This is a genomic window from Nocardioides sp. LHD-245 (assembly GCF_030929495.1).
In the GTDB taxonomy this organism is placed as follows: domain Bacteria; phylum Actinomycetota; class Actinomycetes; order Propionibacteriales; family Nocardioidaceae; genus Nocardioides.
Genome location: NZ_JAVFWN010000001.1, coordinates 461,374 through 516,417 on the forward strand (window position 1 = coordinate 461,374; position 55,044 = coordinate 516,417).

The window sequence follows — 55,044 nt, forward strand, 5'->3', positions numbered from 1 at the left end:
CCGGCCGCGCGCCGATCCAGACCAATGTCGTCCCGCTGGCCGAGCAGCCGGGCTGGATCGGCCGGGTCTGGGAGCGGGTCCGCGAGGAGGTCGGCAAGGGGCACCAGGTCTACGTCGTGTGCCCGCGGATCTCCGGCGACGAGGCCGAGGCCGGCCAGGTCGACGCCGTCGACCTGGCCGATCCCGACGACGACGGCGCCGAGCAGCCGGCCCCCAAGCCGCCCGCGGCGGCCGTGGAGGAGGTCGTCGAGCGACTCGGCGGCGGTCCGCTCGCCGGGCTGCGCATCGGCCGCCTGCACGGCCGGCTGCCCGCCGACGAGAAGGACGCCACGATGCGTGCGTTCGCCGCCGGCGACCTCGACGTCCTCGTGTCGACGACGGTCATCGAGGTCGGCGTCGACGTCCACAACGCCACCACGATGGTGATCCTGGACGCCGACAGGTTCGGCATCTCCCAACTCCACCAGCTCCGCGGCCGGGTCGGCCGGGGCGGACTGCCGGGCCTGACCCTGCTGGTCACGCACACGGAGGCCGAGTCGCCCTCCCGTGAACGGCTGGAAGCGGTCGCGTCGACCACCGACGGCTTCGTGCTGAGCCGGATCGACCTGGAGATGCGGCGCGAGGGCGACGTCCTGGGCGCCTCGCAGGCAGGCGGACGCTCCAGCCTGGAGAACCTCCGCGTGCTGCGCGACGAGGACACCATCGTCGCCGCCCGGCAGGCCGCCGAGGGCCTGCTCGACGCCGACGCCGAGCTGGAGCAGGCTCCGGGGCTCGCGGACGCCGTGCGGGCCCTCGAACGCTCGCAGCTGGCCGATTTCGTCGACAAGTCATGAGGATGCCGCGATGACCCGCATCATCGCCGGGGTCGCGGGCGGCCGCCGCCTCCAGACCCCCAAGGGCGACCAGACCCGGCCCACCAGCGACCGGGTCCGCGAGGCGCTGTTCTCCGCGATCGAGGCCTGGGCCGGCTCACTGCGCGGTCTGCGCCTCCTCGACCTGTACGCCGGCTCCGGCGCGATCGGGCTGGAGGCCTGGTCGCGCGGTGCCGAGGCGGTCACGCTCGTCGAGTCCGACCGGCGCACGGCCGACCTGATCCGGGGCAACGCCCGCTCCATCGGCTGCGAGGCGGCCGAGGTGGTGGCCCGCCCCGTCGCCGCCGTCCTGGCCGAGCCGGCGCGGGTCCCCTTCGACCTGGTCTTCATGGACCCGCCCTATCCCCTCGACGAGGCGACGGTCGGGGGCGACCTCGCGCTCCTGGCCGGCCAGGGCTGGCTCGCGGCCGGTGCGCTGGTCGTCGTCGAGCGCTCGCGACGCAGCCCGGAGCCCGGCTGGCCGGCCGGTGTGCTGCCGCTCGCGGGCAAGCGCCGGCTCAGGAAGTACGGCGAGACCCACCTGTGGCTGGCCGAGGCGAGCCCCACCGATAGCCTCGCCCCATGACCCGCGCGGTGTGTCCCGGCTCCTTCGACCCGGTCACGAACGGCCATCTCGACATCTTCCGGCGGGCCTCGGCGCTCTTCGACGAGCTGGTCGTGGCGACCGGGACCAATGTCTCCAAGTCGCGGCTCTTCGACCCCGAGGAGCGGCTGGAGATGCTCCGCGAGGCCTGCGCCGACCTGCCGAACGTCACCGTGATGGGCTTCACCGGCCTGATCGTCGACTTCTGCAAGGAGATCGACGCCCAGGCCATCGTCAAGGGCCTGCGCGGCGGCAACGACTACGAGTACGAGCTGCCGATGGCCCAGATGAACGCGCACCTCAGCGGCGTCGAGACGGTCTTCATCCCGACCACCGCGAGCCTGGGCTATGTGTCGTCCAGCCTGGTCAAGGAGGTCGCCTCGCTCGGCGGCGAGGTCGCCGAGCTGGTGCCGCCCGCGGTGCACGCGCGACTCGCCCAGAAGCTCGGCCCCCGGCACGCCTGATTTGGCCCGCCCCAGGGCGCCCCACTACGATTGCTCTGATCTGTTGTGCCCGGACCTGGAAGCGAACCCCTGAACACTCTGGACCCGAGAGCGCCGCTCGTGCTCGACACTCGCGAGCTCGGCCGCCGCCCGGGGTCCCAGCGTCAGGTGTCGCGGACAGTGCCGGCACCAGCAGATCTGGGCATCGAAGTCCTCTCCGTCCCCGAGGGCGCGCCGGTCGAGCTCGACCTGCGCCTGGAGGCGGTCATGGAAGGCGTGCTCGTCACCGGGACGGCCTCGGCCGCCCTGGAGGGTGAGTGCGTACGGTGCCTGGAGCCGATCCACGACGACGTCGAGGTGACGTTCCAGGAGCTGTTCGTCTACGACGACATCCGTGACTCCGAGGGAGCCGAGGAGGACGACGAGGTCAGCATGCTCCAGGACGACCTGCTCGACCTGGAGACCGTGCTGCGGGACGCGGTGGTGCTCGCACTGCCGTTCCAGCCCTTGTGCCAGGACGACTGTCCCGGGTTGTGCACCGAATGCGGCGCGCGACTGGCGGACGAGCCGGACCACACGCACGAGGCTGCGATCGACCCGCGCTGGGCGGCGCTGACCGAGCTCAGGCAAGACCCCACGGACTGAAGAGGCGCTCGACCCGAGCGCACCCGAACCAAGGAGAAGACAGTGGCTGTTCCGAAGCGGAAGATGTCGCGCAGCAACACGCGTCACCGTCGCTCGCAGTGGAAGGCTGTCGCCCCGGTGCTGGTCACCTGCGCCAACCCGGCGTGTGGTGCCAAGCACCTCCCGCACCGCGCCTGCGGCACCTGCGGCCAGTACGGCGCGCGCGCCGACCGTCGTCAGGTCCTCTGACCCCAACCGGGCGAAGGCCAGCGGCATCACCAACTACGTCGAGCTGCGTCGGGCGCTCGGGGATCCGGTCCTGGACCCCGAGCTGCTCGAACGCGCGATGACCCATCGGTCCTACGCCTACGAGAACGGCGGCCTGCCGACCAACGAGCGGCTGGAGTTCCTCGGCGACTCGGTGCTCGGTGTCGTCGTGACCGAGACGCTCTACCTGGCTCATCCGGACCTCTCCGAGGGCCGGCTCGCCAAGCTGCGCGCAGCGGTCGTCAACGCCCGCGCGCTGGCCGGCGTCGCTCGTGACATCGGGCTCGGCGCCCACATCAAGCTCGGTCGCGGCGAGGAGGCGACCGGCGGTCGCGACAAGGCCTCGATCCTGTCCGACACGGTCGAGGCGGTCATCGGCGCGATCCACCTCAGCGGCGGCATCGACGTGTCCTCCACCGTCGTGCACCGGCTCTTCGACCCGCTCATCGAGGCGGCGTCCGCCCTGGGTGCCGGCCTGGACTGGAAGACCTCCCTCCAGGAGCTGTCCGCCGACCAGTCGCTCGGCGTCCCGGAGTACGTCATCGAGGACGACGGGCCCGACCACATGAAGACCTTCACCGCCCAGGTGCGCGTCGGCGACAAGCTCTACGGCAACGGCACCGGCCGCTCGAAGAAGGAGGCCGAGCAGGGCGCGGCCGAGACGGCGTACGGCGAGATCGCCACCGCGCTCGGCCTCGACGCCGACGGCCGCCTGCACGGCTCCGGCAGCTGATCCCGGCCCGCCCCCGATGCCCGAGCTCCCCGAGGTCGAGGTCGTCCGCGCCGGCCTCGAGCGCCACGTCGTCGGCGCCACCATCGCGGCGGTCGACGTCCTGCACGACCGTCCGGTCCGGCGCCACCCGGCCGGCGCCTCCGGCTTCGCCGCGGCGCTGATCGACCGCCGCATCGTCGGCGCCCGCCGGCGCGGCAAGTACCTCTGGCTCCCACTTGACGACGGCGACGCGATCCTGGGACATCTCGGGATGAGTGGCCAGCTCCTCGTCCAGCCGACGTCGGCCCCCGCGGAGCGGCACCTGCGGGTCCGCTTCGCACTGACCGGCACCGCGCACGGCCGCGAGCTGCGGTTCGTCGACCAGCGCATGTTCGGCGGCCTGTCCGTCTCGGCCGGCGGCGCCGACCTGCCGCCCGAGATCGCCCACATCGCCCGCGATCCGCTCGACCCCGAGTTCGACGACGCCGCGTTCGTCGCGCGCCTGCGCGCCCGCACCTCGGGCGTGAAGCGGCTGCTGCTCGACCAGGGACTGATCTCCGGCGTCGGCAACATCTACGCCGACGAGGCGCTCTGGCGCGCCCGCCTGCACGGCGAGCGTCCCGGCGACCGACTCACCCGCCGTCAGGCGGTCGAGCTGCTCGGCCACGCCCGTGACGTGATGAACGAGGCGCTGGCCCAGGGCGGCACGTCCTTCGACGCGCTCTACGTCAACGTCAACGGCGAGTCGGGCTACTTCGACCGCTCACTGCACGCCTACGGCCGCGAGGCCGAGCCCTGCGACCGGTGCGGTACGCCGATCCGCCGGGTCGCGTTCATGAACCGGTCGTCGTACTTCTGCCCGCGCTGCCAGACGGTTCCGCGCTCGGTGAGGACGACGGCGTCGAGGACGGGGTCGGCGTAGGCGTCTGCGGTGCCTTGGGCTCGCGCGGCACCCGGACCGTGACCCACCGCTTGACCGCCGTGTGGGTCGAGGTGCGCAGCACCCGGACCAGGATCCGGACCCGCCCGGTGTAGGACGACAGGTCGATGCTCGCGCCCCCCTGGTCGTCGATCTGGCGGATGCCGATCCGGACCAGCCGGCCGTCGGTCGCGCGACGGCTGACCGTGAACGCGTCGCCGGGCCCCGCGCCGAGGGTGTGGACAGAGACGACCGGGCCGGTCGCGCTCAGGGTGAGCGCTGGCTGTACCCCGATCCGGCGCTTGCGGGACTGCAGCACGCGGTCGGGCTCGTCGTCACCGTCGGTGTCGACCTCGACCCGGATCCGGAAGAAGGCGTTCTCGGCCAGGCTGCCCGTGGCGAAGGTGGCGGCACCGTCGGCGCCGGTCACCGCGGAGGCGATCTCGCTCCAGCGGCCCGCGGCCGATCGCTGGAACAGGTCGACCTGCTCGCCGACCACCGGCTCGCCGTCGTCGAGGACCAGGCCGGTGACGCTGGCCCGGCCGCCGGTGACGACCCGGCGGACGGAGGTGGTCACCGAGACGCTGGTCGGCACCGTGACCGGCGGGTCGGGGGGCGTTGTCGACGGGCCGCTGGGCGCGGTGTCGGAGGAGGTGTCACTGGTCGGGTCGGTGGTCGGGTCGGTGGCCGTGCCGGCCGACTCGGAGGCGCTCCCGCTCGGATCGGGCGCGGCCGTGTCCACGGCGTCGCCGGGCGCGGTCTCCACGGACGACTCGACCGCGGGGGAGTCCCGGTCGCCGGCGCGCGGGGAGCGGGCGGCGCTCGGGCTGCGCCGCGCGCCGGCCTGCTCGCTCGCCGACGGCTCGGGGGCGGGGCGGGCGGTGCGCGGCTCGGGGGGCGTCGCCACGGCGCGCTCCGGCGGCACCCCGACCCCCCCGAAGGCGTCGTGGGCGATGGCCTGCACGGAGTGCGGCAGGCGCTGGGTGTAGGCGGCGGCCGCGACGCCACCGGTGAGGGTCACGGCCGCCAGCAGCGCCGCGCCGCTGACGCCGATCCGGCCGATCACCCGCCCGCCGCGGACAGGGGAGCGACGGGCGCGTCGGAAGGCGGCCACGAAGCGCTCCTCGCCGGCGAGCTCCTCGAGGGTGCCGGGGGCGCGCAGCGCTCGGACCAGCGCGGATTCCTCGAACTCGTCCAGACCGTCCGGTTCCCTGCTCATCTCGTGTTCACCCCCTCGCCTCTCCGGGCCCGATGCGTGCGGGCCAGCTTCTTCAGTGCCCGGTGGACGTTGACCGCCACCGTCCCGGGCTTCTTGCCGACGATCACCGCGACCTCGGCCACCGAGAGGCCCGCCACCACCCGCAGCATCACCATCTCCGCCTGGGCCGGTGGCAGGCTGGCCACCAGGCGGACGGCCGCGTCGGTGTCGACCCGTTCCAGGGCCGCGGCCTCCGCGCTCGGCGCCGTGCCGATGTCGATGACCTCGGCCGTCGGCGTGCTCGGCCGCGCGGCCCGGGCCCGTCCGGCGTCGATGGCCCGGTGCCGCCCCAGCGTGAACACCCAGGCCCGGAACTCCGCGGGGCCGCCCGCGAACCGCGACAGGTCGCGGACGACGTGCAGCCAGGTCTCTGCGGCGATGTCCTCGGCCGTGTCACGGTCACGGACCCGCAGGTAGCGGAGCAGCGGCGGGTGGAGCAGGCGCCAGACCTCGCCGAACGCGTCCTCGTCGCCGTCGAGGGCCCGTGCCAGCGGCTCGCCGAGCGGATCGACGGTGCGCTGGGGCTCCCGCGAACTCAGGACGCCTCCTCGCTCGGTGGTCAGGGTGCGGACGGTGGGGAGCTCGGGGACGTCGCCCAGCTCGCCCACCGCCATCGATCCTGACACACCACGGTGAGCGGGCCGGATGGTCGATCCATTACACCCGGGCCCGCGTGTCCCGGGTGTCTTCCCCGGCCACGTCGGGTGTAATCCTCGGTCGCCGCGATCCGCTGTGCTGGGTGTCATGTTCGACGACAGCCAAGGAGTACGAACCATGCACGCGAATCTTCGGCGTACGGCGGGCGCGCTCGCGCTCGTGACGGGTGGTGCCCTGTGGGCCACGACCGTCGTTCCCGGGACGGCCTACGCCGCCGACCCGCCCCTGTGCAACGGCAAGGCCGTGACCATCCTCGGCACGCCCGGCGACGACGTCCTCAACGGCACCGCCGGCGACGACGTGGTGTTCCTCGACGCCGGGAACGACACCTTCAACGGCCTCGGCGGCAACGACACCGTCTGCGGTGGCGACGGCGACGACGTCATCACCACCGGTGCCGGCAACGACTGGGTCGATGCCGGGGCCGGCAACGACACCGTCAGCGTGCTCGGCGGCAACGACGCCGTCCTCGGTGGTGCGGGCAACGACACCATCACGGGCGGCGACGGCAACGACACGATCGACGGCGGCGCCGGCGACGACCGGGTCGACGCGGGAGCGGGCGACGACAAGGTGAGCGTGCTCGCCGGCAACGACGTCGTGTTCGGCGGCGACGGCGACGACACCATCACGGTGAAGGTCCCGGTGGCCGACATCCACGCGGGCGCCGGAGACGACATCGTCTACGCCACCTACCTCACCAGCACCCTGCGGATGAACGCCGGCGACGACACGGTCGTCTTCGACCGCACGTCGGGCGAGATCAAGGGCGGCAAGGGCGAGGACGCGTTCATCGTGGCCGCGCCGCAGCCCGCGACGGGCGAGCCCGCCGAGCCCGGCCTCAACACGGTCGCCACGTCGCTGATCAAGGGCGGCTCGGGCGTCGACTCCTTCAGCCTCGCTCCGCTGACCACCCCGGTTCGCATCGATGTCGCGTCCGGCCTGGCCAGCTGGGCGGGCGGCAACGCCGTCCGGCTGAAGGGCCTGCAGTCCTACAGCGGTGGTGCCGGCAACGACACCCTGCTCGGCAGTGACAAGGGCGAGACCATCAAGGGCCGGGCCGGTGACGACGTCATCCGCGGTCGCGGTGGCAACGACGTCCTCAAGGGCGGCAAGGGCGTCGACGTCGTCTACGGCGGCGCCGGGCGCGACAGCTGCACCGGCGAGGTCCGCCACAGCTGCTGAGGCGCGTCCCCAGGAACGTGCCGGGAAGGCCCGGTTCGCCGGGCCTTCCCCGTTGCGGCGATCGCGGCCTTCCCGGCACTCCGTCCGCTCCGCACCCTGTCTCCACCGGGCAGGGGAGAGGACGCCCCCGAGGTTTGACCCGGCTGCGTTGAAGTGGGACTCTTGGAGACGGCCCCCAAGGGCCGTCACCCTGTCGAACCGGAAGGCTCAACTTCATGGCCAAGGCGCTGATCGGTCACCTGAACAGCGACCTCCGCGACCCCCGTCTCGCCGTCGACAACGCTCGGCTGCGCAACCGGGTCGCTGAGCTGGAGTCCCTCGTCCTCCGCCTCTCCGAGGAGAACGACAAGCTGATGTCGGCCCGCGCGGCCGAGATCTTGACCGGCGATGCGGAGATGCAGCCGGCCTGACCAGGACTCCATGGGCGGCCGAGCGCGTCGCATATCGAGCTCGCCGCCCGGTCCTCGCTGCGCTCGGGCCGCGGAGCTGAAGGTCGCCTGGCGGCCACACCGAAAACGACTGGCCGTGGGGTCTGCCCGCGGCCTAGCGTCCTGACTTCGTGAGCAGGGTGATCGAGACAGTCGCACCGGCGCGGCTGGGACCGGGCTTCCGCGGGCTGCTGATGTCGGCCTGGGTGAGCAACCTGGGCGACGGGATCGCGCTCGCCGCCGGGCCGCTGCTGGTCGCCTCGCAGACCCGGTCCCCGGCGCTCGTCTCGATGGCGATGCTGCTCGTGGGGCTGCCTTGGCTGCTGTTCGGCCTGCTCGCGGGCGCGGTCGCCGACCGGGTCGACCGCAAGCGGATGGTCATGGTGGCCAACCTGCTCCGCATGGTCGTCCTCGGCGCGCTGTGCCTCGCCATCCTCGTTCAGGCGGTGAGCATCGCGGTGGTGCTCGCCGCGATGTTCCTGCTCGGGACGGCGGAGGTCTTCGCCGACACCGCCTACCGCACCTTCTTGCCGATGCTCGTCGACAGGGCGGATCTCGGAATCGCCAACGCGCGCCTGCAGGCCGGGTTCATCACGCTCAACCAGTTCGCGGGCGCGCCGATCGGCGCCGCCCTGTTCGCGGTCGGGATGGCGGTGCCCTTCGGCGCCCAGATCGGGTGCGGCCTGCTCGGCATCGTCCTGGTGTCCCGGATCGCGCTCCCGCCCGGCCCGGTCCGCGGCGAGGTCGACACCCATGTGGTGCGCGACATCGCCGACGGGGTGCGCTGGCTCGTCGGGCACCCGCCGGTGCGGACCCTCGCCCTGGTGATCGTCACCTTCAACATCACCTGGGCCGCGGCCTGGGCGATGCTGGTGCTGTACTCCCTCGACGTCCTGCACATGGGCCCGGTCGGCTACGGCCTGCTCACCGCGGCCTCCGCGACCGGCGGCCTCGTGGGCACCTTCCTCTACGGCTGGCTCGAGCGGCACGTCCCGCTGGCGACCCTGATGCGGGCCTGCCTGGCGTTGGAGGTGCTCATGCACCTCGGGTTCGCGCTCACCCGGGTGCCGTGGATCGCCGTCCTCATCATGTTCGGCTTCGGGGTCTACGCGTTCGTCTGGGGCACCCTGTCGCAGGCCGTCCGGCAGCGGGCCGTGCCGACGGCGTACCAGGGGCGGGTCGGCTCGGTCTACAGCGTGTCGATCTACGGCGGCACGGTGATCGGCAGCGGCCTGGGCGGCGTCATCGCCGAGCACGGCGGCGTGATGGCGCCGTTCTGGTTCGCGTTCGTCGGCTCCGGGGTCACGCTCGCCCTGGTCTGGCGCCAGCTCGGCCACATCGCGCACGCGGACGACGCCTCCCACGAGCCTCTCGGGGTGCACGGATCCGTCGACCCGGGGAGGTAGCCTGAGACGGCCGAGCTTCCCCCGCGTCGGACCCACTGACCGACCCCGAAGGGAGACTGCGTGTATCTGAAGAGCCTGACCCTCAAGGGGTTCAAGTCCTTCGCGTCCGCGACCACCCTCCAGCTCGAGCCCGGCATCACCTGCATCGTCGGTCCCAACGGCTCCGGCAAGTCCAATGTCGTCGACGCCCTGGCGTGGGTCATGGGCGAGGCGAGCGCCAAGAGCCTGCGCGGCGGCAAGATGGACGACGTCATCTTCGCCGGCACGTCCGGGCGGCCGCCGCTCGGTCGCGCCGAGGTGGTGCTGACCATCGACAACTCCGACGGCGCGCTGCCGATCGAGTACTCCGAGGTCACCATCAGCCGGACCATGTTCCGCACCGGCGGCTCCGAGTACGCCATCAACGGCACCACCTGCCGGCTGCTCGACGTGCAGGAGCTGCTCAGCGACTCCGGCATCGGCCGTGAGATGCACGTCATCGTCGGCCAGGGCCAGCTCGACCAGATCCTGCACGCGACGCCGGAGGACCGGCGCGGGTTCATCGAGGAGGCCGCGGGTGTCCTCAAGCATCGCAAGCGCAAGGAGAAGGCGCTCCGCAAGCTCGACTCCACCGAGGGCAACCTCAACCGGCTCAACGACCTGCTCAGCGAGATCCGGCGCCAGCTCAAGCCGCTGGGCCGGCAGGCCGAGGTGGCGCGGCGCGCGGCGACGGTCCAGGCCGACGTCCGCGACGCCAAGGCGCGCCTGCTGGCCGACGACCTGGTGACCGCGCGGACCTCGTTGGAGCAGGAGCTCGCCGACGAGAGCGTGCTGCTCGCCCGGCGCGCGGAGGTCGAGGGCGGCATCACGACCGCGCGCGAGCAGGAGGCGACGCTGGAGGCCGCGCTGCGCGAGGACCTGCCGGCGCTCTCCGCCGCCCAGGAGACCCTCTCCTCGCTGACCGCCCTGCGTGAGCGCTTCCGGGGCACCCAGAGCCTGGCCGCCGAGCGGGTGCGCAACGCCGCCGGGGCGGAGGCCGACGGCGACCCGGCCGGCTCCGGTCGCGACCCCGACGAGATCGAGGCCGAGGCGGAGCGGCTGGCCGCCCAGGAGGCCCAGATCGCCGGGCAGGTCGCCGAGCAGCAGACCGCGCTCGAGCGCGCCGTCGCCACCCGCCGCGCCGCCGAGGAGGCCGCGGCCGCCGAGGAGCGCCGGGTCGCCGGCCTGCTGCGCGCCGCGGCCGACCGTCGCGAGGGGCTGGCCCGCCTGCACGGCCAGGTCAACACGCTGCGCTCGCGGGCCAGCGCCGCGGAGGAGGAGATCGGCCGCCTCGAGGCCGCCCGCGCCGACGCCACGGCCCGTGCCGAGCGCTCCCAGCGTGACTTCACCGCCCTCGAGACCAGGGTCGCCGGGCTCGACGCCGGCGAGGAGGGCCTCGACGCCGAGCACGAGGCGGCCGTGGCCGCGCTCGACGATCTCGACGAGCGGCTCACCAAGGTCCGCGCCGAGGCCCAGCAGGCCGACCGTGACAAGGCCGGCCTCAGTGCCCGCAAGGAGGCCCTCGAGCTGGGCCTGGCCCGCAAGGACGGCGCCGGCGCGCTGCTCGCCGCCTCCGACACGATCTCCGGCCTGCTCGGCTCCGTCGCGGCCCTGGTCGCCGTGCGAGCCGGCTACGAAGGCGCCGTGGCCGCGGCGCTCGGTGCCGCCGCCGACGCCGTCGCCGTCACGGACGCCGCCACCGCGGTCGCCGTCATCGACCATCTCAAGGCCGACGACCTCGGCCGGGCCGGGCTGCTGCTCGGCGGGGGAGAGGCCGAGACCACGGCCGCGTGGCCCGCGCTGCCCCCCGGCACGTCGTACGCCGTCGACGTGGTCGAGTGCCCCGCCCAGGTCCGGCCCTCCCTCAACCGGCTGCTGCGCAAGATCGCGGTCGTCGACGACCTCGAGGCCGCCCGTGCGCTCGTCGCCGACCTGGCCGACGTCGTCGCGGTCACCCGCGACGGCGACCTGCTCGGCGCCCACTTCGCCTCCGGCGGCTCCCACGCCACCCAGAGCCTGATCGAGATCCAGGCCGCCGTCGACGAGGCCACGGAGTCGCTGGCCGAGGCCGTCGCGTCGTCCGAGCGGCTGGGCTTCGACCTCGCCCGGCTCGAGAGCGAGCGCGACGAGGCCCGTCAGCGTGCCGACGTCGCCCTCGCCCGGCTGCACGAGTCCGACGCCACTCTCGCGGCGGTCGCCGAGGAGCTGGGCCAGCACGGATCGCTGGCTCGCGCCGCCCGCGCCGAGGCCGAGCGGATGACCGAGGCGATCGCCCAGGCCGAGACCTCGCGCGAGCAGGCCCTGGTCGGCCTCGCCGAGCTCGAGCAGCGGCTGGCGAGCGCCGAGGAGGACACCGAGGAGGAGCCGGACACCACCGAGCAGGAGCGCCTGGTGGAGGCGACCCGGACCGCTCGACAGACCGAGATGGAGTCCCGGCTGGCCCTGCGGACCTCCGAGGAGCGCGCCCGTGCCCTCCACGGCCGGGTCGACCAGATGCGCAAGGCGGCCGAGGCGGAGCGCCAGGCCCGGGCACGCGCCGCCGAGCGCCGCGCCCGGCTGATCGCCGAGGGACGTGCCGGCCAGGCGGTCGCCACCGCGGTGGGCTACGTGCTCGCCCGGCTCGAGACGTCCGTCGAGGAGGCCACCCGGCGCCGACAGTCCGTCGAGGACTCCCGCCGCGGCCGCGAGCAGGAGCTGATGTCCGTCCGGCAGGCACTGCGCGACCTCGACCGGGAGCACCAGGAGCTGGTCTCCTCCGTGCACCGTGACGAGATGGCCCGCGCCCAGCAGCGGATGCGCATCGAGCAGATCGAGACCAAGGCGCTCGAGGAGCTCGGTCTCGAGCCCGCGGGGCTGGTCGCCGACTACGGCCCCGACCAGCCGGTGCCCGTCCTCGAGCCTCCCGCCGACCAGGCCCCGGGCGATGGGGTCGATGGCGGTGACGGCGGCGACGGCGCTACCGGCGAGAGCGGTGACGTCGAGCCCGCGCCGCGGACCGTGCCCTATGTCCGCGAGGAGCAGGCCAAGCGGCTGCGGAGCGCCGAGAAGGCCCTGGGCATGCTCGGCCGGGTCAACCCGCTGGCGCTCGAGGAGTTCACCGCGATGGAGGAGCGGCACCAGTTCCTCTCCGAGCAGCTCGAGGACCTGCGGGCCACCCGCAAGGACCTCCTCGACATCGTCAAGGACGTCGACGTCAAGGTCGAGCAGGTCTTCACCGAGGCGTACGCCGACGTCACGGCGGCCTTCGACCAGACTTTCGCGCGGCTGTTCCCGGGCGGCGAGGGCCGGCTGGTCCTGACCGACCCCTCCGACATGCTGACGACCGGCATCGAGGTCGAGGCCCGCCCGCCCGGCAAGAAGGTCAAGCGCCTCTCCCTGCTCTCGGGTGGTGAGCGGTCACTCGTCGCGGTCGCCTTCCTGGTCGCGCTGTTCAAGGCCCGGCCCTCGCCGTTCTACATCCTCGACGAGGTCGAGGCCGCCCTCGACGACACCAACCTCGGGCGGCTGCTGGAGATCTACGAGGAGCTGCGCGAGAACTCCCAGCTGCTCGTGATCACCCACCAGAAGCGGACCATGGAGGTCGGCGACGCGCTCTACGGCGTCACGATGCGCGGCGACGGGGTCTCGGCGGTGATCAGCCAGCGGCTGCGCGACGACGAGTCGGCATGAGCACCCCCGACCGCACCCGCCCCGACCGGTCGTCGTACCTCGCCTGGCGGACGGCCACCACCCGCTGGTCCGACGACGACGTCTACGGGCACCTCAACAACGCCCGCTACTTCGACCTGATCGACACCGCGGTCAACGCCCACCTGCACGAGGCGACCGGCACCGACATCCGCAGGCTCCCGGCGATCGGCCTGGTCGCCGAGGTGTCCTGTCGCTACTTCGCCGAGATGGGCTATCCCCGCCCGATCGACCTCGGTCTCGCGGTCGAGCGGCTCGGCACGTCGTCGGTCGTCTACCGGATCGGGCTCTTCCAGGGCGACCCCGACGGCGCGGGCGCGCTCGCGTCCGCCGAGGGCCGCTTCGTCCACGTGTACGTCGACGCCACCGATCCGGCGCGCCCCTCGACCCCGATCCCCGCCGTCATCCGCGCGGCCGTCGAGCCCCTGCTGGGGTGACCTCCGCCGCTCCTCCCGCGCCCGGCGGGGAGCAGGCGGCCGCTCCCTTGGACCGGGGGTGCAGGATGGGACACAGAGCGATCCCTACTCGGAGGAGTCGAAGTGCTGTTCGTCGGCCTCGCGGTCGTGCTGAGCCTCGTGGTCTCGGCAGCCGTGGCCCTCTACGTGGCTTATCCGCACCGCGGCGAGAAGATGCCCGTCGTCCCGTGGCTGGGTGACGCGATGGGCCGGGCCGTCGAGGCCGCGCCGGTCCTGGAGGACGACGAGCGGGACCTGCAGCGCCTCCGCTGAGCCCCGTCACCCGCGATGGCGGGTGGCCGCGCAGGGCGCCACGCCGCACCCGTTGCGGCCGGCGCCGGGCGGCGTGATGGGATGAGCGCATGCAGGAGTGGCTCTACCTCGTCATCGGGATCGCCGTCGTCGGCGTCCTCGCGATCGCCGGCCTCGTCGGGACCCGGACCCGGCGCGGGTCGAGCACGCCCGACTCGACCACCGACGTCATCGCCCCGCCGGCCGCGACGCCGGCCACCGATGACGCCGCCGACGCCGCCGACGCGGTCGGCGCGCCGACCGCCGAGGCCCCCGCGGTCGAGGTCCCTGCCGAGCCGATCGCGCCGAGCCTGGAGACCCCGGAGAAGCCGGCCTCGCGGCTGGTCCGGCTCCGGCAGCGGCTCGCCGGCTCCAACGCGCTGGGCCGGGGTCTGCTCGGCCTGCTCAGCCGCGAGAAGCTGGACGAGGACACGTGGGAGGCCATCGAGGACCTGCTCCTCGCCGCCGACATCGGTGTCGCGCCCACCCAGGAGCTCGTGGAGCGGCTGCGTGCGAGGCTGCGGGTCGAGGGCGGTCAGACGGCCGACGTACGCACGGTGCTGCGCGAGGAGCTGATCAACCTCGTCGACCCCACCATGGACCGTGCGCTCAAGGTGAGCGGCGAGGGCGACGCACCGGGCGTGGTGCTGGTCGTCGGCGTCAACGGCACCGGCAAGACCACCACGGTCGGCAAGCTGGCTCGGATCCTGGTCGCCGACGACCGTACGGCGCTCCTCGCCGCCGCCGACACCTTCCGGGCCGCGGCGACCGAGCAACTCGCCACGTGGGGCGAGCGGGTCGGCGTCGAGGTCGTCCGCGGCCCCGAGGGCGGCGACCCCGCCAGCGTCGCCTTCGACGCGGTCAAGGAGGGCGTCGACCGCGGGGTCGACACCGTCGTGGTCGACACCGCCGGTCGGCTGCAGAACAAGCAGGGCCTGATGGACGAGCTCGGCAAGGTCAAGCGGGTCATCGAGAAGCAGTCGCCCGTCACCGAGGTGCTGCTCGTCCTCGACGCGACCACCGGCCAGAACGGCCTGATCCAGGCCAAGGTCTTCTCCGAGGTCGTCGACGTGACCGGCATCGTGCTCACCAAGCTCGACGGCTCCGCCAAGGGCGGCATCGTGATCGCCGTGCAGCGCCAGCTCGGCGTACCCGTCAAGCTGGTCGGCCTGGGGGAGGGCCCCGACGACCTCGCGCCGTTCGACGCGGCGGCGTTCGTCGACGCGCTCCTCGGCTGATCGCGTCGTCGTACCCGGCATTCGGGTCGGGTCTCGGGCACGGACGCGACCCGAATGCCGGGTACGACGGGCAGCCCGGCTCCGTGGGCGCTCGCCGCCCCGTCCCGGCCGCTCCTCGCACGTAACCGGCCCGAAACACGCCACGACACGTTCCGAAACGTTCGCAGCCGATGGTTCGGGCATGGAAAACGGCTACTACACCTGGATGCTGGTGTCGGCCTCGCTCGTCCTGCTGATGACCGCCCCGGGCCTCGCGCTCTTCTACGGCGGCATGAGCCGGACCAAGTCGGTGCTCAACATGATGATGATGTCCTTCAGCGCCCTCGGCGTGGTGGGCATCGTGTACGCCCTGTGGGGTTGGTCGATGTCGTACAGCACGACCTTCGCCACCGCTGACGGCGCGACGGGCAAGGAGATCGGCAAGCTCTTCTCCAACCCGTTCACGCAGTTCGGGCTCGAGAGCACGGATCCCGCGAACTACGTGTTCGTCGCCTTCCAGCTGACCTTCGCGGTGATCACCGCCGCGTTGATCAGTGGTGCGGTGGCGGACCGGATGAAGTTCTCCGCGTGGCTGGTGTTCCTGCCGATCTGGGTGACCCTCTCGTACTTCCCGCTCGCGCACATGGTGTGGGGCGGCGGCTTCCTCAGCGGCGTCGAGAACGGCCTCGCCGACCTGCTCTTCGCCGGGGAAGGCGGTGCCGCCGTCGCGCCGATCGACTACGCCGGCGGCACCGTGGTCCACATCAACGCCGGTGTCGCGGGCCTGGTCCTCGCGCTCCTGCTCGGCCGACGGCTCGGCTTCGGCAAGGAGCCGATGAAGCCGCACAACCTGACCCTGACCATGATCGGCGCCGGCCTGCTCTGGTTCGGCTGGTTCGGCTTCAACGTCGGCTCGATCGTCAACCTCGACGCCTACACGACCGAGACCGGACTGGTCTGGCTCAACACGACGCTGGCCACCTGCGCGGCGATGATGGGCTGGCTGCTCGTGGAGAAGCTCCGCGACGGCCACGCGACCTCCCTCGGCGCCGCGTCCGGCGTCGTCGCCGGCCTGGTCGCGATCACCCCGGCCTGCGGCAACCTGGTGCCCTGGAGCGCGATCGTGCTCGGACTCGTCGCCGGTGGCGTCTGCGCCCTGGCGGTCGGCCTGAAGTACCGGTTCGGGTTCGACGACTCGCTCGACGTCGTGGGCGTCCACCTCGTCGGCGGCCTGGTCGGCACCATCGGCGTCGGCTTCCTCGCCGCCGACGAGGGTGGTCTGCTCACCGGCGGTGGTGCGAAGCAGCTCGTCGTCCAGATCGCGGTCGCGCTGTTCGCGATGATCTGGTCGGGCGTCGCGACGTTGATCGTCGCCCTGCTGGTCAGGGCGGTCGTGGGACTGCGCCTTCCGGAGGAGGACGAGGTCGACGGGATCGACTTCGCCGAGCACGGCGAGGCGGCCTACGATCTCACCACCGGCGGCGCCGCTCGTCGTACCTCGCTCCTGAGCACGTCCACCCCTTCGGAGGTAAGCGCATGAAGCTGGTCACCGCGGTCATCAAGCCGCACAAATGGGAGGACGTCCGGGAGGCGCTCGAGGCGTTCGGCGTCACCGGCATGACGGTCAGCGAGGTCAGCGGCTACGGCCGGCAGAAGGGCCACACCGAGGTCTACCGGGGCGCGGAGTACGACATCGCGCTGGTCCCGAAGATCCGGATCGAGATCGTCGTCGACGACGCCGACGCGGCCGACACCGTCGGCATCATCACCAAGACGGCCCACACCGGCCGGATCGGCGACGGCAAGGTCTGGGTGAGCCCGGTCGAGTCGGTGGTGCGGGTCCGCACCGGCGACACGGACGCGGCCGCGCTCTGAGTGTCGACCGCGCACCAACCGATTTCGTTCCCAGATCGGTCAGATGACGACGAATTCGGTTGGTGCGTGGCAAGCGGGCCCGCCCCGCGCCGACGGGGCGGGCGAGCATGACCGCTGCTGACCGCGCTGGGCGGACGGAGGTCGCCGACTCCCTCTGCCGCGGCGCGTACGCCGGCGCGGCGGGCCCCGACGCGGGGGTGGCCCTGGTGGCGGTCGGCGGCTACGGACGGGGCGAGCTGGCGCCGTACTCCGACCTCGACGTGGTCCTCGTGGCCGACGAGGGCGTCGACGAGGAGCGGTGGACCGCGCTGGCCGGTCAGGTCTGGTACCCGTTGTGGGACTCCGGCGCGAGGCTCGATCACGCCGTCCGCACCCTGCCGGAGATGCTCACGGCCGCGGAGGGCGATGTCCGGGTGGCGTCGGGCCTGCTCGACGTGCGCCACGTCGCGGGGGACCACAGCGTCGCCCTGCGGCTGCGCACGACGACGCTGGCCCACTGGCGGCGCCAGGCTCGGCAGCGGCTGCCCGAGCTGCGCGAGCTGGTCCGCGGCCGGCACCGCCTCGTCGGCGAGCTGGCGCACCTCTCACTGCCTGATGTCAAGGAGGCCGAGGGCGGCCTGCGCGACGCGACCGTGCTCAAGAGCCTCACCGCCACCTGGCTGGTGGATGTGCCCGCGGCCGACCTGGAGCGTTGTCGTCAGCAGCTCCTCGACGTGCGCGACCTGCTCCACGAGGCCGCCGGCCGCGCGAGCGACCGGATCGCGCCCGAGCACTGGGCACCGCTCGCCGAGGGGCTCGGGCTGCCGGACGAGGTCGCGGCCCAGCGCTACGTGCGCGAGGTCGGCCGTCGGGTGACCCACCTGTCGCGGCTGGCCTGGCGCCGTACCGACGACGTGCTGCGGCAGCCCCGGGCGGGCCGGCCGCGCCGGCCCGAGCTGGAGCGGGTCGCCCCGGGCGTCGCGATGTCCCGCGGCGAGATCGTCCTCGACCGCGGCGCGCGGCCCGCCCAGGACCCGACGCTGCTGCTGCGGGCCGCCGCCGAGGCCGCGGAGCGAGATGTCGTGCTGGCCCCGCCGACGGCGGCACGGCTGGTCCGGGAGTGTCCTCCGCTGCCCGAGCCCTGGCCCGAGGAGGCGCGCCGGCAGCTGGTCCGGCTGCTCGCGGCCGGGCCCGGCCTGCTGCCGGTGTGGGAGACCCTGGAGGAGACCGGGGCCCTGGTGCGGATCCTGCCCGAGTGGGAGCGGATCCGGCTGCTGCCGCACGCCTCGCCGATCCACCGCTTCACCGTCGACCGACACGTCGTGGAGACCTGTGTCGAGGCGTCCGCCCTGATCCGCGACGTGGCACGGCCCGACGTCCTGGTCGTGGCCGCGCTGCTGCACGACATCGGGAAGGGGGACCTGACCGAGCACAGCGTCGCCGGCGAGCCGCTCGCCCGTGGTATCGCCACGCGGATGGGGTTCGCCGCGGACGAGAGCGACCTGATCGCCCTCCTGGTGCGTCGGCACCTCCTCCTCGCGGACATCGCCACCACCCGCGACCCCGACGACCCCGCCACGATCGACGCCCTGCTCGAGCACGTCGGCAGCCTGGAGGCCCTGGCACTGCTGACCGCGCTGGCGGAGGCCGACGCCAAGGCGGCCTCACCCAAGGCATGGTCCTCGTGGCGGGCCGGCCTGGTCCTCGACCTGTCCCGGCGGGCGCGAGCCGCGCTCGAGCAGGGGAGCGCGCCGCCGGCGTTCACCGTCGAGGAGATCCCGATCCCGGTCGGCGTCGTCGCCGGCGAGATCTCGATCGTGGTGGAGGGTGAGGCCCGTGGGGAGCGAAGCGACCGACATGCGCCGGTCCCCGACGGCTCACGGGTCACCGTCGTGGCGCTCGACCGGGTCGGCCTGCTCGCCGACGTGGCCGCCGTGTTCGCGCTGCGCCGGGTCGCGGTACGTGCGGCCCGGCTGTGGGCGCAGGGAGACGTCGCGGTCTCGGTCTGGGACGTCGCCGAGGCCGGCCTCGACCCGCGTGCCCTGGGCGACCAGCTGGACGCGATCACCTCGCGCCGGGTGGATCCGGCTGCTCGGCTGGCGGTGCGGCACGTGGCCGGGGAACTGGACCCGGCGGTCGTCGTACGGCCGGAGGCGAGTGATCACGCGACGGTGATCGAGGTCCGGGCCGCCGACCGCCCCGGCGTCGTGTACGTCGTCAGCGCGGCACTGGCAGCGCTCGACATGACCGTGCGCTCGGCGCACATCTCGACGCTGGGGCCGCAGGCCGTGGACGTGTTCTACGTCCAGGAGGTCGCGGCCGGGGCGCTTTCGGAGACGCGGGCGGCCGAGGCCGCCCACGCCGTCCGGAAGGCGATCAGCGCGTCCTCCGCACCCTGACCACGCCGCTGGCCAGGTCGACGCGGACGGGCCGGTCGTCGTCGTGCGGGTCGGGCGTCACCGTGCCCTGGTTGTCGTGGGACCTCAGGTCGCGGTCGGCCCGGGCCCGCGCCGGGTCGAAGACGTCGATGAAGCTCCCCAGGCCGTCGGCCATGCCGCCACTGGTCGGCGCGCCCTGGCGCAGGGTGCGGTGGCCGGCGAGCACGACGAGCACCAGGAGTGCGAGTCCTGCGCCCGCGAACACCGCGATCGTCGTCATCCGGACAGCATAGGCAGAGCACCGGCGGCTACGATCGGTGTTCGATCTTCCACCGACGACTCCGACGAGGACGCAACGCTCTTGTTCGCCACACTTTCCGATCGCCTCACCGCGACCTTCAAGAACCTGCGCGGCAAGGGACGGCTCTCCGAGGCCGACATCGACGCGACCGCCCGCGAGATCCGGATCGCCCTTCTCGAGGCGGACGTGGCTCTGCCGGTCGTCAAGGAGTTCGTCGCCGCGATCAAGGAGCGCGCCCGCGGCGAGGAGGTCAGCGGTGCGCTGAACCCCGCCCAGCAGGTCGTCAAGATCGTCAACGAGGAGCTCGTCGAGATCCTCGGCGGCGAGACCCGGCGGCTGCGCTACGCCAAGTCGGGACCGACCGTCGTCATGCTGGCGGGCCTGCAGGGTGCCGGCAAGACCACGCTCGCGGCCAAGCTCGCGCTCTGGTTCAAGGACCAGGGCAAGACCCCGATGCTCGTGGCGTGCGACCTCCAGCGTCCCAACGCCGTCCAGCAGCTGCAGGTCAACGGCGAGAAGGTCGGCGTCCCGGTCTACGCGCCCGAGCCCGGCAACGGAGTCGGCGACCCGGTCTCCGTCGCGAAGGCCTCCATCGAGGAGGCCAAGCGCAAGCTGCACGACGTCGTGATCGTCGACACCGCCGGCCGCCTCGGCGTCGACGCCGAGATGATGGCCCAGGCCGCCGGCATCCGCGACGCCGTCCAGCCCGACGAGGTGCTCTTCGTCGTCGACGCGATGATCGGTCAGGACGCGCTCGTGACCGCGCAGGCCTTCCTCGACGGGGTCGGCTACGACGGCGTCGTCCTCACCAAGCTCGACGGCGACGCCCGCGGCGGCGCCGCGCTGTCGATCCGCCAGGTCACCGGCAAGCCGGTCATGTTCGCCTCCTCCGGCGAGAAGATGACCGACTTCGACGTCTTCCACCCCGACCGGATGGCCTCGCGCATCCTCGACATGGGCGACGTCCTCACCCTGATCGAGCAGGCGGAGAAGGCCTTCGACCAGGAGGAGGCGCTCAAGGCGGCCGAGAAGCTGTCGGGCGGCGACTTCACGCTCGACGACTTCCTGTCGCAGATGCAGCAGCTCAAGAAGCTCGGCTCGATGCAGAAGATCCTCGGGATGCTGCCCGGCATGGGCCAGATCCGCGAGCAGCTCGAGAACTTCGACGACCGCGAGATCGACCGGGTCGAGGCGGTCATCCGCTCGATGACCCCCGCCGAGCGCGCCAACCCCAAGCTCATCGACGGCTCCCGCCGAGCCCGCATCGCCAAGGGCTCGGGCCGCACCGTCTCCGATGTCAACCAGCTCGTCGACCGCTTCTTCGAGGCGCGCAAGATGATGATGCAGATGGCGCGGGGCGGGGGGATGCCCGGGATGCCGGGCATGCCGGGGATGCCCGGCGCGGGTGGCCCCGGCGGCGGCAAGCGGGTCAGCGCCAAGCAGAAGGCGAAGCAGGCCAAGGGCAAGGGCGCCCGCCGTTCCGGCAACCCGGCCAAGGCGGCCCAGGATGCCGCTGCCGCGAAGGCGAAGGCCGACGAGGCCAAGCCGAACCCGTTCGGTATCGGCCAGGACATCGACTACGAGGCGGCTGCCGAGAACCTGCAGCTGCCGAAGGACTTCTCCAAGTTCCTCAAGTAGTCAACTGGACTTGTCGGTATTGCGGTTGGGGACCAAACCGCAGGATTTCCGGGTCCAGGCATGCAGTCTCTGCCCAATCGATGGCGGGCCGATCCCAGGGGGTGAGATGAGTTCGATTCTCATCGTCGACGGCGCCAATGTCGTCGGCGCTCGCCCGGACGGCTGGTGGAAGGACCGGGCCGGCGCGGCCGCGCGCCTCCACGAGCAGTTGCTCGTCGCCGATGTCGAGTTCGACGTCGTCGTGCTGGTGCTCGAGGGGCAGGCCAAGGGCGGCGTCCGAGCGGGACGGGATGCTCATGTCCGCACCGTGCATGCCCCGAAGGACGGCGACACCACGATCCTCGCCGAGGCCCGCAAGGCGGCCGAGCGCGGTGGTCGGGTCGTGGTGGTGACGGCCGACCGGGCGCTGGACGCCCGGGTCCACGGCGCCGGTGCCACGACGCTCTCGCCGACCTGGCTGCTCTCCCGCCTCTGACGCCGCTGACCTCGTTAGGGGGCACCGGCGGTCTCGGCGGCGTTGATAGCGTCGCCCGCGTGAGCGCGCTGAGGTTCTCCGGTCCGGTCCTGCCCGACGGCGAGGCGCGGGAGGTGTACGTCGTTGACGGGCGGATCACCTACGAGCGCCCGGCGGGTGCCGAGGGCGCCGGCGAGGGGTGGATCGTGCCCGGCCTGGTCGACGCCCACAACCATCTCGGCCTCGAGGACGGGGGAGCGGTCGACGACGCGGAGATCGAGCGGACCGCGATCGCCGACCGCGACAACGGCGTCCTGCTGACCCGCGACTGCGGCTCCCCGGCCGACACCCGGTGGGTGCACGAGCGCGAGGACCTGCCCCGGCTGATCCGCTGCGGGCGGCACGTGGCGCGGACCAAGCGCTACATCCGCAACTACGCCCAGGAGGTCGAGCCCGACGCGCTGGCGGACGCGGTCGCGGAGCAGGCCGTCGACGGTGACGGCTGGGTGAAGCTCGTCGGCGACTGGATCTCCCGCGACGACGGCGACCTCGCCCCGTCGTTCCCGGCCGACGCCGTCGCGGCGGCGATCCAGGTCGCCCACGCGCAGGGGGCCAAGGTCACCGCCCACTGCTTCGGCGCCGACTCGCTCTCCCCGCTCCTCGACGCCGGCATCGACTGCATCGAGCATGGCACCGGGCTGACCGCGGCGCACCTGGACCGGATGGTGGCGGGCGGCGTCGCGCTGGTGCCGACAGTGCTGCAGACCGGCAAGTTCCCCGGCTTCGCCGAGACCGGGCGCGACAAGTTCCCCGCCTACAGCGCGACGATGGAGTCGCTCTACGCCACCCGCCGCGAGGTCCTGATGAGCGCGTACGACGCCGGCGTGGCGCTCTACGTCGGCAGTGACGGGGGTGGCTCGTCGCGCCACGGCGTGCTCCACGAGGAGATCCTGGCGATGGCCGCGATGGGCCTGCCCAACGCGTATGTGCTCGCCGCCGCCTCCTGGCGCGGCCGGGCCTGGCTCGGCTGGAACCCCGGGCTCGACGAGGGCGACCCGGCCGACTTCGTCGTCTATCCGCGCAACCCGGTCGAGGACCTGTCCGTGCTCGCCGAGCCGTCCCGGGTGGTGCTGCGCGGCAAGGTCGTCGCCTGACGCTCGCCGCGCGCCACTAACCACGCGATCGCGCACCCGACCGCGACGCACCCGAGCGTCCCGGCGACCAGCAGCCCGATCAGCATCGCGACGTGGTTCGGCACAGGTCGCGTCTCGATCGTCTCGTCCGAGGAGCAGGAGATGGTCAGCCGACCGGTTCCGGTGTCATAGACGAGGTCGAGCATCTCGATGTCCGATCCGGAGACCGACCACGATGGTCTGCGGAAGTCGACCGGGCCGTCGATGTCGCTCGCCTCGCAGCCGACGGAGTATCCGCTGTTGTCGGCGTCGGTCACGTAGATGCCGTAGGTGCGGTCGGCGGGTAGGCGGAGCTGTCGGGGCGAGTCGCCGAGCGGCTGTCCGTCCGCTCGGCTGGCGGTGAGATAGCCGACGCCCGGCACGGCGAGTGCCGCGACCGCGAGCAGGCTGAGAAACAGGCTCGACCAACCCCAGCGCGAACCAGTCAGGGAGCGTGACATCGCAGCATCGTCCCACCCCCCTCCTCGCCGCCGAGCGGGTTTCGGAATCTCCTGGCTGGATCATGCGTCGGCGTCGCCGGGAGGAGGCTCCTGATTTATGCCCGACTGCCCCGACGTGGCAGACTGTCCGACTGAGTTCTGCGACTTCCGGTCCCTCTCAACCGGTGGTGACAGAACCCGTCCGAGTCCGGGCCCCGGTGTTCCCCACCTGGCGGTCCCGGGCTCACCCACCACCAGTTCTCAAGGAGACACCACAAACGTGGCCGTCAAGATTCGTCTGAAGCGCCTGGGCAAGGTCCGGGTTCCGCAGTACCGCATCGTCATCGTCGACTCGCGCAAGAAGCGCGACGGCGCGGTGATCGAGGAGATCGGCAAGTACCACCCCAAGGAGGACCCGTCGTACATCGACGTCGTCTCCGAGCGGGCGCAGTACTGGCTCGGCGTCGGCGCACAGCCCTCCGAGGCCGTCGCCCGCATCCTCGAGATCACCGGTGACTGGCAGAAGTTCAAGGGCATCGACGGCGCCGAGGGCACCCTGAAGGTCAAGGAGCCCAAGCGCGACAAGCTCGAGATCTTCAACGAGGCCCTCAAGGAGGCCGCCAGCGAGCCCAAGGCTTCGGCGACCACCGCGAAGAAGAAGGCCGAGAAGAAGGCGGACAAGGTCGAGGAGGCTCCGGCTGCCGAGACCGCCGCCGAGACCCCGGCCGAGGCGCCGGCCGACGAGGCTCCGGCTGCCGAGACCGAGGCCTGAGTCGATGCTGGCTGACGCGCTGGAGCACCTCGTCCGCGGAGTGGTCGACCACCCCGACGACGTGGTCGTGCGCGACAAGCAGCTGCGTCGCGGCTCCGTGCTCGAGGTCCGGGTCCACCCCGACGACCTCGGCAAGGTGATCGGGCGGAGCGGCCGCACGGCGACCGCTTTCCGCACCGTGATCTCGGCGATCGCCGGCAACAGCGGCACCCGGATCGACTTCGTCGACACCGACCGTCGCTGAGTCCACGCACGACAGCTCGAACGGGCGTCTCCCTCCGGGGAGGCGCCCGTTCGGCGTTCCCGGCCCCACCCCCTAATCTCGGACGCGTGGAGAGCATCGAGGTCGTGGTCGGCCGGATCGGTAAGCCGCACGGTCTCCGGGGCGAGGTGACCGTCGACGTCCGCACCGACGAGCCCGAACGTCGGTACGCCGTCGGGGCGGTGCTCCAGGTGGAGGCGCCCCGCGGCTCGGCGTTCACCGCGCGCACCCTGACCGTGAGCCGGATCCGCTGGCACCAGGGGGTGCTGCTGGCGAGCTTCGCGGAGCTGCCCGACCGCACCGCTGCCGAGTTGGCGCGCGGTGCGGTGCTGCGGGCCGTCGTACCGGCCGACGAGACACCGGAGGACCCCGAGGAGTTCTACGACCACCAGCTGGTCGGCCTCGCGGCGTACGACGTGGCCGGCACCCACCTCGGCGAGGTCGTCGGGCTCACCCACGGCGCCCAGGACCTGCTCCGGATCAGGACCCTCGACCGGCGCGAGGCGCTGGTGCCGTTCGTGAGCGCGCTGGTGCCCGAGGTCGACCTCGCCGGTGGCCGCGTGGTCATCGCCGACCGCCCCGGTCTGGTCAGCCCGTTCCCGGACGAGGAGGCGGACGACGAGTGAGGCTCGACTACGTCTCGATCTTCCCCGACTTCTTCGCGCCGCTCGAGCTCTCGCTGCCCGGCAAGGCCGCGGACAAGGGCCTGCTCGCGTTCGGCGTCCACGACCTGCGCGGCTGGACCCACGACCGGCACCACACCGTCGACGACACCCCGTACGGCGGCGGCGCCGGGATGGTCATGAAGCCCGAGCCGTGGGGCGAGGCCCTCGACGAGCTGCTCACGCCGGGCACCACGGTCGTCTTCACCACCCCGTCGGGCGAGCCGTTCGACCAGCGCCTCGCCGAGGAGCTCGCCACCCGCGATCATCTCGTCTTCGCCTGCGGCCGCTACGAGGGCATCGACCAGCGGGTCATCGACCACGCCCGCGAGGTCGCCGAGGTCCGCGAGATCAGCCTCGGCGACTACGTCCTCAACGGCGGCGAGGTGGCCGCGTTGGCCATCACCGAGGCCGTCGTCCGACTGTTGCCGGGCTTCATGGGCAACGCCGCGTCCCTGGTCGAGGAGTCGCACGCCGCGAGCGGGCTGCTGGAGTACCCCGTCTACACCAAGCCCCCCGCGTGGCGCGGCCACGAGGTCCCCGCCGTGCTGCGCTCCGGCGACCACGGCAGGGTCGCGGCCTGGCGCCACGAGCAGGCGGTACGACGCACCGCGGAGCGCCGCCCCGACCTGCTGGCGCCGTCGGTGCTGGACGACGGCACCCCGATCATCCGGGCCACCCCCGGCGACGCCGGCGAGCTGCTGACCCTCCAGCGGGCCTGCTGGGTCCAGGAGGCGCTCGCCAACGACATGCTCGACATCCCCGCCCTGCACGAGTCGCTCGACGACGTACGCGCCTGGCTGGGGGAGTGGGACACCTATGTCGTCCGGCGGGCCGGACGGCTCGTCGCCGCCGTCCGCGGGCGGGTCGAGCCCGGTACGACCGGCGAGCCAGGAGACGTCTGGGACATCGGCCGGATCATGGTCGCTCCCGACCTGCAGGGCAGCGGCCTGGGTCGCGTCCTGCTGGCGCACATCCAGGCGGTCGCGCCGGCCGGCGTGGCGTCGTACGTCCTGTTCACGGGCGCGGCCAGTGCCCGCAACCAGCGCATGTACAAGAAGGCCGGGTTCCGGCTGCGCCGGGACCTCCCGGCACCGCCGGGCGCCGTCGTGCTGACCAAGGACGCCCGGCGTCACCGTGCCGACACACAGCCGGGCCACCTGTAACCCACCGGAAATCTCATCCGGACACCGGCGAAACGCCCCGCCGAGATGCTCTGGGTCGGACGTGGACAGCGACGCTGCTGACCCACGCCACGGATTCCCGAGTAGAGCAGAGGTTCGCTTATGTCCGACGTACTCGCGTGGCAGCTCATCTGTGCTGCCTTCGTCCTGTTCATGACGCCTGGTCTGGCCTTCTTCTACGGCGGCCTGGTCAAGCAGAAGTCCGTCGTGTCCATGATGATGCTGAGCTTCGGCTCGATCGCCGTCGTCACGCTGCTCTACGTGCTGATCGGCGGCACGGGGATCGCCGGCAACGGCACGGACGGCGGCAGCAAGCTGTTCGGCAATCCGTTCCAGGACTTCGGCATGTCCGACCTGATGTCGGGCGTCGGCGGCGGTGACGCGGCGAACGCCTTCGGCGGCCACGCCTTCCTCGTGGCGTTCTGCATCATCACCGTCGCGCTGGTCTCAGGTGCGGTGGCCGACCGCGCGCGGTTCTGGCCGTGGATGCTCTTCGCTGCGCTGTTCACGACCTTCGTCGTGTTCCCGACCTTCCGCTGGATCTGGGGCGTCGACTCCGAGGGCACGTTCTACGGCTGGCTCGCCAACGACGTCTGGGGCCTCGGCCAGGGTGCGCTGGACTGGGCCGGTGGCACGGTGATCCACCAGTCGGCAGGTGCGGCCGCTCTCGCCCTCGCGCTGGTCCTCGGCAAGCGCAAGATCGGCTTCTCCAAGGAGGAGAGCGTCGCCCACAACGTCCCGCTGGTGCTCATCGGCGCCGCGATCCTCTGGTTCGGCTGGTACGGCTTCAACACCGGCGTGTTCGGCGCCGACGAGGGCCAGACCTCGCTGATCTTCTTCAACACCCTGGTCGCCCCGGCTGCGGCGCTGCTCGGCTGGATCGCCGTGGAGGCGGTCAAGGACGGCAAGGCCACCGCGGTCGGCGCCGCGTCCGGCATCGTCACCGGCCTGGTCGCGATCACCCCGGCCTGCGCGTTCCTGACGCCCGTCTGGGCCATGGTGCTCGGCCTGGTCTCCGGTGCCGTCTGCGCCTTCGCGGTCGACCTGAAGTTCAAGCTCGGCTTCGACGACACGCTCGACGTGGTGGGCATCCACCTGGTCGCCGGCTTCATCGGCTGCCTGTGGGTCGGCATCTTCGGTGCCGAGGCGCTCACCGGCGGCAGCCTGGTCTTCGGGGGCGAGGTCAAGCTCTTCCTGGCCCAGTTGCTCTCCTCGCTCACCGTGATCGCGTTCTCGTTCGTCGTCACCTTCGTGTTCGCCACGGCGATCGAGAAGACGATCGGCTTCCGGGCCAAGGAGGAGGACGAGATCGCCGGCATCGACCTGGTCCTCCACGGCGAGGGCTACGCGCTCGACTGAGCGCCGTCGTACGACCAGCAGGCCCGTCCCGGCTCGCCCGGGGCGGGCCTGGCCTGTTGCCCCGCTCAGGACTCCCGCAGCTGCCGGGACGACGCCCGGATCCGCGTGCCGAGGTCGGCCACCTCGTCCAGGACCGCGCCCGCCAGCCACACCGGCGCCCGGCGCGAGCGCGGTGCCCGGCGCAGCACGCCGGCGGCGGTCAGCGTGTCGATCAGCGCCGCCGCCTCCTCCTCCGCGACCTCGATGTGCTCGGCCACCAGCGCCGCGTTGACGATCGGGTTCTCGGTGAGCAGGTCGAGGGCGCGGTGCAGGGCGGTGCCGGGCCGTGAGCCGCCGACCGCGACCGCCCAACCCGCGCGGATCTCGTGCAGATGGGTCGCCGTCACCCAGGACTCGGTCGTCGCGATGCGGATGGCCGAGGCGAGCATCGCGACCATCGTGGCGGCTGTGCCGCGGCGATAGTCGGCGAGCGCCGCGAAGTACCGCTCGCGGTGCGCCACCAGGGCGGACGCGATCGGCACGGTGAGGTGACGGGTGGCCCGCCGCCGGCGCAGCACCGCGTGGATCAGAGCCCGCCCGATCCGGCCGTTGCCGTCGATGAACGGGTGGATCGACTCGAACTGGGCGTGGACGACCGCCGCCTGGACGACCGGCGGCACGTCGTCGCGGTCGGCGTAGGCGAAGAGGTCGTCGAGGTAGCCCGGCACGGTGTCCGGGGGCGGCGGTACGTGCAGTGCCCCGAGCGGGGACCAGTCGCTGCCGCCGACCCAGTTCTGCGTCGTCCGGAACCGGCCGGCGCGATGCGCCTCCGAGGGCGTACGGCGGAACAGGTCGTGGTGCGCCCGCGCGACGGCCTCCCGCCGGATCGATCGGGTGGTGTCCGCGTCCCGGATCATGCGGGTGAGCGCGGCGGTCGCCGAGGCCATGGAGACCGCGGAGGCGTTCGCCCCGACTCCCAGCAGTGCGCGGCCGTAGTCGGCCAGGCTGGCGTCGACGTCCTCGATCTTCGAGGAGTCCACCGCCTCGGTGCGCAGTTGGAGGTGGTTGAGCGCGCGCAGGGTTCGGCCGTGCACGAGGTCGAGATGGCTCAGGTCGCCGGCGCATGCGCTGGACATGGCGCTCAGCGCGCGGTCCATGGGCAGGTCGAGCTCCGCGACGTACGGCGGCAGCGCGACCTCGATCTCCCGCAGCCGTCGGTCCTCCCGCGGCCCCCGGGGCGTGCGCTGGTGCCAGGGCCGCACCTCGTGGGTGTGCGCGGCCCAGTCCATGCCCGCATCCTCGCAGCCCGTCGTTGCCGGCAGATTTCGTGGAGTCCGGTGCCGTGTGGGAGGATCGTTGGTCGGTGCGCGGACGCTTCTGCCACAGGGGAACCGCCGACCGCACGCCTCTCACCACCACCCCACCACAACCGCGGCTGACCTGTGCGCACTCGCGAGGAGAACGATGAGCAACCCGAGCCCCGCCCTGGTCACCGACCTCGGCAACGCCGCCAAGCGCGACGACGTCCCCGACTTCCGCGCCGGTGACACCGTCAAGGTCCACGTCAAGGTCATCGAGGGCAGCCGTTCCCGTGTCCAGATCTTCCAGGGCGTCGTGATCCGCATCCACGGCTCCGGTGTCGGCCGCACCTTCACCGTCCGCAAGGTCTCCTTCGGCGTCGGCGTCGAGCGGACCTTCCCGCTGCACTCGCCGATCTTCGAGGCGATCGAGGTCGTCACCCGCGGTGACGTGCGCCGCGCGAAGCTCTACTACCTGCGCAACCTCACCGGCAAGAAGGCCAAGATCAAGGAGCGCCGCGAGATCTGAGCCTGGCTCAGCACCGCCTCTCACGAAGGCCCGACCGTCTCGGTCGGGCCTTCGTGCGTCCGCGCTGGGGCGCACTCCTAGACTCGTACCTCGTGACGACCGACGACACCGCACCGGACTCCGCCGCCGAGGTCCCCGACCCCGAGGCGACCGATCGGGCGGCCTCCCGGTCCGCTTCCCCCAAACGCAAGCACCTGCCGGTCTGGCAGGAGAGCATCCTGCTGCTGGCGGTGGCGCTGGGTCTGGCGATCGTCATCAAGGCGCTGTTCATGCAGGCCTTCTACATCCCGTCGGAGTCGATGGAGCCCGGGCTGGTCAAGAACGACCGGATCCTCGTCCAGAAGGTCTCCTACTGGTTCGGCCGAAGCCCGCACCGCGGCGACGTGGTCGTCTTCAAGGACCCCGGTGAGTGGCTGGGATCGGCCGACAGCCAGGGACCGACCGGCTTCGCGAGCCTGCTCTCCAAGGTCGGGCTGTACCCGACGGGCGGCCATCTCGTGAAGCGCGTGATCGGCACCGAGGGCGATGTCGTCGAGTGCTGCGACGAGCAGGGCCGGATCATGGTCAACGGCAAGGCGATCGACGAGTCCGACTATCTCGGCCCCGACCCCGGCAAGTGCAACGCCGAGATCAGCGACTGGGTCAGCGCGGAGGACACGGCCATCGCGCGGCCCTGCGACTGGACGATCGGACCGATCCCGAAGGGCAAGCTCCTCGTCCTCGGCGACAACCGCGGCCACTCGGCCGACTCCCGCGCGCACCTGTGCGGTGCGGAGGAGGATCCCTGCACCCAGAGTCCGTGGGTCGACACCGACCTCGTCGTCGGCAAGGTCTTCACCCTGATCTGGCCCCGTGACCGGTGGCGCTGGATCAGCCGGCCCGAGGTGTTCGAGGGCATCCCCGATGACCCGCCGGCCGACCTGCTGGAGAAGGCGGAAGAGGCCGACGCCGTCCCCGGGGCGTAGCCGGAGGGGAGAGAGGGGCATGTCCACCCTGCCCAGAGGAGCGACCGTACGCCGCGACGCCGGCATCTACGGCTACGAGCGGGCCCTGCGCCGGCACGGCTTCGAGCCGATCGCCGGGGTCGACGAGGCCGGTCGCGGTGCCTGCGCCGGCCCACTGGTGGCGGGGGCGGCGATCCTGCCGGCCGGCAAGGCCGGCATCGTGCCGGGCCTGGCCGACTCCAAGCTGCTGACCCCCGCCGCGCGGGAGCGCTGCTACGACCAGGTCGTGAAGCGGGCGCTGGCCTGGTCGGTCGTGGTGATCCCTCACGACGAGTGCGACCGCCTCGGCATGCACGTCGCCAACGTCGAGGCGCTGCGCCGCGCTGTCGCCAAGCTGGCCCTCCCGGCGTCGTACGTCCTGACCGATGGCTTCCCCGTCGACGGCCTCGGAGCGCCCGGCCTCGCGGTCTGGAAGGGCGACCGGGTCGCGGCCTGCGTCGCCGCGGCCTCGGTGCTGGCCAAGGTGACCCGCGATCGGCTGATGGTCGACCTCGACCGGGAGTGGCCGGTGTACGACTTCAAGACGCACAAGGGCTACATCACCGCGACCCACACGGCCGCGCTGGAGGAGCACGGACCGTCGCCGATCCATCGGATGCGGTTCGTCAACGTACGACGCGCGGCCGGTCTCGAGCCGCTGCCTGGGGGGGAGGGCTAGAGTCGGCTTCGTGAGTGCCGAGGAGCTCGAGAAGTACGAGACCGAGCAGGAGCTGAACCTCTACCGGGAGTACCGCGACGTCGTCGGCATCTTCAAGTACGTCGTCGAGACCGACCGTCGGTTCTACCTCTGTAACACGGTCGATGTGAAGGCCCGCTCCGAGGGCGGCGACGTCTTCTTCGAGGTGACGATCACCGACGCGTGGGTGTGGGACATGTACCGCCCGGCGCGCTTCGCCAAGAACGTCAAGGTGCTCACCTTCAAGGACGTCAACGTCGAGGAGCTCGCCACCTCCGACCTGGAGCTGCCGAAGTCCTGAGCTCCGCCCGGAGGCTCACTCGCTCAGGTGCAGGCCTTCCGGAGGTCGGCGCCATTCCCGGTCCAGGCCGTTGGTGACCTTCAGGTGCGACTTCTCGCCGTTCATGTAGAGGCTGTCGACGATGATCGAGCCGCTGGTGACGCCGTTGCCGGAGTTGCCGTTCGCGTAGAGCATCGAGCGGAGGGCGTAGATGCTGCCCGCGATATTGGTCTCGCCGTTGCCCTGGACGTGGATCGACTGGGTGTTGTTGCGGTCGTACACGATCGCCAGATCGCCGAAGCCGTTCGCCCCGGCGGTCAGGGTGAGCTCGTCGCCGTTGCTGGCGTTGAACTGGCCGCCGAGCTCACCGCCCTGCGCGCAGGCTCGCGGGGCGTCGGGGCTCCCGCACACGGCGTACAGCGTGACGCCGGAGCCTCGGAAGACCGTGTTGTTGCCCATCGCCCAGACGCCGGTCAGGACGTAGAGGCCGGGCGTCAGGACGCAGGTCTCGTTGTTGCCGAAGGAGCGGGAGCCGTAGACACCGGGGCCGTCGGTGCACGGGTCGGACCGGGGGGATCCGGACGGAGGAGGCACGACGAAGTCCTCGAGCGGGTCGCCCATCGGCTGCGAGACGGTCTCGGCCTTGGGCTCGTAGTTGCCCGTGGCGCTGGTCTCGACGGTGATCTGGTGGCCGATGGCCTCGACGTGCCCGTTGGGCCCGGTCGACACGCTGCCGTTGAAGTGCACGCTGCTGGCGGTCACCGTGGCGTCGCCGTTGCCGAGGGTGTGCGGCCCCTCGCCGAGGACGCACAGTGAGCACCGGAAGACGACGCCGGGGTCGAGCTGTGCGGTGGCGGACGCGGCGACGATGACCTCGTCGACGCCGGCCAGGCCGGCGAAGGCCGTCGGCACGCGGCGGCTCGGCACCCGCACCCGGACCCGGGTCGGACGCTCGGCGTCGTCGAAGGAGACGCACGGTGAGGACGAGGGGACGGGCAGGGCGGCCGGGTCGGTGCAGGAGGCCCAGGCGGAGGGGTCGACGCCGAAGTTCCTGGCCGCGTACGACGTCGCGGCGCTCACCGCCGCCGTGAGATCAGGCTCGCCGTCCTCGCCGTAGAGCACGTTGGCGGCGGCGAGGGCGGATGCGTCGGCCGCGTTCTGGGCCTGGCCGCGCACGTCCCGGGCGAGACCGAGGTCGATCACGAAGGACGCGGCCACCAGCAGGACGACGGCCAGCAGTGCCGTCAGGACGGCGACGGCACCGCGTTCGTCCTCGGCCTTCCTCAGTCGCACCATGACCAGCTCTGTCCGCTCGGCGCGCTGTCCGCCGTCCCGCTCCCGGGCGGCTTGGTCGTGTCCTGCTCGATCGACATCCGCAGGCTCGCGCGGACATAGCCGTCGTTGGGGAGCGGCAGCATGCCGAAGTCGCTCCGGGACCTGACGAGGACGCACACGCGCAGGGAGTTGCCCCGGGACCAGCCGTCGGGGGCGGAGACGTTGACGTAGGTGTCTCCCGGCGCGGTCCCCAGCATGGTCTCGGCGGTGCAGGCGATCGTGGACCAGCCGGTCGTCGTACGGCATGCGGAGGGGTTCTTGCCGACCACCGCCATCCGGGCGGTCTCGCGGACGCCCTGGTGGGCATTGAGCGAGTCGTTGAAGTAGAGGCCGTACTGCAGGATGCCGAAGACGAGGACGACGAGCAGTGTGCCCACGAGCGCGAACTCGACCGCTGCCGCGCCGCGCTCCGCTCTCCGCCCGTCGCCGCGACGCGCGCACCGTCGCCGATCCATCTCCGCCTCCCCCTGCCGGCCCGGAGAACGAGCCAGGACTCCCGCCTCGATTGTCGGCCCAATTCGCCGTCGGTCGCGAGGTCGGGAGGCGGTTCCGTGGCCGTAGCGGCGAGATTAGGCCGACCGCCGCGACCCTCCCTGGCCTCGGCGCGCCATGGACCATGCTCCGAATTGACGGTGCGAGGGCGGGACATCGTCCCGTTCGCAGGGAGGAGCGCGGCACGGTGCCACGTAGTCACCTCGGACTACTCCCTCCGGACTACCCCGACCGGGCCGTCCGGGCACAATGATCCAGGAACTGCTGCCAGAGCGTGTCACGCCCCACTATCCTCAGGCTCAACGCCGCTCGGGGGCGTCATGGGAGCGATTCCGGGGGAGGCCGGCACGATGAGGCGTCGTATGCCAGGTGGGTCGTCCCGCGAACGCGGGGCGGCGGCCGTCGAGTTCGCGCTGATCCTGCCCGTGCTGGCGGCGCTGGTCTTCGGCATCATCAACTACGGCGACATCCTCAGTGCCAGGCAGGCCGTCAGCCAGGCCGCGGCGGAGGGTGCGCGGGCCGGCGCGGTCTCTCAGCAGACGACCGAGGTCGCCAAGATCGCGGATGCCCGGGCGGCGGTCGACGCGGCGCTCCAGTCACAAGGCGTCTCCTGCAGCGGCTGCGACATCAAGATCGGTACCAGCTATCGCGCGCCCGGCAGCGATCCCGCCGCCGCCGCCAAGGAATGCGGGTCAGGGGCCGAGTGCGTCTGGGTGACAGTCGTCGTCGACCATGATGCGCTGGTCCCTGGATTCACCTTCGGCTTCGGAGGCAAGCTCCGGTACACGGCCAGCGCGCGGGTGAGTTGAGATGCTCGGGAGCCGCCGAGACCGGCGCCGCGACGAACGGGGGGCGACGGGTGTCTTCGTGGCGCTCGTGATGGCGCCCGTGCTGGTCGTGTCGGCAGCCTTCGCCGTCGACCTCGGCCAGCAGCGGGTGGTGCGCGGAGACATGCAGGCCGTCGCCGACGTCGGCGCCATGGATCTTGCGCGCCGGCTCAACGGCAGCACCGTGAGCGGTTACCTAGCTGCCGACTTCACCACGGCCCTCACCGAGAGCATCAAGCGGAACGACGACAGCTACGGTGACCGGCTCACCTCCGCGCCGTGCGCGTTCCCGCGGACCAAGGACTCGGTCGCGGTCCCGAGCGAGGTCGGCGCGTGCTGGGAGTTCGTGAAGACAGGTTCCGACGGATGGACGCGCACGACCAGCAACGTGGACATCCCGGAAGCGGTCAGGGTCTTCGCCAAGTCGAAGACCGGCTTCGCGTTCGGCGGCGTCACCGGCATCCGCTCGGGCGGAGCCTTCCGCTACGCCGTGGCCAGCGCAGAGACGTCCGCATGCTTCGCGCTGGGCTCGTACGCCGCCCAGCTGCGCTCAGGAGACTCCGCTCTCCTCGGGCCGCTGCTCGGTGACACCCTGGGGCTGGGAGCGGTCGGCTACCAAGGCCTGCTCAACCTGGACGCAACGGTCCCGCTCGTGGACATCGCCATCGCACTCGATGCGGGCACGGCCGACGAGCTCGCCGACACCAGCGTCACCCTGGGTGACTTCTACCTCGCGGTCGCGGAGGCGCTGAAGAAGAACGGCGACGCGGTCAGCGCGAAGTTGATCGAGGATGCCGTCGCACTGGGCATCACCCAACTGCCGCCGATCAAGGTCGGCGACATCATCGGGCTCGCGCAGGGAGCGGATGCCGCCCTGAGCAGCGAGATCGACGTTCTGGACCTGATCACGACGTCCGCGCTGATCGCCAACGGCACCAATGCCGTCTCCTTGCCCGACCTGGGCGTCAACAGTCTGCCCATCCTCGGCACCGCCTTCACCAGCTCCTTGAACATCATCGAGAAGCCGCAGACGGCCTGCGGCGGAAAGGGGACCGTCCAGGAGACGTCACAGATCGACCTGGATCTCACCGGCACGGTCGCCAACCTCAACACGTCCTCCTTCCCGCTGTTGGGACCGCTGCTCGGCGCCCTCGCCGATGTGAGGGTGGGGCTGGGAGCGACGCTGGCACTCGACGGGGCCTACGGGAAGGCGACGCTCACCGATCTGAGTTGTGCCCCGCCCATGATGAAGTTCGGTATGCAGGGGGCGCTCGCCAAGACGACGCTGAACGTCCCGGTGGTGATCACGGCCAACCTCCTCGGCGCGCTCGGCGTGAAGGTGGCCGAGGTCCGGATCGGCTTCATCGCCAGGATCAACAACCCCTCCGACCCGCTCTCCCCGCCGGAGATCACCCTCGCGTTCCCGCCGAAGCAGTACAACGTGCCGTACTCGGCAGGCTCCTCGGCGCTGGGACTGCAGGAAGCCGACATCAGCCTCGACTACAACCCGGCCGTCTCCTCGACGAAGTACGTGTCGACCCACATCCTGCTGCCACTCCTCGGCTACCTGGTGGACCCGATCGTCAACGCGCTTCTCGGCAACATCATGCCGATCGCCACGGCTGTCTTGAGGCCGCTGATCACGGGACTCAACAACCTGATCCTCGGGCCGCTGGGCGACCTGACCGGTCTCTCCGTGGCCGGAGTCGACGTGCTGGGGCTCAAGAAGCCCCGCTGCGGACAGCCGTCGCTGCGCGGCTAGCTTGGTGATGCACGACAGATCCTCGGCTCCTTCGCTGCCCGCGATGACCGGCCCTAGGACGCCGGGCTCCACGTCGACCGCATCGATGACCTCGACCGTCCCAGCGGCATCGGGATGGGCCGTCGGCCCTCCACAGGCAGGCGTCTGAACCGCGTCGTACACAGGCCGATGCCCGGTACGGCGTCGCCGTCGCCGACCCCGGGGACCCTGGGCCCATGACGACGACAGCACAGGCCCGCCGGGCGATCGGCGCGTACGGCGAAGACGTGGCCGCCCGCTACCTGACAGCGCTCGGCATGACACTGCTGGAGCGCAACTGGCGGTGCTCCGACGGCGAGGTCGACCTCCTGCTCCGCGACGGTGCGACGCTCGTGGTGTGCGAGGTCAAGACCCGGACCTCGCTCGACGCCGGCACGCCCCACGAGGCGATCACCGACGCCAAGCTCGACCGGCTGCGACGCTTGGGTGAGCGCTGGATGATCGAACGAGGGATCCGTCCCGACGGCATCCGGGTCGATCTGGTGGCGGTGCTGCGCCCGCCCAAGGGGGCCTCGGTCGTCGACCATGTGCGGGGGTTGTCCTGATGCCCTTCGCCACCGCCTGGTGCGTCGCGCTCGACGGAGCCGTCGGACACCTCATCGACGTCCAGACCGACGTGTCGGTCGGGCAGCCCACCACGGTGGTCGTCGGGCGCGCCGACGCGCTCCTGCGCGAGGGCGTCGACCGGGTCCGGATGGCCCTGATCAACTCCGACCTGCGCTGGCCCGCGACCAAACGATGCACAGTCCTCTTCTCGCCGGCCGACCTGCGCAAGTCCGGCACACACTTCGACCTCGCGATGGCCGTCAGCCTGCTGGCGGCCGACGGGCAGCTGGAGTCCGCCTGGCTGGACCGGACCGCCTTCATCGGCGAGCTGACCCTGGCCGGTGGGCTTCGTCCTGCGTTGGGTGTGCTGCCCATGGCGCTGGCCGCAGCCGCGGGCGGCGCCCGTCGCCTCTACGTGCCCGAGCCCCAGGTCGGAGAGGCGATGCTGGTGCCCGACCTCGAGGTCATCGGCGTGCGCTCCCTCGGTCAGGTCGTCGCGTCGCTCGGTGGCGACGAGCCACCCGCGGCGCCGCCCGTCGCCGCCGCCACCGGGCTGCGACTGGTCACGTGGCGGGGCGACGAGCGACTCGACGAGCTCGACCTCGCCGATCTGCGCGGGCTGGCCGAGGAGAAGTACGCCGTCGAGGTCGCCGCCGCCGGAGGTCATCCGGTGCAGCTGTCCGGGCCCAAGGGATGCGGCAAGACCAGTCTGGCCGAGCGACTGCCGACCATCCTCCCGGACCTGACCCCGGAGGAGTCGCTGGAGCTGACCGCTCTGCACTCGCTGGCGGGCGCGCTCGATCCGGGGCACGGGATGCTGGTCCGGCCCCCGTTCGCCGCGCCCCACCACGACGCCAGCAAGGTGAGCGTCGTCGGTGGCGGCTCCGGGCGGGTGCAGCCGGGCGAGATCAGCCGCGCCCATTGCGGTGTGCTCTTCCTCGACGAGTTCCCCCTGTTCCGCTCCGACGTCATCGAGGCGTTGCGGCAGCCGCTCGAGAACGGCGACATCACGGTCGCTCGCCGCGACGAGTCGGTCACCCTGCCGGCGGGCGGCATCCTGGTGCTGGCGAGCAATCCGTGCCCCTGCGGCAACTTCACCCGGGCGGCGCGGTCCAACCGGTGCACCTGCGCCGAGACCGTGCGGCGCGCCTACCGCGCACGGATGTCCGGTCCGATCGTCGACCGGATCGACATCGTGCGCCATGTGCAGCCGGCGTCACCCGCCAGCCACGACCCGTTCTGCCCCGTCGAGTCGTCGGCCGACGTGCGTGAGCGGGTCGCCGCCGCGCGGCGGCGGCAGGAGGAGCGATTCGCGGGGCGGAGCTGGCGGTTGAACGCCCACATCCCGAGCCCCCGGCTCAAGGACACCTGGCCGTTGCCGTCCGAGGCTCAGCACCTGGTCGACGCCGAACTGCTCGGCGGTCGGCTCAGCGCACGCGGCGCCGTGCGGGTCCACCGGCTGGCCCTGACGGTGGCCGACCTGCGCTCGGTCCGCGCCGGGCGTGACATCGGCCCCGACGTCGACGAGGTACGCACGGCTCTGCGCCTGCGGTCCGGCCGGGCTCTCGACCTCGCGATGTTCCAGCCCCGGCCGGATGCGGAGGGCGTCGCATGACGGTCTCCGACGAGGAGCGGATCGCCCGCGCCACGATCAACCTCGTCACCGAGCCGGGGGACGTCCGGTGCCTGGGCCTGACCCGCGAGCTCGGCGGCGTCCGGTTCCTCGAGGTCCTCAAGGAGCAGCCCGACCTGCGGTCCGAGTTCGTCGCGGCCGCGGGCCGGCTGGCGAGTGCGCAGCCGGAGCGCGTCCTCGAGGAGGCCGCGCGCCGCAGGATCCGGTTCGTGGTCCCGGGCGACGACGAATGGCCCGCGCCACTCGACGACCTGTCCGGCGCCGGCATGCTGCATGCGCGCGGCGACGTCCCTGTCGGGCTCTGGGTGCGGGGCCCGTTGCGGATCGACCGGCTCGATCCCGCGGTCGCCGTGGTGGGCTCGCGGTCCTCGACGTCGTACGGCGATCAGGTGGCGGGAGACATGGCGGCCGTCCTCGGCGCGGCCGGCCGGACCGTGGTCTCGGGAGCCGCGCACGGTGTCGACTACGCCGCACATCGCGGCGCCGTCACCGCCGACGGCCGCACTGTCGCGGTCCTCGCCTGCGGTGTGGACCGGGCCTATCCACTCGCCCACCAGCAGATGCTCGACCATCTCGGCGAGCACCACGCGGTGGTGTCCGAAGCGCCCCCCGGATCCGCGCCGCTGCGGATCCGGTTCCTCGCCCGCAACCGCCTCATCGCCGCTCTCACGCAGGGCACGGTCGTGGTCGAGGCGGCCGTGCGCAGCGGCGCGCTCAACACCGCCTCCTGGGCGGATCGGTTGCACCGCACCGTGATGGGCGTGCCCGGGTCGGTCATCAGCGCGGCCTCCGAGGGGGTGCATGAGCTGATCCGGGCGGGCGGCGCCTCGCTCGTCACCTGCGGTGACGACGTGCTGGAGCTGCTCGGCGCTTCGGGCGAGCACCTCCTCGACGTCCGGCGCGCCCCCGAGGGGCCGCGCGACCGGCTGTCGATCCGTGCCCGCCAGGTCCTCGACGCCGTGCCGGTCTCCTCGCCGGCCGCCGCGGCGTCGATCGCGCGGGTGGCGGGGCTCGGCATCGAGGAGGTCGAGCTCCTTCTCGACGGTCTTGCCGTCGACGGACACGTCGAGCGGTTGCCGTCGGGCTGGCGGCTGGGGGAGGAGGTGCGCTCTACGATCGCTCAATGACCGACGACGCCCAGGCCGCGCTGCCGGAGTCGTTCGCGCGCATGCTCGGCGACTACGAGCGTCATCTGGTCGCCGAGCGCGACCTGGCTCCGCACAGCGTGCGGGCCTACCTGGGCGACATCGCCGGTCTCCTCGAGCATGCCGGCAGGCTGGGCCTCGTCGACGCGACCGACCTCGACCTGCGGAGCCTGCGCAGCTGGTTGGCCAAGCAGCAGAGCCTGGGTCTGTCGCGGACCACGCTCGCCCGCCGGGCCACCGCGGCACGAGTGTTCACCGCCTGGCTGGCCCGGACCGGGAGGATACCGAGCGACATCGGCTCGGCCCTCGGCTCTCCTCGGCCGCACCACACCCTGCCGGACGTCCTGCGGGTGGACGAGGCCGCCCAGCTGATCGGCGCGGCGACCGAGCTCGCCGACGACGGCAGCCCGGTCGGGCTCCGTGACGTCGCCATGCTCGAGCTGTTGTACGCCACCGGGATGCGGGTCGGGGAGCTGTGCGGCCTCGACGTCGACGACCTGGATCGCGATCGCAATGTCGTCCGGGTGTTCGGCAAGGGGCGCAAGGAGCGCACCGTTCCCTTCGGCCAGCCGGCGGCCACGGCGCTCGACCGGTGGCTGGCCCACGGGCGTGCCGGGCTGGCGCGGCCGGGGTCGGGTCCCGCGCTCTTCCTCGGCGCCCGTGGCGGCCGGATCGACCAGCGGGCGGTGCGCACGCTGGTGCACCGGCGGCTCGCCGACGTCCCGGGCGCACCGGACCTCGGCCCGCACGGGCTCCGCCACACCGCCGCCACCCACCTGCTCGAGGGCGGAGCCGACCTGCGGTCGGTCCAGGAACTGCTCGGTCACGCGTCCTTGGCGACCACGCAGCGCTACACGCACGTCACCACCGACCGGCTGCGTCGGGCGTACCAGCAGGCGCATCCGCGGGCATGACCCCGGATCATGCCGGGGACATCGCGACGAGTCCTTGTCGTTCGGCAGCCGTACGGAGACGGATGTCGTAGCAGACCAGGACGTCCGCGCCGTGCCGCAGCGCTGTTGCCAGATGGATCGCATCCAGACTACGAAGGGTGGGGTCTGGCAGCAGGCCGGCGTGCTGCAGCAGGGGAGAGGTCATCTCGAACAGGCTGATCGACTCGAGTACCTCGGTCGCCAGACTCTGCTCGACGTCATTGCGCATCGCAGCTCGACGGACTTCGGTCACCAGGAGTTCGGAGGAGAAGACGCGCCTGGGGTCGAACCCGTTCAAGTAGTCCCTGAGCGCGTCGCTTTCGGCCTCGTCAGCAATGAGCTTCACGACGGCTGAGGTGTCGACATAGACGTTCACAGCCGGTCCTCGCGAAGCTCATCGAGCACGTCCTGCATCGGCCGTTTCGCCTTGACGCGCTTGATGCTGTTCCAACCTCGGCTCTTCGTCGCGGGCCGCGCCATCTCGGCATGCCAGAGGTCGTCCGCGGCGGGCCGGCGCAGGATCGCGACCACCTGGCCGTGATTGGTGATCTCGAAGGACTCCCCGGCGGCCACCCGGCGCAGGATCTCCGCGCTGTTGTTGCGCAGCTCGCGGTGGGGGATCCGCTCCACGGCCCGGCTCCTGACGGTCATCGCGCTCATCGGTTCGCTCCGAACAGCGTAGCAATCGTAGCAAAGTCAGGTCGGCCGACGTTCCGGGTGAACGGCTCGTCGCGCCAGAGCGGCAGGAGCCGCACCGGTCCGGCACCGACCAGCCGCAGCGGGTCGAGGTAGGTCTCGCCGGCGATCCAGCCCCAGTGCAGACAAGCGCGGGGCATGCAGTGCGAGCCCGCCAGCTCGAGCACACCGATCACCGCTCCCGCCGGCAGGTCGGCACCGACAGCGACCGAGGAAGCCACCGGCTCGTACGTCGTCCGGGTGGCGCCGTGCCCGACCACCACGATCCCGCGCCCGGCGATCCGGCCGGTGAACACCACCTGCCCCGGCAGCGCGGTCCGCACCGGCTGGCCCACGCGTCCGGCCAGGTCGACGCCGCGGTGGCCGGCGCCGTAGGGGGAGTCGGGCGGGTCGAAGTGGCGGACCACCTCCGGGACCGGCTGGAGCGGCCACAAGCCGACCGGGTCCTCGGCCCGGGCCGAGGACGGGACCAGCAGTGTGAGGAGCGTGGCCAGCGCGAGGACTCGAGTCATGGCGGCAGCATGCGTGCCGACCGGGACGGAGCGAGGTGGGCGCCGTCCCGGTCTGTGGACGACGCGGGGGAGGACCGGGGTTGGGGAGGGGCGAGGGCACGGATTGGTACGTCGAGTGCCTGACGTCGTACGCTGAGAGGCACCGGTCCGCCCTGGACCGGAATTCGCTCGTCCGCAGACCACGACGGGGCCCCTCCGGCTCCGGTCGCCCGTGGGCGTCGATCCTCAGTCCGTCTGACCCCCGGGTCGCGCGGTCGGATCGCGTGCAGACGACAGGCCCCAACTGAGAAACGAAAACAGGAGAAATCATGGCTGTCGTGACCATGCGCCAGCTCCTCGAGAGCGGCGTCCACTTCGGACACCAGACCCGTCGTTGGAACCCGAAGATGAAGCGATTCATCCTCACCGACCGCAACGGCATCTACATCATCGACCTGCAGCAGTCGCTGGCCTACATCGACCGCAGCTACGCCTTCGTCAAGGAGACCGTGGCCAAGGGCGGCACGATCATGTTCATCGGCACCAAGAAGCAGGCGCAGGAGTCGATCGCCGAGCAGGCGACCCGCGTCGGCATGCCCTACGTCAACCAGCGCTGGCTCGGCGGCATGCTCACGAACTTCGCGACGATGAACCAGCGGATCAACCGCCTCAAGGAGCTCGACGACGTCGACTTCGACGACGTGGCCGGCTCGAACCGCACCAAGAAGGAGCTCCTGCAGATGAAGCGGGAGCACGCCAAGCTCGAGAAGACCCTGGGCGGCATCCGTGAGATGTCCCGGGTCCCGTCGGCGGTGTGGATCGTCGACACCAACAAGGAGCACCTCGCGGTGGAGGAGGCGCGCAAGCTGCGCATCCCGATCATCGCCATCCTCGACTCCAACTGCGACCCGGACGACGTCGACTTCCCGATCCCGGGCAACGACGACGCCATCCGCGCGGTGGGCCTGCTGACCCGCGTCATCGCCGATGCCGCGGCCGACGGCCTCATGTCCCGCTCCGGCGCCGGCTCCGCCGCGAGCCCGGCGGCCGAGGAGCCCCTGGCCGCGTGGGAGCGCGAGCTTCTCGAAGGTGACACGGCCCCGGCCGCCGCTGCCGACGCCGCTGTCGAAGAGGCGCCTGCCGCCGAGGCCGTCGTCGAGGAGGCGCCTGCCGCCGAGGCCGTCGTCGAGGAGGCGCCTGCCGCCGAGGCCGTTGCCGAGGAGGCGCCTGCCGCCGAGGAGGCTCCCGCGGCCGACGCTCCGGCCGAGGCCTGAGCCACTCCACGTCCACCCCTTCGAGAAACCGAACGAGGATCCATGGCATTCACCGCTGCTGACGTCAAGAAGCTCCGTGAGCTGACCGGCGCCGGAATGATGGACTGCAAGAAGGCGCTCGACGAGACCGACGGCGACTTCGACAAGGCCGTCGAGCTGCTCCGCGTCAAGGGGGCCGCCAAGGCGGCCGCCCGCGGCGCCGAGCGTGAGACGTCCGCGGGCCTGGTGGCCAACTCCGGTGGCGCGCTCGTCGAGCTGAAGTCGGAGACCGACTTCGTCGCCAAGAACGAGGAGTTCATCAAGGCCGCCCAGCAGATCGCCGACGCGATCGCCGCGGGCAAGGCCACCGACACCGAGTCCGCGAAGGCGCTGCCGCTGGGCGACAGCACCGTCGGTCAGGTCGTCGAGGGTCTCGCCATCACCATCGGCGAGAAGATCGAGCTCGGCGACGTCGCCTACTTCGACGGCCCGGTCGCGGTCTACCTGCACAAGCGTGCGGCCGACCTCCCGCCGGCCGTCGGCGTCATCGTCGAGTACGACGGCGACGAGACCGCCGCCCGCGGCGCCGCCATGCAGGTGGCCGCCCTCAAGGCGCAGTACCTCACCCGCGACGAGGTCCCCGCGGACATCGTCGCCGCCGAGAAGGACGTCCTGACCAAGAAGACGATCGAGGAGGGCAAGCCGGAGGCTGCCGTCGCCAAGATCGTCGAGGGGCGCCTGGGCGGCTTCTTCAAGGAGATCGTCCTGCTCGAGCAGGAGTCGGTCTCGGAGTCGAAGAAGACGGTCAAGGCCGTCCTCGACGCCGCCAACACGACCGTGAAGCGGTTCGCCCGCTTCGAGGTCGGCGCGTAGCTCACCCGCATCGACGGCCGGTGGTCACCGCAGGGTGACCACCGGCCGTCGGCGTTTTCCCGGTCCTCTTTCCGCCTGTCCCGGTACGGCCGAGGATGTAGGTTTGTCGCGCCCGGCCATCGGACATGTGTCGGACCGGCGTCCCGCGCTTGCGGGCGCACTTCGGTGTCAGGTGAAGGAGATCGTCAAATGGGACTCATTCAGGCTGCGATCGGCGCGATCGGCGGCACCCTCGCCGACCAGTGGGTCGACTTCTACGGCGTCCCCGACGGCATCGGCTCGACCGTGGCCGTCTTCCCTGCCGTCGCGAAGGGGCAGAACGCCGGCCGGGGCAGCAACACCCAGGGCTCCGAGGGCGTGATCACCAACGGCTCGAAGATTGTCGTGCCGGAGGGCTATGGACTGGTCCTCCTCGAGGACGGTGCGTTCACCGGCTTCGCCGCCGAGCCGGGCGCCTACATCTGGAACTCCGACGACCCCGCGTCGCAGTCGGTCTTCACCGGCGGTGGCCTCGTCGACTCGCTCATCAAGCAGAGCTGGGAGCGCTTCAAGTTCGGCGGCCGCCCGTCGGCCCAGCAGAACGCGGTCTTCGTGACGCTCAAGGAGCTGCCCAACAACAAGTTCGGCACCCAGTCGGAGATCTACTGGGACGACGCCTTCCTCAACACCCAGGTCGGCGCGATCACTCGCGGCACCTACACCCTGAAGATCACCGACCCGCTGACCTTCATCCGCAACTTCGTGCCCGCCGACGTCATCGGCGGCCGCAAGTCCTTCGACTTCACCGACATCGACAACCCGGCCGGCGAGCAGCTGTTCAACGAGGTCGTCGGCTCCCTGGCCCCGGCGTTCTCGATGTACACCAACGACCCCGCCAAGGGGAACCGGATCTCCCGCCTGCAGCAGGACTCGATCGGGTTCGCCCAGTCGCTGTCCGCCGCGGTGGAGCAGAACTACCAGTGGCGCACCGACCGCGGCCTGGAGATCGTCAAGACCGCGATCATCTCGATCGAGTACGACGCCAACACGCGTGAGCTGCTCAAGAACGTCCAGCGGGCCGATGCCCTGTCCGGTTCCCGCGGCAACTCCAACCTGCAGGCGTCGGTCGCCGCCGGCATGGAGGCGGCCGGTGAGAACGCCGGCCCCGGCGGGATGATCGGGATGGGCATGGCGGCCGGTGGCATCGGCCTCGGCGGCCTCCAGCAGCCCGTTCCGCCGGCCCAGGCCCCGGCGGCACCGGCCGCCCCGCCCGCGGCTCCGGCGGCCGCGGCCGAGCCGGCCGCGGCCGAGCCGGCCGCGGAGGACCCGATGGCCGTGCTCAAGCGGGCCAAGGAGATGCTCGACGCCGGGCTGATCACGCAGGCCGACTACGACGCGGCGAAGGCGAAGGCGCTCGGTCTGTGACCCAGGAGCCCGCTGAGCCGCAACAGCCCACCTTCGACGGACCACCACTGTCCCTCGAGGAGGAGCTCGCCGCGGCCAAGGCCGACCCGGAGGCCAAGCCGAGCATCGAGACCGTCAACGAGTCCCTCAAGGACGGTCTCAACCGGTGCCCAAAGTGCGGCTCGACCGATGTCCAGCTCCGCGGCTCGACCGGCATGCTCATCTGCCTCTTCTGCCGCAACGAGTGGCAGGAGGCGCGGGTCGAGGAGGAGTTCGGCCTCGGTGAGGGGATCGACCAGCTCGAGGGCACCGTCATCGCCAGCGGCGCGGGAGACATCGCGGCCGACGCGGCCGACATGCTCACCTTCAAGTGTGAGGCCTGCGGTGCGGAGGTCGTGGTCGACACGGCCCACGCCCTCAACGCGCGGTGTCACTGGTGCCGGCACACGCTCAACGTCAACCAGCAGATCCCCAACGGTGCCGTCCCCGACGCGGTTCTGCCCTTCCGGCTGACCAAGGACGAGGCGGTCGAGAAGATCCGTGCGTTCGCCTCGAAGCGGCGACTCTTCGCCCACAAGCGGTTCAAGAAGGAGTTCGTCCCGGAGAACGTGCTGGGCGTTTACCTGCCCTATCTCGTCATCGACGCGCGGGCCGCGTCGCAGTACTGGGGCAAGGGCGAGGTCGAGACCCGCCGGTGGACGGAGAAGCAGGGCGACAACCGGGTGACCTACTACGCCGCCGACGTCTACCGGCTCTCCCGGCAGGTCAGCTTCACCGTCGACGACCTCACCGTCGAGGGCTCCTCCGAGCGGGCGTCCTTCGGCACCGCGAACACCAATAACATCGTCAACTCGGTGCTGCCCTTCGACACCAAGAACGCCGTCCGCTGGAACGCCAGCTACCTCGTCGGTTTCACCAGCGAGAAGCGCGACGTCAACGTGGAGGCGATGAAGCCGGTCCTCGAGGACCAGCTGCTCTCCATCGGCAGGTCGGAGGTCCGCGGGTCACTGGGCCGGTTCGACCGCGGCGTGCGCTGGGAGCAGGAGCAGGTCGACGTCGGCGGGTCGCGGTGGGTGTCGATGTACCTCCCGGTGTGGCTCTACTCCTACCGCCAGGAGAGCAACGGGCTGCTCCACTACATCGCGGTCAACGCCCGGACAGGGGAGACGATGGGCAGCATCCCGGTCTCGCAGCCCAAGCTGCTGCTCGCCGCCTTCACGGTCGGCACGTTCCTCGAGGGCATCGCGGGTGCCATCCTGGTGGCGAGCGCATGATCGCCGACATCCTCGCGCAGGCCTCCGACGACGGCGGCCTGTGGCTGCTCGCGGCGGGACCCGCCGGTGGGGTGGCGACGTACTGGGCCTTCTACCGCTACTACCGCAACACCGACAAGTCCCACGACTTCGAGCGTGACACGATCATCGAGGCCCAGCCGGTCCAGGGTGGCGAGGAGCAGATCGACCACATCGCCCGGACCCGCAGCTCGGGCATCGACGGCGACAACGGCGAGGACTACCGCAAGCGGGTGCAGCGGGTTCGTTGAGCAGGGTGCCGACACGGTAGCCTCGGGTCCGCCTGAAGGATGAACGGACGAACGACGGGAAGGACCCTGGTGGCCGGCTACAAGCGAGTCCTCCTGAAGCTCTCGGGTGAGGTGTTCGGCGGTGGCAAGGTCGGGGTCGACCCCGATGTCGTGCAGGCGATCGCCCACGAGGTGAAGGCCGTCGCGGATGCCGGCGTCCAGATCGCCGTCGTCACCGGTGGCGGCAACTTCTTCCGTGGCGCCGAGCTGCAGCAGCGCGGCATGGACCGGGTCCGGGCCGACTACATGGGCATGCTCGGCATCGTCATGAACTGCCTCGCCCTCCAGGACTTCCTGGAGAAGCAGGGCGTGGAGACCCGCGTGCAGACCGCGATCACGATGGGCCAGGTCGCCGAGCCCTACATCCCCCGTCGCGCGATCCGGCACATGGAGAAGGGCCGCGTGGTCATCTTCGGCGCCGGCATGGGCCTCCCGTACTTCTCGACCGACACGGTCGCGGTCCAGCGGGCGCTGGAGAGCAAGTGCGACGTGGTGCTGGTCGCCAAGAGCGGCGTCGACGGCGTCTACAGTGCAGACCCGAACGTCGACCCGAACGCCGTGAAGTACGACGAGCTCACCTACGACGACGCCATCGCCCAGGGTCTGCGGATCATGGACCAGACGGCGTTCGCCCTGTGCGGCGAGAACAAGCTCCCGATGATCGTGTTCGGCATGGAGCCCGAGGGCAACATCCTGCGTGTCGTGCAGGGTGAGAGGATCGGCACGCGGGTCAGCGCAGGCTGAGCAGAAGGCAACGAAGGAGAACCGGTGATCAACGACACCCTCAACGAGGCCGACCAGAAGATGGGCAAGTCGGTCGACGCGACCCGCGAGGAGTTCGCGGCGATCCGTGCCGGGCGCGCGCACCCCAGCATGTTCAGCAAGATCCTGGTCGACTACTACGGCACGCCCACGCCGCTGCAGCAGCTGGCGTCGTTCACCGCGCCCGAGGCCCGGATCATCATCGTCGCGCCCTACGACGTGGGTGCGATCAACAACGTCGAGAAGGCGATCCGCGACTCCGACCTCGGCGTGAACCCGTCGAGCGACGGCAAGCAGCTGCGCTGCGTCTTCCCCGAGCTGACCGAGGAGCGCCGCAAGGAGTTCATCAAGCTCGCCAAGGAGAAGGCCGAGGGCGGCAAGGTCGCCGTGCGCCAGGTGCGCCAGAAGACCAAGCAGAGCCTGGAGAAGCTCGAGAAGGACGGCGAGGTCGGCAAGGACGACGTCACCGGTGCCGAGAAGCGCCTCGACGGTCTGACCAAGAAGCACACCGAGGCGATCGACGAGCTGCTCAAGAACAAGGAAGCCGAGCTGCTCGAGGTCTGACCTCGATCCGCTCCCACCCCACATGTCCTCGACGTCCGACGGTGCTGCCCCGACCAAGGACCACGGCCGCGCCGGCCGTGACCTGAAGGCGGCGGTCGGCTCCGCGGTCGTGCTGCTCAGCGCGATCGCCGCCTCCCTGCTGTTCTGGAAGCCGGCGTTCATGGTGATCGTCGCGATCGCCGTGGTCGTGGCGATGTGGGAGCTGCGCAAGGGCCTGCTCGCCAAGGACATCGACCTGCCCGAGCAGCCGCTGATGGTCGGTGGCGTCGTCATGGTGGTGGTCGCCTACCTGTGGGGCTCCGCCGCCCTGGTCACGGCGACCGCGGTGAGCGCGCTGGTGATCATGCTGTGGTTGCTGCGCCGCGGCATCGACGGCTACGTCAAGAACGCCACCGCATCGGTCTTCGCGCTGGTCTACGTGCCCTTCCTGGGCTCCTTCGTCGCGCTCATGCTCGCCGAGGGCGGCCGCGACGGCGGTGGCCTCGACGACCCGGGCGTGAAGGGCATCATCACCTTCATCCTGGTGACGATCGCGTCCGACATCGGCGGGTACGTCGCCGGCGTGCTCTTCGGCAAGCATCCGATGGCGCCGGTCATCTCGCCCAAGAAGTCCTGGGAGGGCTTCGCCGGCTCGGCTCTGGCCACCGTCGGCGCGGGCGTCGCCCTGGTCGTCTGGCTGCTCGACGGCGACTGGTGGATCGGAGTGGCCCTCGGCCTGATCGCCGTCGTCATGGCCACGCTCGGCGACCTGTGCGAGTCGGTCATCAAGCGCGATCTCGGCATCAAGGACATGAGCCAGGTGATCCCCGGCCACGGCGGCCTGATGGACCGCCTCGACTCGCTGCTCGCCACGATCGCCCCGATCTGGCTGCTGCTGCACTACGGCATCTTCACCTGAGCGCCGGTGTCACCCGGCGAGGTCACATCTCGCTGCGGATCGCGCACAGGTCGGGGAGGAGCGACCGGGTGACGGTGCTCCACAGGTAGGTGGCGCCCGCGGAGCCGCCGTCGTCGTAGGCCGCGAGCAGCAGGCGCTGCACCTGCGGGGACGGCTCCCGGGCGACGCTCACGTCGCCGTCGAGGACAGGTCGGCGAGCTTCCCGGCCAGTACGACGCGCTCGGACTCGTTGCCGCACAGGTCCATGGCGCGCTGCAGCTCGGCACGGGCGTCCTCGGTGCGGCCCAGCCGGCGCAGCAGCTCGCCGCGCACCCCGGGGAGCAGCGGGGAGCCGGCGAGGGCACCCCGCGCCGCCAGCGCCTCGACGACCGGGAGCGCGGCGGCGGGACCCGAGGCCATCGAGACGGCGACCGCGCGGTTGAGCTCCACGACCGGCGAGGGCGCGATCCGGCCGAGCGCCTCGTAGAGCGAGACGATCCGGTCCCAGTCGGTCATCGCGACCGACGTGGCGCGGGCATGGCAGGCGGCGATGGCGGCCTGGATGCCGTACGCGCCGAGGCCCTGGCCGACCCGCTCGGCCCGGTCCAGGGCGGCCAGGCCGCGGCGGATCGCCGTCCGGTCCCAACGGCGGCGGTCCTGGTCCTCCAGTAGCACCGGCACGCCGGTCGGCGTGGTCCGTGCGGGGAACCGGGCGGCCGTCAGCTCCAGCAGGGCGAGCAGCCCGTGCACCTCGGGCTCGTCGGGCATCAGCCGGGCCAGCACCCGGGACATCCGGATCGCCTCGCGGGCCAGGTCTGCCCGGATCCAGGCGTCGCCGGAGGTCGCCGACGAGCCCTCCGTGAAGACGACATAGACGACGCCGAGGACCGCCCGCAGCCGGTCGCGCCACTCCGGTGGGGAAGGGACGACGAAAGCGACGCGGGCGGCCGCCAGCGTCTTCTTCGCCCGGGTGATCCGGGCCTGGACGGTCGCCGTCGGCACCAGGAACGCGCGGGCGATCTCGTCGCTGGTCAGGCCGCCGACGGTGCGCAGGGTGAGCGCCACCTGCGACTCGGGGGAGAGGGTGGGGTGGCAGGCGATGAAGACGAGGGCGAGCAGGTCGTCGTCGATGTGGCCGGGGTCGGCGAGCAGGTCGACGTCGCCGTCGTCGGCCGCGGCGGCCCGGCCGGCCAGCTCGTGACCGAGTACGGCGTACCGCTCGTCGCGTGCGGCGCGGCGCCGGAATCCGTCGATGGCGCGGCGCCGGCCCACGGTGAGCAGCCAGCCGGCCGGGCTCGCCGGGACGCCGTCGCGGGGCCACGCGACGAGCGCCTCGGCGAACGCCTCCTGGGCGAGGTCCTCGGCCAGGGTGAAGTCGCCGGTGTACCGGGCCAGCGCGCCGACGATCCGCGCGGACTCGATCCGCCAGACCGCCTCGACGGCGCGCCGGCCCTCGGCACCCCGGGACGGCTCGGTCACAGCTGGCCGGTCGCCTCGCGCCAGGCCCGCTCCTTCTGGATCCACACGTTGTCCTGCGGGAACTCGTCGATCGAGCTGACCCGGCGGATCTCGGCCTTCATGCCGGGACCGGCGAGCGGGGCCCGCTTCGCCCACGCCGTGGCCTCCTCCAGGGAAGCGACGTCGACGATCCAGTACCCGCCGAACAGCTCCTTGGTCTCGCCGTACGGGCCGTCGGTGACGACCGGCGGCTGGCTGGAGTAGTCGACGACCACGCCGGTGGCCGGGTCGGGATCGAGGCCCTCGGCAGCGATCAGGACGCCGGCCTGGACCATCTCGTCGTTGAATCGGCCCATCGACTCCATGATCTCCTCGAACGGGATGTCGCTGTCGGCGAAGGCCGCCTCGGCCTCGTCGGTGGCCCGCATGATGAGCATGTACTTCATGATGTTCTCCGTCGTTGTCGGGGGTCGCGTCTCGACCCTTCCATCCCTCGGTCGATCGGGGAACCGGCAGATCGACAACGCCGCGGAACTTTCTCGCCGCGCCACGACTTCCGGTCCCGACGGCCGGCTGATACCGGCTCATTGGTATCCGGCCGCTACGATCGCCCGGACATGACTGAGGCAGGCGACGGCCGCGCGGGCGGCGAGGTGGATGCACCGGACGACAGGTCCCGGCGCCCCGACTGGTTCCACCGCGGGCATCCCGTGTTCTTCCCGCTCGCCGGCTTCTTCACCGGGATGGTGGCGGTCATCGTCGTCCCCGGTCTGTACGCCGCCATCATCAAGTGGGTCGCCGGCTACCAGCGGGTCGAGGAGCTGTTCCCCTTCGTCCTGCTCATGTTCGTCGTCCCGATCGGCATGCTCGTGCCCCAACACACCCGCCGGTTCGGCCGCTACCTGCTCCTCGGCATGGTCTCGACCCTGGTCGTGGTGGTGGCGGTCGGTGTGGCCGTGGTCTGGTTCCTGCTCAACAAGGACGCCTGAGCCTCTCCGGGCGCGCTGCGGGGCGAGTCCGGGGCGATTCCGGGGGATTGGGCCCCCGCGCTCCCGGGTGGGAGAATCGCAGGGTCATGTCCGAGCAGCCCGCCGCGCAGCCGCGCCCGCTTCCCCTCGTCTTCGCCGAGCCCCGGGGACGCAAGAAGCCACCCCGGCACCTGGCCGACCTCAGCGACGCGGAGCGCAAGGACCTGCTGGTCGAGATGGGGCTCCCCGGCTTCCGGGCCAAGCAGCTGGGCATGCACTACTTCGGCCGCCTGGTCCACGACCCCGCCGAGATGACCGACCTGCCCGCGGCGCAGCGCGCCGAGCTGGTCGACGCCCTCCTGCCGCCCCTGATGGACTCGATCCGGCAGCAGAGCGCCGACCAGGGCAAGACCGTCAAGACGCTGTGGAAGCTCTTCGACGGGTCCCTGGTCGAGTCGGTGCTGATGCGCTACAAGGACCGCGCCACGATCTGCATCTCGAGCCAGGCCGGCTGCGGCATGGCCTGCCCGTTCTGCGCGACCGGTCAGGGCGGCCTGCAGCGCAACATGTCGACCGCCGAGATCGTGCACCAGGTCGTCGTCGGCGCCCGAGCCATGGCCAGCGGCGAGGTCGCCGGCGGGCCGGGCCGGCTCTCCAACGTCGTCTTCATGGGCATGGGCGAGCCGCTCGCCAACTACAAGGCCACCCTGGGCGCCGTACGCCGGCTCACCGAGCCGGCCCCGTCCGGGCTCGGCCTGTCGGCGCGCCACGTGACGGTCTCGACCGTGGGTCTGGTGCCCCGGATCAGGCAGCTCGCCGGCGAGGGCATCCCCGTCACGCTCGCGCTGTCCCTGCACGCTCCCGACGACGAGCTGCGCAACGACCTGGTGCCGATCAACACCCGCTTCTCCGTCGCGGAGACGGTCGATGCCGCCTACGAGTACTTCGAGAGGACCGGTCGCCGGGTCTCGATCGAGTACGCCCTGATGCGTGACATCAACGACCAGGGCTGGCGGGCCGACCTGCTCGCCGACGTACTGTCCGCGGAGGGCCGTGGCACCGGCTGGGTCCACATCAACCCGATCCCGCTCAACGAGGTGCCGGGCTCGCAGTTCACCCGCTCGCGCGAGGAGGACATGGACGAGTTCGTCCGCCGCCTCGAGGCCAAGGGCATCGCGACGACGATGCGGGACACACGGGGCAGCGAGATCGACGCGGCCTGCGGCCAGCTCGCCGCCACCCCCCTCAGCTGAGTGCCCGCACGCGCACCGGCTCGGCTTGTAACTAAGGGTTACAGCACGGATTTCGGTGCAACGGCGCCCGGGTAGTGGCAACAACACCCGGGTAGTCGCGTCCGGCACCCGTCGTGCACCCGTCAGCCGAGGGCGGACGCCGTACGGAAGGTGCGCGGTCATCTACCTCGGTGCTGTGACACCTACCCGGGCGCTATGGCACCGAAATCCGTGCTGTAACCCTTAGTTACAAGCGGCGGCGGCGCCTAAGCCAGCGGGTTGGTCACCAGCAGCTCGACGTTGCGGTCGTCGAGGGTGCCGAGCCCGCCGTCGTGGTCGTGCCAGTCGTTAGCCGCGAGCTCGCGGGCGAGGCCGGCGAGCTGCTCGGCGGTGGCGGTGCCGGCGTCCGCGGAGGCGGGGCCGGCGTGGTCGACCATGGTGGTGAAGATCGATAGGGTGCCGTCGAGGTTGTCGGCGAACTCGATGATCCGAGACTGCTGGGGCCAGTCGATGTGCGAGGCGGTGGTGATCTCCCACAGGCCGCCCCCGCCCGGGCGGGGGCGTGGGGTGACCTTGTTGCGGTGCGTGTGGCCGTTGATCCAGGCGACGACCGACGGGGTGGCGAGCAGCCGGTCGAGGACGGCGCCGCCGGTGACCCGGGTCTCGAGGGAGCCGCCGGTGGCGATCAGCGGGTTGCCCATGGTGTCGGAGGTGTGGTGGCTGAAGACCATCACGATCTTGTCGCCCGACTGCGCGAGCAGCGAGCTGAGCCAGGCGAACTGGGTCGCGTCGAGCGAGCCGTCGGCGTAGCCGTTGGGGTTCACCGTGTCGAGGACGACGAACCGGAACCGGTCCCGGTCGAAGTGGTAGTACGCCGTGCCCTGCTGCCGGTTGGTGCTCGTGAAGCCGTGACCGAAGGGGAGTCCGCCGAGCTCGAAGTGCTGCTCCACGATCTGCTTGCGGTTGAGCAGGCGACGGTCCCGGTCGGGGGTCACGAGCCGGACGGTCGCACTGGTGGCTCCGCCGAGCAGGTTGGTCAGCAGCGCGGCGGGGTCGCTGGTGAGGTCCTCCAGCAGCTGGCCCGGATCGAGGCCGTGCGGCGGCGAGATGATCTTGAGCATGCCGAGCGCGATCAGGTTGAGCTGCAGCGTGGAGGCGGGGAAGTTGCCCTGCGCGAGGCCGTCGTGGTTGCCGAACACGGAGTACCACGGGACGGACAGGCCCTCGGCGGTGAACGGCCGGCGGGCGGCGTCGAGCAGGCCCGGGACGACCGGGAAGCCGTACTCCGCGCGCGGGCGGTCGACGGGCCGGCCGCTCGGGTTGCCCTCGGGGTGCCAGTACGCGCCGTCGTACGTCGCCTTGAGGCTGTCGGCGACGCCCTCCCACTTGTTGAGGCGGCCGGAGTCGACCCGCATCGCGCCGCCGTTGAGGGTGGTGATGTTCCAGCGGACCTCGTTGAGCTGCGAGTTGTCGGAGTTGTCGCCGGTCTGGATGGCCAGCGCGAAGGGAGTGCCGGTGACCGGTCCGCTGCCGATCCGGTTGATCGCGCGCACCATCGAGTCGGCGACCTGACCGGTCAGCATCTCCTGCGGCCGGTACGACGAGGAGAACAGTCCAAGCGCGGGGAGCGGACTGGGGTCGTCGAGCCGGTCGGTCCACTCCAGGCGCAGCGGCGACTGGGCGTCGACGATGTGGATGTCGCTGAGCTGGACGAAGGAGAGCAGGCCCTGCCGGCGAGCGGCGCGACCGGCGTCGCCGACGATGCCGAGAGCGGTCCGCGGGCGGTGCGGCTCGCCCGCGGCGGCGATGACGGCGCGATAGCCGCGGGCCCCGGGGGGACCGGGGACGTAGGTCCGGCCGAGGGTGGCGGGGTCCGTGGGCGCGGCTGCGGCGGCCGAGCGGAGCACGCCCGGGAGCGCGGTGGCGGCGGCAGCGAGGCCGCCGGCGGCGATGGCGTTGCGGATCAGGTTCCGGCGAGAGATCTCCACGAACCGGGCAACGAGCCGGGACCGAGGTGGGTCACGTGCCCGGGCGCAGGCGCGGATCGCCGACTCCTGGCGTTCACGAACGGGTCGCCGGACACTTCCGCAATCGTGACGGCCCGTTGGCGCGTCCTCCCTAGCGTCGGCGTCATGGCTGAGGTCATGAGTGAGGCGATGAGCAAGCTCCGCGTCCTGGTGGTCGCCGAGTCCTTCCTCCCGCAGATCAACGGAGTGACCAACTCGGTGCGCCGGGTGCTCGAGCACCTCGCGGCCGAGGGTCACGACGCCGAGCTCGTGGCGCCGACCGGCCCGGACACGTACGCCGGATTCCGGGTCCGTCGCGCCCGGGGCGCGAACCTGCCGTTCTACCCGGACTTCCGGCTGGGTCTGGAGACCCGTCGCCGGCTGCGCCAGCGGATGGTCCGGTTCCGTCCCGATGTCGTCCACATCGCCTCGCCCGCGACCCTCGGCTACCAGGCCGCCCGGGCCGCCGGCGAGCTGGGCATCCCCACGGTCGCGATCTACCAGACCGACCTGGTCGGCTTCGCCGAGCGGTACGACGTCCCGGGCGGGGTGCGGGCGGCGGCGGGCCTGACCCGCCGCATCCATCATCACGTCGACCGCACCCTCGCCCCGTCGACGGCGAGCATCGACCAGCTCCGCGCGCTCGGCGTACCCGAGGTGCATCGCTGGGGGCGTGGCGTCGACCTGGTCGCCTTCCACCCGCGCCATCGCGACGAGGAGCTGCGCCGCAGGATCGCGCCGGACGGCCGGCTCCTCGTCGGGTACGTCGGCCGGCTGGCCGCGGAGAAGGAGCTCGACCTGCTGCGGCACCTCGCCGACGACCCGCGCTACGCCCTGGTGGTCGTCGGCGCGGGCCCCGAGGAACAGCACCTGCGCGGCCTGCTCGGCGACCGGGCCAGCTTCCTCGGGCTGCTGCACGGCGAC

The 55,044-nt window shown here is 71.7% G+C and carries 60 protein-coding genes (2 of these 60 cut by a window edge); 46 read left to right on the forward strand and 14 right to left on the reverse strand.

Features of this window, described 5'->3' with window-relative positions; genetic code table 11:
* The 7 genes from RB608_RS02165 to mutM form a co-directional block, all read left to right on the forward strand.
* Positions 1-833 carry the final stretch of an ATP-dependent DNA helicase RecG gene (locus tag RB608_RS02165; protein WP_308086131.1) on the forward strand. It extends 1,426 nt beyond the left edge of the window, so 833 of the gene's 2,259 nt are visible here — the last part of the coding sequence; its start codon lies beyond the left edge, outside the window; its stop codon occupies positions 831-833.
* 10 nt (positions 834-843) lie between these two features.
* The gene (rsmD, locus tag RB608_RS02170; RefSeq protein WP_308086132.1) at positions 844-1,437 is read left to right on the forward strand and encodes a 16S rRNA (guanine(966)-N(2))-methyltransferase RsmD; all 594 of its coding nucleotides are present in this window, start codon (positions 844-846) and stop codon (positions 1,435-1,437) included.
* Entirely contained in the window at positions 1,434-1,919 is a 486-nt protein-coding gene (gene coaD, locus RB608_RS02175) for a pantetheine-phosphate adenylyltransferase (RefSeq protein WP_308086133.1), read from the forward strand. The genes rsmD and coaD overlap by 4 nt, the downstream gene beginning before the upstream one ends.
* A 99-nt stretch (positions 1,920-2,018) precedes the next feature.
* Positions 2,019-2,543: a YceD family protein gene (locus RB608_RS02180; protein ID WP_308086134.1), complete on the forward strand. Its 525-nt coding sequence runs from the start codon at positions 2,019-2,021 to the stop codon at positions 2,541-2,543.
* Between the two features lie 42 nt (positions 2,544-2,585).
* Complete coding sequence (gene rpmF / locus RB608_RS02185; protein WP_141006753.1) at positions 2,586-2,771, forward strand: 50S ribosomal protein L32; 186 nt, start codon at positions 2,586-2,588, stop codon at positions 2,769-2,771.
* Positions 2,692-3,522, forward strand: coding sequence for a ribonuclease III (rnc, locus tag RB608_RS02190; RefSeq protein ID WP_392390957.1), 831 nt, complete (start codon positions 2,692-2,694; stop codon positions 3,520-3,522). Before rpmF ends, rnc begins: the two co-directional genes overlap by 80 nt.
* 16 nt (positions 3,523-3,538) lie before the next feature.
* Complete coding sequence (gene mutM, locus RB608_RS02195; RefSeq protein WP_308086136.1) at positions 3,539-4,423, forward strand: bifunctional DNA-formamidopyrimidine glycosylase/DNA-(apurinic or apyrimidinic site) lyase; 885 nt, start codon at positions 3,539-3,541, stop codon at positions 4,421-4,423.
* Here mutM and RB608_RS02200 read toward each other — a convergent pair.
* Positions 4,335-5,639 carry a hypothetical protein gene (locus RB608_RS02200; protein WP_308086137.1) on the reverse strand — a complete coding sequence of 435 codons (1,305 nt, stop codon included), beginning with the start codon at positions 5,637-5,639 and terminating at the stop codon, positions 4,335-4,337. The genes mutM and RB608_RS02200 overlap by 89 nt on opposite strands.
* Positions 5,636-6,286, reverse strand: coding sequence for a sigma-70 family RNA polymerase sigma factor (locus tag RB608_RS02205; RefSeq protein WP_308086138.1), 651 nt, complete (start codon positions 6,284-6,286; stop codon positions 5,636-5,638). The genes RB608_RS02200 and RB608_RS02205 overlap by 4 nt, the downstream gene beginning before the upstream one ends.
* A 166-nt stretch (positions 6,287-6,452) precedes the next feature.
* Here RB608_RS02205 and RB608_RS02210 point away from each other — a divergent pair, with 166 nt between their 5' ends.
* The 10 genes from RB608_RS02210 to RB608_RS02255 all read left to right on the forward strand — a co-directional run bounded on the left by RB608_RS02210 (position 6,453) and on the right by RB608_RS02255 (position 19,275).
* On the forward strand, positions 6,453-7,520 hold the full coding sequence (locus RB608_RS02210) for a calcium-binding protein (protein WP_308086139.1): 1,068 nt from the start codon (positions 6,453-6,455) through the stop codon (positions 7,518-7,520).
* A 215-nt stretch (positions 7,521-7,735) separates the two neighbouring features.
* On the forward strand, positions 7,736-7,930 hold the full coding sequence (locus tag RB608_RS02215) for a hypothetical protein (RefSeq protein ID WP_308086140.1): 195 nt from the start codon (positions 7,736-7,738) through the stop codon (positions 7,928-7,930).
* A gap of 149 nt (positions 7,931-8,079) precedes the next feature.
* The gene (locus RB608_RS02220) at positions 8,080-9,354 is read left to right on the forward strand and encodes an MFS transporter (RefSeq protein WP_308086141.1); all 1,275 of its coding nucleotides are present in this window, start codon (positions 8,080-8,082) and stop codon (positions 9,352-9,354) included.
* Positions 9,355-9,414: 60 nt separating this feature from the next.
* Positions 9,415-13,041 (forward strand): chromosome segregation protein SMC, encoded by a 3,627-nt coding sequence (gene smc, locus RB608_RS02225; protein ID WP_308086142.1) that lies wholly within the window; start codon positions 9,415-9,417, stop codon positions 13,039-13,041.
* On the forward strand, positions 13,038-13,496 hold the full coding sequence (locus RB608_RS02230; protein ID WP_308086143.1) for an acyl-CoA thioesterase: 459 nt from the start codon (positions 13,038-13,040) through the stop codon (positions 13,494-13,496). Before smc ends, RB608_RS02230 begins: the two co-directional genes overlap by 4 nt.
* 102 nt (positions 13,497-13,598) lie before the next feature.
* Positions 13,599-13,787: a hypothetical protein gene (locus RB608_RS02235; RefSeq protein ID WP_308086144.1), complete on the forward strand. Its 189-nt coding sequence runs from the start codon at positions 13,599-13,601 to the stop codon at positions 13,785-13,787.
* 89 nt (positions 13,788-13,876) lie between these two features.
* The gene (gene ftsY / locus RB608_RS02240) at positions 13,877-15,043 is read left to right on the forward strand and encodes a signal recognition particle-docking protein FtsY (RefSeq protein ID WP_308086145.1); all 1,167 of its coding nucleotides are present in this window, start codon (positions 13,877-13,879) and stop codon (positions 15,041-15,043) included.
* 181 nt (positions 15,044-15,224) lie between these two features.
* Complete coding sequence (locus tag RB608_RS02245; protein WP_308086146.1) at positions 15,225-16,562, forward strand: ammonium transporter; 1,338 nt, start codon at positions 15,225-15,227, stop codon at positions 16,560-16,562.
* Complete coding sequence (locus RB608_RS02250; protein WP_308086147.1) at positions 16,559-16,897, forward strand: P-II family nitrogen regulator; 339 nt, start codon at positions 16,559-16,561, stop codon at positions 16,895-16,897. Before RB608_RS02245 ends, RB608_RS02250 begins: the two co-directional genes overlap by 4 nt.
* Positions 16,898-17,004: 107 nt before the next feature.
* Complete coding sequence (locus RB608_RS02255; protein ID WP_308086148.1) at positions 17,005-19,275, forward strand: [protein-PII] uridylyltransferase; 2,271 nt, start codon at positions 17,005-17,007, stop codon at positions 19,273-19,275.
* Here RB608_RS02255 and RB608_RS02260 read toward each other — a convergent pair.
* Positions 19,253-19,534 (reverse strand): hypothetical protein, encoded by a 282-nt coding sequence (locus tag RB608_RS02260; protein ID WP_308086149.1) that lies wholly within the window; start codon positions 19,532-19,534, stop codon positions 19,253-19,255. The genes RB608_RS02255 and RB608_RS02260 overlap by 23 nt on opposite strands.
* A gap of 81 nt (positions 19,535-19,615) precedes the next feature.
* On the opposite strand from RB608_RS02260, the gene ffh reads away from it, so the two are divergent.
* The 3 genes from ffh (at position 19,616) to RB608_RS02275 (ending at position 22,801) form a co-directional block, all read left to right on the forward strand.
* Positions 19,616-21,193 carry a signal recognition particle protein gene (gene ffh, locus RB608_RS02265; protein WP_308086150.1) on the forward strand — a complete coding sequence of 526 codons (1,578 nt, stop codon included), beginning with the start codon at positions 19,616-19,618 and terminating at the stop codon, positions 21,191-21,193.
* Between the two features lie 106 nt (positions 21,194-21,299).
* The gene (locus RB608_RS02270) at positions 21,300-21,668 is read left to right on the forward strand and encodes an NYN domain-containing protein (RefSeq protein ID WP_308086151.1); all 369 of its coding nucleotides are present in this window, start codon (positions 21,300-21,302) and stop codon (positions 21,666-21,668) included.
* Between the two features lie 59 nt (positions 21,669-21,727).
* Positions 21,728-22,801 (forward strand): amidohydrolase family protein, encoded by a 1,074-nt coding sequence (locus RB608_RS02275; protein WP_308086152.1) that lies wholly within the window; start codon positions 21,728-21,730, stop codon positions 22,799-22,801.
* Here RB608_RS02275 and RB608_RS02280 read toward each other — a convergent pair.
* A complete protein-coding gene (locus RB608_RS02280; RefSeq protein WP_308086153.1) occupies positions 22,720-23,280 on the reverse strand; it encodes a hypothetical protein in 561 nt (186 codons plus the stop codon). The two genes, RB608_RS02275 and RB608_RS02280, sit on opposite strands and share 82 nt — an antisense overlap.
* A gap of 259 nt (positions 23,281-23,539) precedes the next feature.
* Between RB608_RS02280 and rpsP the strand changes: the two genes are divergently transcribed.
* The 5 genes from rpsP to RB608_RS02305 all read left to right on the forward strand — a co-directional run bounded on the left by rpsP (position 23,540) and on the right by RB608_RS02305 (position 27,498).
* Positions 23,540-24,031: a 30S ribosomal protein S16 gene (rpsP, locus tag RB608_RS02285; RefSeq protein WP_308086154.1), complete on the forward strand. Its 492-nt coding sequence runs from the start codon at positions 23,540-23,542 to the stop codon at positions 24,029-24,031.
* Positions 24,032-24,035: 4 nt separating this feature from the next.
* On the forward strand, positions 24,036-24,275 hold the full coding sequence (locus RB608_RS02290) for an RNA-binding protein (protein ID WP_308086155.1): 240 nt from the start codon (positions 24,036-24,038) through the stop codon (positions 24,273-24,275).
* An 86-nt stretch (positions 24,276-24,361) separates the two neighbouring features.
* Positions 24,362-24,919 (forward strand): ribosome maturation factor RimM, encoded by a 558-nt coding sequence (gene rimM / locus RB608_RS02295; protein ID WP_308086156.1) that lies wholly within the window; start codon positions 24,362-24,364, stop codon positions 24,917-24,919.
* Positions 24,916-26,121 (forward strand): tRNA (guanosine(37)-N1)-methyltransferase TrmD, encoded by a 1,206-nt coding sequence (gene trmD, locus RB608_RS02300; protein ID WP_308086157.1) that lies wholly within the window; start codon positions 24,916-24,918, stop codon positions 26,119-26,121. The genes rimM and trmD overlap by 4 nt, the downstream gene beginning before the upstream one ends.
* Positions 26,122-26,241: 120 nt before the next feature.
* A complete protein-coding gene (locus RB608_RS02305) occupies positions 26,242-27,498 on the forward strand; it encodes an ammonium transporter (protein WP_308086158.1) in 1,257 nt (418 codons plus the stop codon).
* Positions 27,499-27,563: 65 nt separating this feature from the next.
* On the opposite strand, the gene RB608_RS02310 is transcribed toward RB608_RS02305, so the two are convergent.
* Positions 27,564-28,766 (reverse strand): Fic family protein, encoded by a 1,203-nt coding sequence (locus tag RB608_RS02310; RefSeq protein ID WP_308086159.1) that lies wholly within the window; start codon positions 28,764-28,766, stop codon positions 27,564-27,566.
* A gap of 175 nt (positions 28,767-28,941) precedes the next feature.
* On the opposite strand from RB608_RS02310, the gene rplS reads away from it, so the two are divergent.
* The 4 genes from rplS to RB608_RS02330 all read left to right on the forward strand — a co-directional run bounded on the left by rplS (position 28,942) and on the right by RB608_RS02330 (position 31,285).
* Complete coding sequence (gene rplS, locus RB608_RS02315; protein WP_308086160.1) at positions 28,942-29,304, forward strand: 50S ribosomal protein L19; 363 nt, start codon at positions 28,942-28,944, stop codon at positions 29,302-29,304.
* A 92-nt stretch (positions 29,305-29,396) separates the two neighbouring features.
* Positions 29,397-30,269, forward strand: a complete 873-nt coding sequence (gene lepB / locus RB608_RS02320; RefSeq protein ID WP_308086161.1) for a signal peptidase I — start codon at positions 29,397-29,399, stop codon at positions 30,267-30,269.
* Between the two features lie 19 nt (positions 30,270-30,288).
* On the forward strand, positions 30,289-30,966 hold the full coding sequence (locus RB608_RS02325) for a ribonuclease HII (RefSeq protein WP_308086162.1): 678 nt from the start codon (positions 30,289-30,291) through the stop codon (positions 30,964-30,966).
* 10 nt (positions 30,967-30,976) lie between these two features.
* Positions 30,977-31,285: a DUF2469 domain-containing protein gene (locus tag RB608_RS02330; protein ID WP_215817211.1), complete on the forward strand. Its 309-nt coding sequence runs from the start codon at positions 30,977-30,979 to the stop codon at positions 31,283-31,285.
* A gap of 15 nt (positions 31,286-31,300) precedes the next feature.
* On the opposite strand, the gene RB608_RS02335 is transcribed toward RB608_RS02330, so the two are convergent.
* Both RB608_RS02335 and RB608_RS02340 read right to left on the reverse strand, forming a co-directional pair.
* Complete coding sequence (locus tag RB608_RS02335) at positions 31,301-32,560, reverse strand: pilus assembly protein TadG-related protein (protein WP_308086163.1); 1,260 nt, start codon at positions 32,558-32,560, stop codon at positions 31,301-31,303.
* A complete protein-coding gene (locus RB608_RS02340; RefSeq protein WP_308086164.1) occupies positions 32,548-33,054 on the reverse strand; it encodes a TadE/TadG family type IV pilus assembly protein in 507 nt (168 codons plus the stop codon). The genes RB608_RS02335 and RB608_RS02340 overlap by 13 nt, the downstream gene beginning before the upstream one ends.
* A gap of 387 nt (positions 33,055-33,441) precedes the next feature.
* Here RB608_RS02340 and RB608_RS02345 point away from each other — a divergent pair, with 387 nt between their 5' ends.
* The 6 genes from RB608_RS02345 (at position 33,442) to RB608_RS02370 (ending at position 39,957) form a co-directional block, all read left to right on the forward strand.
* Positions 33,442-33,900, forward strand: a complete 459-nt coding sequence (locus tag RB608_RS02345; protein ID WP_308086165.1) for a pilus assembly protein — start codon at positions 33,442-33,444, stop codon at positions 33,898-33,900.
* A 58-nt stretch (positions 33,901-33,958) separates the two neighbouring features.
* Positions 33,959-35,680 (forward strand): hypothetical protein, encoded by a 1,722-nt coding sequence (locus RB608_RS02350; RefSeq protein ID WP_308086166.1) that lies wholly within the window; start codon positions 33,959-33,961, stop codon positions 35,678-35,680.
* Positions 35,681-35,895: 215 nt separating this feature from the next.
* Positions 35,896-36,264 (forward strand): YraN family protein, encoded by a 369-nt coding sequence (locus tag RB608_RS02355; RefSeq protein ID WP_308086167.1) that lies wholly within the window; start codon positions 35,896-35,898, stop codon positions 36,262-36,264.
* A complete protein-coding gene (locus RB608_RS02360; protein ID WP_308086168.1) occupies positions 36,264-37,880 on the forward strand; it encodes a YifB family Mg chelatase-like AAA ATPase in 1,617 nt (538 codons plus the stop codon). Before RB608_RS02355 ends, RB608_RS02360 begins: the two co-directional genes overlap by 1 nt.
* The gene (gene dprA / locus RB608_RS02365) at positions 37,877-39,025 is read left to right on the forward strand and encodes a DNA-processing protein DprA (RefSeq protein ID WP_308086169.1); all 1,149 of its coding nucleotides are present in this window, start codon (positions 37,877-37,879) and stop codon (positions 39,023-39,025) included. Before RB608_RS02360 ends, dprA begins: the two co-directional genes overlap by 4 nt.
* Positions 39,022-39,957: a tyrosine recombinase XerC gene (locus tag RB608_RS02370; protein WP_308086170.1), complete on the forward strand. Its 936-nt coding sequence runs from the start codon at positions 39,022-39,024 to the stop codon at positions 39,955-39,957. Before dprA ends, RB608_RS02370 begins: the two co-directional genes overlap by 4 nt.
* A gap of 7 nt (positions 39,958-39,964) precedes the next feature.
* Here RB608_RS02370 and RB608_RS02375 read toward each other — a convergent pair whose 3' ends face one another.
* The 3 genes from RB608_RS02375 to RB608_RS02385 are packed head-to-tail and all read right to left on the reverse strand — an operon-like array spanning position 39,965 to position 41,183.
* Complete coding sequence (locus RB608_RS02375; protein ID WP_308086171.1) at positions 39,965-40,351, reverse strand: type II toxin-antitoxin system VapC family toxin; 387 nt, start codon at positions 40,349-40,351, stop codon at positions 39,965-39,967.
* Entirely contained in the window at positions 40,348-40,635 is a 288-nt protein-coding gene (locus tag RB608_RS02380; RefSeq protein WP_308086172.1) for a type II toxin-antitoxin system prevent-host-death family antitoxin, read from the reverse strand. Before RB608_RS02380 ends, RB608_RS02375 begins: the two co-directional genes overlap by 4 nt.
* Positions 40,632-41,183 carry a peptidoglycan DD-metalloendopeptidase family protein gene (locus tag RB608_RS02385; RefSeq protein WP_308086173.1) on the reverse strand — a complete coding sequence of 184 codons (552 nt, stop codon included), beginning with the start codon at positions 41,181-41,183 and terminating at the stop codon, positions 40,632-40,634. Before RB608_RS02385 ends, RB608_RS02380 begins: the two co-directional genes overlap by 4 nt.
* Before the next feature lie 308 nt (positions 41,184-41,491).
* Here RB608_RS02385 and rpsB point away from each other — a divergent pair, with 308 nt between their 5' ends.
* The 8 genes from rpsB to RB608_RS02425 all read left to right on the forward strand — a co-directional run bounded on the left by rpsB (position 41,492) and on the right by RB608_RS02425 (position 48,477).
* Positions 41,492-42,436, forward strand: a complete 945-nt coding sequence (gene rpsB / locus RB608_RS02390; protein ID WP_308086174.1) for a 30S ribosomal protein S2 — start codon at positions 41,492-41,494, stop codon at positions 42,434-42,436.
* Positions 42,437-42,478: 42 nt separating this feature from the next.
* Positions 42,479-43,288, forward strand: a complete 810-nt coding sequence (tsf, locus tag RB608_RS02395; RefSeq protein WP_308086175.1) for a translation elongation factor Ts — start codon at positions 42,479-42,481, stop codon at positions 43,286-43,288.
* 189 nt (positions 43,289-43,477) lie between these two features.
* Positions 43,478-44,692 (forward strand): SPFH domain-containing protein, encoded by a 1,215-nt coding sequence (locus tag RB608_RS02400; RefSeq protein ID WP_308086176.1) that lies wholly within the window; start codon positions 43,478-43,480, stop codon positions 44,690-44,692.
* The gene (locus RB608_RS02405) at positions 44,689-45,945 is read left to right on the forward strand and encodes a hypothetical protein (protein ID WP_308086177.1); all 1,257 of its coding nucleotides are present in this window, start codon (positions 44,689-44,691) and stop codon (positions 45,943-45,945) included. The genes RB608_RS02400 and RB608_RS02405 overlap by 4 nt, the downstream gene beginning before the upstream one ends.
* Positions 45,942-46,214 (forward strand): hypothetical protein, encoded by a 273-nt coding sequence (locus RB608_RS02410; RefSeq protein WP_308086178.1) that lies wholly within the window; start codon positions 45,942-45,944, stop codon positions 46,212-46,214. Before RB608_RS02405 ends, RB608_RS02410 begins: the two co-directional genes overlap by 4 nt.
* A gap of 39 nt (positions 46,215-46,253) precedes the next feature.
* Positions 46,254-46,997: a UMP kinase gene (pyrH, locus tag RB608_RS02415; protein ID WP_392390960.1), complete on the forward strand. Its 744-nt coding sequence runs from the start codon at positions 46,254-46,256 to the stop codon at positions 46,995-46,997.
* A gap of 27 nt (positions 46,998-47,024) precedes the next feature.
* Positions 47,025-47,579: a ribosome recycling factor gene (frr, locus tag RB608_RS02420; protein ID WP_308086252.1), complete on the forward strand. Its 555-nt coding sequence runs from the start codon at positions 47,025-47,027 to the stop codon at positions 47,577-47,579.
* A 22-nt stretch (positions 47,580-47,601) separates the two neighbouring features.
* Positions 47,602-48,477: a phosphatidate cytidylyltransferase gene (locus RB608_RS02425; RefSeq protein ID WP_308086179.1), complete on the forward strand. Its 876-nt coding sequence runs from the start codon at positions 47,602-47,604 to the stop codon at positions 48,475-48,477.
* Between the two features lie 22 nt (positions 48,478-48,499).
* On the opposite strand, the gene RB608_RS02430 is transcribed toward RB608_RS02425, so the two are convergent.
* From RB608_RS02430 to RB608_RS02440, 3 genes are read right to left on the reverse strand one after another with little or no spacing between them, the layout of a single operon-like run.
* Positions 48,500-48,649, reverse strand: a complete 150-nt coding sequence (locus RB608_RS02430; RefSeq protein ID WP_308086180.1) for a hypothetical protein — start codon at positions 48,647-48,649, stop codon at positions 48,500-48,502.
* Complete coding sequence (locus RB608_RS02435; RefSeq protein WP_308086181.1) at positions 48,646-49,935, reverse strand: sigma-70 family RNA polymerase sigma factor; 1,290 nt, start codon at positions 49,933-49,935, stop codon at positions 48,646-48,648. The genes RB608_RS02430 and RB608_RS02435 overlap by 4 nt, the downstream gene beginning before the upstream one ends.
* Positions 49,932-50,360 carry a YciI family protein gene (locus RB608_RS02440; protein ID WP_308086182.1) on the reverse strand — a complete coding sequence of 143 codons (429 nt, stop codon included), beginning with the start codon at positions 50,358-50,360 and terminating at the stop codon, positions 49,932-49,934. Before RB608_RS02440 ends, RB608_RS02435 begins: the two co-directional genes overlap by 4 nt.
* Positions 50,361-50,531: 171 nt before the next feature.
* Here RB608_RS02440 and RB608_RS02445 point away from each other — a divergent pair, with 171 nt between their 5' ends.
* Both RB608_RS02445 and rlmN read left to right on the forward strand, forming a co-directional pair.
* Positions 50,532-50,903: a hypothetical protein gene (locus RB608_RS02445; protein ID WP_308086183.1), complete on the forward strand. Its 372-nt coding sequence runs from the start codon at positions 50,532-50,534 to the stop codon at positions 50,901-50,903.
* Between the two features lie 86 nt (positions 50,904-50,989).
* The gene (gene rlmN, locus RB608_RS02450) at positions 50,990-52,135 is read left to right on the forward strand and encodes a 23S rRNA (adenine(2503)-C(2))-methyltransferase RlmN (RefSeq protein ID WP_308086184.1); all 1,146 of its coding nucleotides are present in this window, start codon (positions 50,990-50,992) and stop codon (positions 52,133-52,135) included.
* Between the two features lie 245 nt (positions 52,136-52,380).
* Here the strand turns inward: rlmN and RB608_RS02455 are convergent, their stop codons facing one another.
* The gene (locus RB608_RS02455; RefSeq protein ID WP_308086185.1) at positions 52,381-54,102 is read right to left on the reverse strand and encodes a TIGR03767 family metallophosphoesterase; all 1,722 of its coding nucleotides are present in this window, start codon (positions 54,100-54,102) and stop codon (positions 52,381-52,383) included.
* 144 nt (positions 54,103-54,246) lie between these two features.
* Between RB608_RS02455 and RB608_RS02460 the strand changes: the two genes are divergently transcribed.
* Positions 54,247-55,044, forward strand: partial view of a glycosyltransferase family 1 protein gene (locus tag RB608_RS02460; protein ID WP_308086186.1) — the 5' portion only. It continues 357 nt past the right edge of the window; the window shows 798 of its 1,155 coding nt (coding positions 1-798); it begins with the start codon at positions 54,247-54,249; its stop codon lies beyond the right edge, outside the window.

Bases quoted from the DNA above. Each gene is read 5' to 3' on its own strand.
- RB608_RS02325 (WP_308086162.1), top strand. From the start codon at position 30,289: ATGTCCACCCTGCCCAGAGGAGCGACCGTACGCCGCGACGCCGGCATC.
- ftsY (WP_308086145.1), top strand. From the start codon at position 13,877: ATGCAGGAGTGGCTCTACCTCGTCATCGGGATCGCCGTCGTCGGCGTC.
- tsf (WP_308086175.1), top strand. From the start codon at position 42,479: ATGGCATTCACCGCTGCTGACGTCAAGAAGCTCCGTGAGCTGACCGGC.
- RB608_RS02360 (WP_308086168.1), top strand. From the start codon at position 36,264: ATGCCCTTCGCCACCGCCTGGTGCGTCGCGCTCGACGGAGCCGTCGGA.
- RB608_RS02445 (WP_308086183.1), top strand. From the start codon at position 50,532: ATGACTGAGGCAGGCGACGGCCGCGCGGGCGGCGAGGTGGATGCACCG.
- RB608_RS02385 (WP_308086173.1), bottom strand. From the start codon at position 41,183: ATGACTCGAGTCCTCGCGCTGGCCACGCTCCTCACACTGCTGGTCCCG.
- rsmD (WP_308086132.1), top strand. From the start codon at position 844: ATGACCCGCATCATCGCCGGGGTCGCGGGCGGCCGCCGCCTCCAGACC.
- RB608_RS02200 (WP_308086137.1), bottom strand. From the start codon at position 5,639: ATGAGCAGGGAACCGGACGGTCTGGACGAGTTCGAGGAATCCGCGCTG.
- coaD (WP_308086133.1), top strand. From the start codon at position 1,434: ATGACCCGCGCGGTGTGTCCCGGCTCCTTCGACCCGGTCACGAACGGC.
- RB608_RS02305 (WP_308086158.1), top strand. From the start codon at position 26,242: ATGTCCGACGTACTCGCGTGGCAGCTCATCTGTGCTGCCTTCGTCCTG.
- RB608_RS02355 (WP_308086167.1), top strand. From the start codon at position 35,896: ATGACGACGACAGCACAGGCCCGCCGGGCGATCGGCGCGTACGGCGAA.
- RB608_RS02340 (WP_308086164.1), bottom strand. From the start codon at position 33,054: ATGGATCGGCGACGGTGCGCGCGTCGCGGCGACGGGCGGAGAGCGGAG.
- RB608_RS02260 (WP_308086149.1), bottom strand. From the start codon at position 19,534: ATGACGACGATCGCGGTGTTCGCGGGCGCAGGACTCGCACTCCTGGTG.
- RB608_RS02230 (WP_308086143.1), top strand. From the start codon at position 13,038: ATGAGCACCCCCGACCGCACCCGCCCCGACCGGTCGTCGTACCTCGCC.
- RB608_RS02250 (WP_308086147.1), top strand. From the start codon at position 16,559: ATGAAGCTGGTCACCGCGGTCATCAAGCCGCACAAATGGGAGGACGTC.
- RB608_RS02310 (WP_308086159.1), bottom strand. From the start codon at position 28,766: ATGGACTGGGCCGCGCACACCCACGAGGTGCGGCCCTGGCACCAGCGC.
- RB608_RS02400 (WP_308086176.1), top strand. From the start codon at position 43,478: ATGGGACTCATTCAGGCTGCGATCGGCGCGATCGGCGGCACCCTCGCC.
- rpsB (WP_308086174.1), top strand. From the start codon at position 41,492: ATGGCTGTCGTGACCATGCGCCAGCTCCTCGAGAGCGGCGTCCACTTC.
- RB608_RS02215 (WP_308086140.1), top strand. From the start codon at position 7,736: ATGGCCAAGGCGCTGATCGGTCACCTGAACAGCGACCTCCGCGACCCC.
- RB608_RS02335 (WP_308086163.1), bottom strand. From the start codon at position 32,560: ATGGTGCGACTGAGGAAGGCCGAGGACGAACGCGGTGCCGTCGCCGTC.
- RB608_RS02440 (WP_308086182.1), bottom strand. From the start codon at position 50,360: ATGAAGTACATGCTCATCATGCGGGCCACCGACGAGGCCGAGGCGGCC.
- RB608_RS02210 (WP_308086139.1), top strand. From the start codon at position 6,453: ATGCACGCGAATCTTCGGCGTACGGCGGGCGCGCTCGCGCTCGTGACG.
- RB608_RS02280 (WP_308086153.1), bottom strand. From the start codon at position 23,280: ATGTCACGCTCCCTGACTGGTTCGCGCTGGGGTTGGTCGAGCCTGTTT.
- RB608_RS02425 (WP_308086179.1), top strand. From the start codon at position 47,602: ATGTCCTCGACGTCCGACGGTGCTGCCCCGACCAAGGACCACGGCCGC.
- RB608_RS02255 (WP_308086148.1), top strand. From the start codon at position 17,005: ATGACCGCTGCTGACCGCGCTGGGCGGACGGAGGTCGCCGACTCCCTC.
- RB608_RS02345 (WP_308086165.1), top strand. From the start codon at position 33,442: ATGAGGCGTCGTATGCCAGGTGGGTCGTCCCGCGAACGCGGGGCGGCG.
- mutM (WP_308086136.1), top strand. From the start codon at position 3,539: ATGCCCGAGCTCCCCGAGGTCGAGGTCGTCCGCGCCGGCCTCGAGCGC.
- dprA (WP_308086169.1), top strand. From the start codon at position 37,877: ATGACGGTCTCCGACGAGGAGCGGATCGCCCGCGCCACGATCAACCTC.
- rlmN (WP_308086184.1), top strand. From the start codon at position 50,990: ATGTCCGAGCAGCCCGCCGCGCAGCCGCGCCCGCTTCCCCTCGTCTTC.
- RB608_RS02410 (WP_308086178.1), top strand. From the start codon at position 45,942: ATGATCGCCGACATCCTCGCGCAGGCCTCCGACGACGGCGGCCTGTGG.
- pyrH (WP_392390960.1), top strand. From the start codon at position 46,254: ATGAACGGACGAACGACGGGAAGGACCCTGGTGGCCGGCTACAAGCGA.
- RB608_RS02245 (WP_308086146.1), top strand. From the start codon at position 15,225: ATGGAAAACGGCTACTACACCTGGATGCTGGTGTCGGCCTCGCTCGTC.
- RB608_RS02270 (WP_308086151.1), top strand. From the start codon at position 21,300: ATGAGTTCGATTCTCATCGTCGACGGCGCCAATGTCGTCGGCGCTCGC.
- RB608_RS02370 (WP_308086170.1), top strand. From the start codon at position 39,022: ATGACCGACGACGCCCAGGCCGCGCTGCCGGAGTCGTTCGCGCGCATG.
- RB608_RS02380 (WP_308086172.1), bottom strand. From the start codon at position 40,635: ATGAGCGCGATGACCGTCAGGAGCCGGGCCGTGGAGCGGATCCCCCAC.
- rplS (WP_308086160.1), top strand. From the start codon at position 28,942: ATGAGCAACCCGAGCCCCGCCCTGGTCACCGACCTCGGCAACGCCGCC.
- RB608_RS02290 (WP_308086155.1), top strand. From the start codon at position 24,036: ATGCTGGCTGACGCGCTGGAGCACCTCGTCCGCGGAGTGGTCGACCAC.